This is a genomic window from Halopseudomonas salegens (genome assembly GCF_900105655.1).
Classification (GTDB): Bacteria; Pseudomonadota; Gammaproteobacteria; order Pseudomonadales; family Pseudomonadaceae; genus Halopseudomonas; species Halopseudomonas salegens.
On the sequence record NZ_LT629787.1, the window covers coordinates 3,560,595 to 3,618,265 of the forward strand.

52 protein-coding genes (2 of these 52 cut by a window edge) are annotated in these 57,671 nt (G+C 58.1%); 41 read left to right on the forward strand and 11 right to left on the reverse strand.

All coding sequences use genetic code 11. The features are described from left to right. The 3 genes from BLU07_RS16480 to BLU07_RS16490 form a co-directional block, all read left to right on the forward strand. Nucleotides 1–2,138, forward strand: partial view of a putative bifunctional diguanylate cyclase/phosphodiesterase gene (locus BLU07_RS16480; RefSeq protein ID WP_092389089.1) — the 3' portion only. It extends 148 nt beyond the left edge of the window; 2,138 of the gene's 2,286 nt are visible here — the last part of the coding sequence; its start codon lies off the left edge, out of view; the stop codon is at nt 2,136–2,138. 94 nt (nt 2,139–2,232) lie between these two features. Then, nucleotides 2,233–2,757, forward strand: coding sequence for a fasciclin domain-containing protein (locus BLU07_RS16485; RefSeq protein ID WP_092389091.1), 525 nt, complete (start codon nt 2,233–2,235; stop codon nt 2,755–2,757). 168 nt (nt 2,758–2,925) lie between these two features. Then, the gene (locus BLU07_RS16490; RefSeq protein WP_092389093.1) at nt 2,926–3,282 is read left to right on the forward strand and encodes a DUF805 domain-containing protein; all 357 of its coding nucleotides are present in this window, start codon (nt 2,926–2,928) and stop codon (nt 3,280–3,282) included. 292 nt (nt 3,283–3,574) lie between these two features. Here the strand turns inward: BLU07_RS16490 and BLU07_RS16495 are convergent, their stop codons facing one another. Further along, nucleotides 3,575–3,793, reverse strand: coding sequence for a VF530 family protein (locus BLU07_RS16495; protein WP_092389095.1), 219 nt, complete (start codon nt 3,791–3,793; stop codon nt 3,575–3,577). Next, complete coding sequence (locus tag BLU07_RS16500) at nt 3,786–4,055, reverse strand: RNA recognition motif domain-containing protein (protein WP_092389097.1); 270 nt, start codon at nt 4,053–4,055, stop codon at nt 3,786–3,788. The genes BLU07_RS16495 and BLU07_RS16500 overlap by 8 nt, the downstream gene beginning before the upstream one ends. Nucleotides 4,056–4,751: 696 nt before the next feature. Here BLU07_RS16500 and BLU07_RS16505 point away from each other — a divergent pair. The 6 genes from BLU07_RS16505 (at nt 4,752) to modC (ending at nt 13,371) form a co-directional block, all read left to right on the forward strand. Then, complete coding sequence (locus BLU07_RS16505) at nt 4,752–6,689, forward strand: carboxylesterase/lipase family protein (protein WP_172830125.1); 1,938 nt, start codon at nt 4,752–4,754, stop codon at nt 6,687–6,689. A gap of 33 nt (nt 6,690–6,722) precedes the next feature. Continuing rightward, a complete protein-coding gene (locus BLU07_RS16510) occupies nt 6,723–8,735 on the forward strand; it encodes a carboxylesterase/lipase family protein (RefSeq protein ID WP_092389101.1) in 2,013 nt (670 codons plus the stop codon). Between the two features lie 171 nt (nt 8,736–8,906). Continuing rightward, on the forward strand, nt 8,907–10,748 hold the full coding sequence (locus BLU07_RS16515; protein ID WP_092389103.1) for a putative bifunctional diguanylate cyclase/phosphodiesterase: 1,842 nt from the start codon (nt 8,907–8,909) through the stop codon (nt 10,746–10,748). 54 nt (nt 10,749–10,802) lie between these two features. Beyond that, entirely contained in the window at nt 10,803–11,603 is an 801-nt protein-coding gene (modA, locus tag BLU07_RS16520; protein WP_197675031.1) for a molybdate ABC transporter substrate-binding protein, read from the forward strand. Nucleotides 11,604–11,611: 8 nt separating this feature from the next. Beyond that, nucleotides 11,612–12,304, forward strand: a complete 693-nt coding sequence (modB, locus tag BLU07_RS16525) for a molybdate ABC transporter permease subunit (RefSeq protein WP_092389107.1) — start codon at nt 11,612–11,614, stop codon at nt 12,302–12,304. After that, complete coding sequence (modC, locus tag BLU07_RS16530) at nt 12,301–13,371, forward strand: molybdenum ABC transporter ATP-binding protein (protein ID WP_092389109.1); 1,071 nt, start codon at nt 12,301–12,303, stop codon at nt 13,369–13,371. Before modB ends, modC begins: the two co-directional genes overlap by 4 nt. Before the next feature lie 7 nt (nt 13,372–13,378). On the opposite strand, the gene BLU07_RS16535 is transcribed toward modC, so the two are convergent. Next, nucleotides 13,379–14,539 (reverse strand): GGDEF domain-containing protein, encoded by a 1,161-nt coding sequence (locus tag BLU07_RS16535; protein ID WP_092389111.1) that lies wholly within the window; start codon nt 14,537–14,539, stop codon nt 13,379–13,381. Between the two features lie 170 nt (nt 14,540–14,709). On the opposite strand from BLU07_RS16535, the gene BLU07_RS16540 reads away from it, so the two are divergent. Together BLU07_RS16540 and BLU07_RS16545 are read left to right on the forward strand one after the other, a co-directional pair. After that, nucleotides 14,710–15,102 (forward strand): DUF2946 family protein, encoded by a 393-nt coding sequence (locus tag BLU07_RS16540; RefSeq protein ID WP_092389113.1) that lies wholly within the window; start codon nt 14,710–14,712, stop codon nt 15,100–15,102. A gap of 62 nt (nt 15,103–15,164) precedes the next feature. Further along, the gene (locus BLU07_RS16545) at nt 15,165–17,228 is read left to right on the forward strand and encodes a TonB-dependent copper receptor (protein ID WP_092389115.1); all 2,064 of its coding nucleotides are present in this window, start codon (nt 15,165–15,167) and stop codon (nt 17,226–17,228) included. A 287-nt stretch (nt 17,229–17,515) separates the two neighbouring features. Here the strand turns inward: BLU07_RS16545 and BLU07_RS16550 are convergent, their stop codons facing one another. From BLU07_RS16550 to BLU07_RS16565, 4 genes are all read right to left on the reverse strand, one after another. Further along, nucleotides 17,516–18,565: an FAD:protein FMN transferase gene (locus BLU07_RS16550; RefSeq protein WP_197675032.1), complete on the reverse strand. Its 1,050-nt coding sequence runs from the start codon at nt 18,563–18,565 to the stop codon at nt 17,516–17,518. 11 nt (nt 18,566–18,576) lie between these two features. Further along, on the reverse strand, nt 18,577–19,374 hold the full coding sequence (locus BLU07_RS16555; protein WP_092389117.1) for an undecaprenyl-diphosphate phosphatase: 798 nt from the start codon (nt 19,372–19,374) through the stop codon (nt 18,577–18,579). Between the two features lie 359 nt (nt 19,375–19,733). Beyond that, a complete protein-coding gene (gene trhP / locus BLU07_RS16560) occupies nt 19,734–21,038 on the reverse strand; it encodes a prephenate-dependent tRNA uridine(34) hydroxylase TrhP (protein ID WP_092389119.1) in 1,305 nt (434 codons plus the stop codon). A gap of 87 nt (nt 21,039–21,125) precedes the next feature. Continuing rightward, nucleotides 21,126–22,811: a hypothetical protein gene (locus BLU07_RS16565; RefSeq protein WP_092389121.1), complete on the reverse strand. Its 1,686-nt coding sequence runs from the start codon at nt 22,809–22,811 to the stop codon at nt 21,126–21,128. Nucleotides 22,812–22,966: 155 nt separating this feature from the next. On the opposite strand from BLU07_RS16565, the gene BLU07_RS18000 reads away from it, so the two are divergent. The 23 genes from BLU07_RS18000 (at nt 22,967) to BLU07_RS16680 (ending at nt 47,777) form a co-directional block, all read left to right on the forward strand. Beyond that, a complete protein-coding gene (locus tag BLU07_RS18000) occupies nt 22,967–24,802 on the forward strand; it encodes a glycosyltransferase family 2 protein (protein WP_092389123.1) in 1,836 nt (611 codons plus the stop codon). After that, nucleotides 24,803–25,708, forward strand: a complete 906-nt coding sequence (locus BLU07_RS16575) for a glycosyltransferase (RefSeq protein WP_092389125.1) — start codon at nt 24,803–24,805, stop codon at nt 25,706–25,708. 362 nt (nt 25,709–26,070) lie between these two features. Next, nucleotides 26,071–27,579 (forward strand): hypothetical protein, encoded by a 1,509-nt coding sequence (locus tag BLU07_RS16580; RefSeq protein ID WP_092389127.1) that lies wholly within the window; start codon nt 26,071–26,073, stop codon nt 27,577–27,579. A 137-nt stretch (nt 27,580–27,716) separates the two neighbouring features. Then, nucleotides 27,717–28,508 (forward strand): hypothetical protein, encoded by a 792-nt coding sequence (locus BLU07_RS16585; protein ID WP_092389129.1) that lies wholly within the window; start codon nt 27,717–27,719, stop codon nt 28,506–28,508. A gap of 45 nt (nt 28,509–28,553) precedes the next feature. Further along, entirely contained in the window at nt 28,554–29,444 is an 891-nt protein-coding gene (locus BLU07_RS16590) for a peptidylprolyl isomerase (RefSeq protein WP_157719231.1), read from the forward strand. A 77-nt stretch (nt 29,445–29,521) separates the two neighbouring features. Beyond that, entirely contained in the window at nt 29,522–30,943 is a 1,422-nt protein-coding gene (locus tag BLU07_RS16595) for an MBOAT family O-acyltransferase (protein ID WP_092389133.1), read from the forward strand. Further along, the gene (locus BLU07_RS16600) at nt 30,918–31,931 is read left to right on the forward strand and encodes a hypothetical protein (RefSeq protein WP_157719232.1); all 1,014 of its coding nucleotides are present in this window, start codon (nt 30,918–30,920) and stop codon (nt 31,929–31,931) included. Before BLU07_RS16595 ends, BLU07_RS16600 begins: the two co-directional genes overlap by 26 nt. Nucleotides 31,932–32,047: 116 nt before the next feature. Beyond that, a complete protein-coding gene (locus BLU07_RS16605) occupies nt 32,048–32,824 on the forward strand; it encodes an ABC transporter permease (protein ID WP_197675033.1) in 777 nt (258 codons plus the stop codon). Continuing rightward, entirely contained in the window at nt 32,814–34,076 is a 1,263-nt protein-coding gene (locus BLU07_RS16610; protein WP_092389137.1) for an ABC transporter ATP-binding protein, read from the forward strand. Before BLU07_RS16605 ends, BLU07_RS16610 begins: the two co-directional genes overlap by 11 nt. Before the next feature lie 69 nt (nt 34,077–34,145). Then, a complete protein-coding gene (locus BLU07_RS16615) occupies nt 34,146–35,264 on the forward strand; it encodes a class I SAM-dependent methyltransferase (protein WP_092389139.1) in 1,119 nt (372 codons plus the stop codon). Between the two features lie 8 nt (nt 35,265–35,272). Beyond that, on the forward strand, nt 35,273–37,321 hold the full coding sequence (locus BLU07_RS16620) for a glycosyltransferase (RefSeq protein WP_157719233.1): 2,049 nt from the start codon (nt 35,273–35,275) through the stop codon (nt 37,319–37,321). After that, nucleotides 37,322–39,007, forward strand: coding sequence for a type II secretion system ATPase GspE (gspE, locus tag BLU07_RS16625; protein ID WP_092389142.1), 1,686 nt, complete (start codon nt 37,322–37,324; stop codon nt 39,005–39,007). Nucleotides 39,008–39,009: 2 nt separating this feature from the next. Continuing rightward, complete coding sequence (locus tag BLU07_RS16630) at nt 39,010–40,239, forward strand: type II secretion system F family protein (protein WP_092389144.1); 1,230 nt, start codon at nt 39,010–39,012, stop codon at nt 40,237–40,239. Nucleotides 40,240–40,251: 12 nt separating this feature from the next. Further along, nucleotides 40,252–40,674 carry a type II secretion system major pseudopilin GspG gene (gene gspG / locus BLU07_RS16635; RefSeq protein WP_092389146.1) on the forward strand — a complete coding sequence of 141 codons (423 nt, stop codon included), beginning with the start codon at nt 40,252–40,254 and terminating at the stop codon, nt 40,672–40,674. Further along, nucleotides 40,652–41,128, forward strand: coding sequence for a GspH/FimT family pseudopilin (locus BLU07_RS16640; RefSeq protein ID WP_172830126.1), 477 nt, complete (start codon nt 40,652–40,654; stop codon nt 41,126–41,128). Before gspG ends, BLU07_RS16640 begins: the two co-directional genes overlap by 23 nt. Continuing rightward, nucleotides 41,125–41,562: a prepilin-type N-terminal cleavage/methylation domain-containing protein gene (locus tag BLU07_RS16645; protein WP_157719234.1), complete on the forward strand. Its 438-nt coding sequence runs from the start codon at nt 41,125–41,127 to the stop codon at nt 41,560–41,562. Before BLU07_RS16640 ends, BLU07_RS16645 begins: the two co-directional genes overlap by 4 nt. Beyond that, nucleotides 41,562–42,143 carry a PulJ/GspJ family protein gene (locus tag BLU07_RS16650; protein WP_092389152.1) on the forward strand — a complete coding sequence of 194 codons (582 nt, stop codon included), beginning with the start codon at nt 41,562–41,564 and terminating at the stop codon, nt 42,141–42,143. The genes BLU07_RS16645 and BLU07_RS16650 overlap by 1 nt, the downstream gene beginning before the upstream one ends. Then, a complete protein-coding gene (locus BLU07_RS16655; protein ID WP_157719236.1) occupies nt 42,140–42,916 on the forward strand; it encodes a hypothetical protein in 777 nt (258 codons plus the stop codon). Before BLU07_RS16650 ends, BLU07_RS16655 begins: the two co-directional genes overlap by 4 nt. A 5-nt stretch (nt 42,917–42,921) precedes the next feature. Continuing rightward, nucleotides 42,922–44,013, forward strand: a complete 1,092-nt coding sequence (locus BLU07_RS16660) for a PilN domain-containing protein (RefSeq protein ID WP_092389156.1) — start codon at nt 42,922–42,924, stop codon at nt 44,011–44,013. After that, a complete protein-coding gene (gspM, locus tag BLU07_RS16665) occupies nt 44,010–44,606 on the forward strand; it encodes a type II secretion system protein GspM (protein WP_092389158.1) in 597 nt (198 codons plus the stop codon). The genes BLU07_RS16660 and gspM overlap by 4 nt, the downstream gene beginning before the upstream one ends. Beyond that, the gene (locus BLU07_RS16670) at nt 44,603–45,103 is read left to right on the forward strand and encodes a hypothetical protein (RefSeq protein WP_092389160.1); all 501 of its coding nucleotides are present in this window, start codon (nt 44,603–44,605) and stop codon (nt 45,101–45,103) included. The genes gspM and BLU07_RS16670 overlap by 4 nt, the downstream gene beginning before the upstream one ends. A gap of 48 nt (nt 45,104–45,151) precedes the next feature. Then, complete coding sequence (gene gspD / locus BLU07_RS16675; protein WP_157719237.1) at nt 45,152–47,302, forward strand: type II secretion system secretin GspD; 2,151 nt, start codon at nt 45,152–45,154, stop codon at nt 47,300–47,302. A gap of 22 nt (nt 47,303–47,324) precedes the next feature. Beyond that, nucleotides 47,325–47,777, forward strand: a complete 453-nt coding sequence (locus BLU07_RS16680) for a hypothetical protein (protein ID WP_157719238.1) — start codon at nt 47,325–47,327, stop codon at nt 47,775–47,777. Here BLU07_RS16680 and yihA read toward each other — a convergent pair. Beyond that, nucleotides 47,763–48,386, reverse strand: a complete 624-nt coding sequence (gene yihA, locus BLU07_RS16685) for a ribosome biogenesis GTP-binding protein YihA/YsxC (protein ID WP_092389166.1) — start codon at nt 48,384–48,386, stop codon at nt 47,763–47,765. The genes BLU07_RS16680 and yihA overlap by 15 nt on opposite strands. Nucleotides 48,387–48,566: 180 nt before the next feature. Here yihA and BLU07_RS16690 point away from each other — a divergent pair, with 180 nt between their 5' ends. The 4 genes from BLU07_RS16690 to BLU07_RS16705 all read left to right on the forward strand — a co-directional run bounded on the left by BLU07_RS16690 (nt 48,567) and on the right by BLU07_RS16705 (nt 52,553). Further along, nucleotides 48,567–49,178: a c-type cytochrome gene (locus BLU07_RS16690; RefSeq protein WP_092389169.1), complete on the forward strand. Its 612-nt coding sequence runs from the start codon at nt 48,567–48,569 to the stop codon at nt 49,176–49,178. 165 nt (nt 49,179–49,343) lie between these two features. Continuing rightward, entirely contained in the window at nt 49,344–49,970 is a 627-nt protein-coding gene (locus tag BLU07_RS16695) for a thiol:disulfide interchange protein DsbA/DsbL (protein WP_092389171.1), read from the forward strand. Between the two features lie 57 nt (nt 49,971–50,027). Beyond that, entirely contained in the window at nt 50,028–50,852 is an 825-nt protein-coding gene (locus tag BLU07_RS16700; RefSeq protein ID WP_092389962.1) for an endonuclease/exonuclease/phosphatase family protein, read from the forward strand. Nucleotides 50,853–50,930: 78 nt separating this feature from the next. Beyond that, nucleotides 50,931–52,553 (forward strand): GGDEF domain-containing protein, encoded by a 1,623-nt coding sequence (locus tag BLU07_RS16705; protein ID WP_092389173.1) that lies wholly within the window; start codon nt 50,931–50,933, stop codon nt 52,551–52,553. 36 nt (nt 52,554–52,589) lie between these two features. Here the strand turns inward: BLU07_RS16705 and BLU07_RS16710 are convergent, their stop codons facing one another. Together BLU07_RS16710 and BLU07_RS17665 are read right to left on the reverse strand one after the other, a co-directional pair. Then, entirely contained in the window at nt 52,590–53,885 is a 1,296-nt protein-coding gene (locus BLU07_RS16710) for a DASH family cryptochrome (protein WP_092389175.1), read from the reverse strand. Nucleotides 53,886–54,154: 269 nt separating this feature from the next. Next, complete coding sequence (locus BLU07_RS17665) at nt 54,155–54,304, reverse strand: hypothetical protein (RefSeq protein WP_157719239.1); 150 nt, start codon at nt 54,302–54,304, stop codon at nt 54,155–54,157. Between BLU07_RS17665 and BLU07_RS16715 the strand changes: the two genes are divergently transcribed. Together BLU07_RS16715 and BLU07_RS16720 are read left to right on the forward strand one after the other, a co-directional pair. Further along, a complete protein-coding gene (locus tag BLU07_RS16715; RefSeq protein WP_092389964.1) occupies nt 54,303–55,121 on the forward strand; it encodes an N-acetylmuramoyl-L-alanine amidase in 819 nt (272 codons plus the stop codon). The two genes, BLU07_RS17665 and BLU07_RS16715, sit on opposite strands and share 2 nt — an antisense overlap. Beyond that, on the forward strand, nt 55,115–56,344 hold the full coding sequence (locus BLU07_RS16720; RefSeq protein ID WP_092389177.1) for a nucleoside recognition domain-containing protein: 1,230 nt from the start codon (nt 55,115–55,117) through the stop codon (nt 56,342–56,344). The genes BLU07_RS16715 and BLU07_RS16720 overlap by 7 nt, the downstream gene beginning before the upstream one ends. Nucleotides 56,345–56,612: 268 nt before the next feature. Here BLU07_RS16720 and BLU07_RS16725 read toward each other — a convergent pair whose 3' ends face one another. After that, a complete protein-coding gene (locus BLU07_RS16725; RefSeq protein ID WP_092389179.1) occupies nt 56,613–57,203 on the reverse strand; it encodes a hypothetical protein in 591 nt (196 codons plus the stop codon). 181 nt (nt 57,204–57,384) lie between these two features. Between BLU07_RS16725 and BLU07_RS16730 the strand changes: the two genes are divergently transcribed. After that, nucleotides 57,385–57,671, forward strand: the 5' portion of a protein-coding gene (locus BLU07_RS16730; protein WP_092389181.1) for a TrkH family potassium uptake protein. It continues 1,162 nt past the right edge of the window; 287 of the gene's 1,449 nt are visible here — the first part of the coding sequence; the start codon lies at nt 57,385–57,387; the stop codon falls past the right edge of the window.

Here is a 57,671-nt window from a genome sequence, read left to right on the forward strand (position 1 = left end):
TTATCAGCATTACCTCCGGTCTGATTTTCTTTCTTACCCGCAACTACTTGCGTCGGCGTCGACAGCAGGAGCGTGAACTGCGGATCAGCGAACAGCGTTTCGAGCTGGCTCTGGCCGGCTCGCAAGACGGCGTGTGGGACTGGCACCTGAACAGCGACCAGGTACATTTTTCCCGCCAATGCCGGGTCATGCTCGGATTTCCCGCGGATAGTCAGGCCGATCTCGGCGGCAAATGGGCTTCACTGCTGCATCCCGAGGATAGCGCTGCCGCCAAACAGGCCTTGCGTGATCATCTCGCCGGGCGCACATCGCGCTTTCAACACGTTCATCGTTTGCGGCATCAGCACGAGGGCTATCGCTGGTTTGAAGCCAGTGGCCGTGCCCTGCGTGACCCAACCGGCAAGCCCTGGCGCATCCTCGGTACCCTGCGTGACGTCACGGCGCAGAAGGAAAGTGAAGAGCGCCTGCGTCAGGCCGCTGTGGTTTTCGACAGCACCACCGAAGGTGTGGTGATCACCAATGCCCACAACCAGATCCTCAACGTCAACCAGGCCTTTTGCCAGATAACCGGCTATTCGGCCGATGAAGCGATTGGCGCCAAACCCAATCTGCTCAAGTCCGGCTGGCATGACGCCAGCTTCTACCAGGCAATGTGGCAGTCGCTGGAGCATGAAGGCAACTGGCAGGGAGAAGTGTGGAATCGGCGCAAGAATGGTGAAATCTACCCGCAATGGCAAACCATCAACAGCGTGCGCGATGCTGACGGCAAACTGACGCACTACGTAGCCGTGTTTGCCGACATCAGCAAGATCAAGCGCAGTGAGCAGGAGATTGATTTTCTCGCGCACAATGACCCGCTGACCCGTCTGCCCAACCGCCTGTTGCTCAACGAACGGCTGGAAAACGCCATACAGCGTGCCAAGCGCCAGAATGAAAAAGTCGGGTTGATCTTCATTGACCTCGACCGCTTCAAGGCAGTCAACGACAGCCTGGGCCACAGTGCAGGTGATGAATTGCTGCGCGCCGCGGCCATGCGCATGCTCGCCCGCAGCCGCGAGCAAGATACCCTTGCCCGCCTGGGCGGTGATGAATTCGTCTTGCTGGTGGATGATATACAGGCAACCGACGCCTTGATTCCGGTCGCCAAGCGTCTGCTGGCCTGTTTCGACAAACCTTTTGATATCGACCAACAGGCATTGCATCTGACCGTCAGTCTGGGCATCAGCCTGTTTCCCGACGATGCCAGCGATGCCCGCTCCTTGCTGACCAATGCCGACACCGCCCTCACCCTGGCCAAGGACAATGGGCGCAACACCTATGCCTTCTACACCCAGGCACTGACCCAGCATGCCCGTGAGCGCATCGCGCTGGAATCCAGCCTGCATCAGGCTATCAGCGGCCGGCAGCTGCGCGTCTATTACCAGCCACAGGTTGACCTGGGTACGGGCCACATCATCGGCCTGGAAGCCTTGGTGCGTTGGCAGCATCCGGAGCACGGGCTGCTGACCCCGGACCGGTTCCTGCCGGTCGCGGTCAACGCCGGGTTGATGATCAGTATCGATGAATATGTGCTCAACCAGGCCTGCCAGCAGATGCAGCGCTGGTTGGCTGCCGGCTTCGACCTGCAGCACATGGCGGTGAACATGTCGGGCAGCTGGCTGGAGCGTGGACAGGTGGTCGACAGCGTCAAGCAGGCATTGGCGCGCAACGGGCTGCATGCCCAATATCTCGAATTGGAGCTGACCGAAACCGAAGCCATGCGCCACAGCGAACTCAATATGGAGCGGCTCGACAGCCTGCGCCACCTGGGCATTTCACTGGCCATCGATGATTTCGGCACGGGCTATTCATCCCTGATGCGCTTGAAGCGGCTGCCGGTCAATCGATTGAAAATTGACCGTGATTTTGTCCGTGACCTGCCCCATGACCAGAATGATGCAGCCATTGCCCGCGCCATCATTGCACTTGGCCAGAGTCTGCAAATGGAGTTGATCGCAGAAGGCGTGGAAACCGTGGAGCAAGCCGAGCTGCTGACCGCGATGGGGTGTACCAACGCTCAGGGTTACCTGTACAGCAGGCCGGTACCGGCTGCCGAGATTGAACCCCTGTTGCAGCACGTCGGCAGTACCGAGGAATAGTCAAACGTTACATAAGTTGTACAAAAGAGAACTTATTGCAAAATAGCTGTACAAATGTAGTGCGTTACAAATAACCAATCCTGGAGGATTACGCATGTACGCACTGACTACACAGATTCGTTACACCCTGATTGCCCTTTTCAGCCTTGGCCTGCTCGCACTGGCTCCGGTTCACGCGCACAACCACAGCGGTGAAAACAAGGAGAAGAAAGAGTACGCCGACATCGTCGATACCGCAGTCGCCGCCGGCAGCTTCAATACCCTGGTCACCGCCGTTGAAGCCGCAGGGCTGGTGGACACCTTGAAAGGCGACGGTCCTTTCACCGTATTTGCCCCTACCGACGAAGCCTTTGCGGCCATTCCGGCTGATGATCTGGAAGCCTTGCTCAACGATCAGGAAGCCCTGACCGCCGTACTGACCTACCACGTCGTAGCCGGCAAGGTGATGGCTGAAGATGTGGTCGGGCTGTCCAGCGCCGAGACCGTTCAGGGGCAAAGCCTGACCATCGACAGCAGTGATGGCGTGAAGGTCGATGGTGCCAATGTGGTAAAAACCGATATCAAAGCCAGCAATGGCGTGATTCACGTGATCGACACAGTACTGATGCCGGAAATGTAAGCGCACAGCAGCTTGTGTATGAGCAAAAGGCAGCCTGCGGGCTGCCTTTTTTTATTCTTGCCAGTGATGCAATTACACTTTGCAACATTTCTCGTTCAGGCTACATTCAGACCTGCGTTGTTTGAAGGCGGCGCATACCTCAAGTAAAAAGAGACCAAGGAGAAAGGCATGGAGCATTTTACCAATGCGCTGAAAAATCATTACGCAGACTTTAACGGGCGCGCCACCCGCACCCAGTACTGGATGTTCGTCCTGTTCTATATTCTTATCTACATTGTCGCAGGGGTTATTGATCAATTTGTTACCGGCGGCCTGCTTACTCTGGTTGTTGCCCTCGGCCTGCTTATCCCCAGTATTGCCATCGCCGCCCGGCGCCTGCATGACACTGGCCGCAGCGGCTGGTGGCAACTGATTGCTTTTATCCCGATTCTCGGCACCATCGTGCTGATTATTTTCCTGGTGCTGGATAGCGAACCAGACAACCAGTACGGCCCGAATCCAAAAGGCGCTCCAGCGTCGGCTTGAATGGGTTCCCTGACTGTTATGTGTGGCTTGCCAAACTCATCGAATTCGATGAGTTTGGTGTCTTATTAAAGGCACAGCCATTAATGACTTTGCGCCCTCGGGTTTGAAAACGATCCTCTACTCGAAGCGCCAATTTTTACTACCTGCGATACTGTCGGGTACTGGTCAAAGCGGCCTCGTCGAATACGTTACCAACATAAGGCAGGCAGCTCACAAAAGCTTGCCCTAAAGATCTTAAGCTCATGTGCAACCACGTACATGGCTTGCTCACCCCTGCGTGTATGCAGTCCGGTTAACCCCGCAAGTCCCGATACAACCTCTCAACCTTTTCCCGTGCCCAGGGTGTTTTGCGCAGAAAAGTCAGGCTGGACTTGATGCTGGGGTCGGTGGTGAAGCACTTGATATTGACCATCTGGCCGAGCTGCTCCCAGCCGTAATACTCCACCAGGTCGGTGACTACCGTCTTCAGTGTGACCCCATGCAAGGGGTCGCTGTGTTGCTGATCAACCACGTGGCGTGCCCTGGATAGCGTCGGTGGACTCGTCTTTTTTCACGCGGATGCGACTGCCGGCCACGTCCTGATTATTCAGTGCCTTGATCGCGGCCTTGGCTTCGTCATGCTTGGGCATTTCGACAAAGCCGAACCCTTTGGAGCCTCCAGTGACCTTGTCCAGCACCAGGGTGCACTCGGTGACCAGGCCATAGCCTTCAAACAGGGTGCTCAGTTCGGTTTCGGTGGTGGTGCGGGCAAGGTTGCGAATCAGCAGTTTCATCGGTATTCCGTCGTGGTAGGCAATGCGCCCACTATACGCTTATGCCGCTTCACGAGTAAGCGCTGCTGGCGTGAGGCGTGACTGCAATCACTTTGAGGTCATGCTGGAAGGGCGTTGCTCTTTCTCACCAAAGGCTGGCTAGTATTCGCAGCGTGAATGCCATGATATATAAAGCGCAAGCCAAATCGAGACATAACCATTTATTGTTTCTCGTTGCGCCAACCTGAAATAGGCATTCACCCAAATGGGTTAGGCGGGGCGTTTGATGAGCCCGAGAAGTGATGGGCGGTCTGGTTGTTAATCTCGATAAACATGACATCTGAAGCAGTCTGGCGGCAAAGTGCTTCTGGGCATGACTGGTGGGTCAACAAGCGCCAGCGAACAATATTGCGTTATGTTCGAATCTGTTACATATAAGAAATATGCCCCAAAAATAACACCGGCGTTGTGTTGACGGGTGGGCGGCCTGCACCTACGTTTTTCATCAGCAATATCCCTCAGTCCTTTCGCTAACCCTGTCCTCCGCCCTGAAAAACGAGGAATTGAAAGCAAAAATAAAAGAATGAATGTTCATTAAGTGGTTGGGCTGCGCCACTCTGCTAACAACAACAATCGGAGAGCTATATGTTCCACAGTACTCGCAGAACCCCGGGGGTTCGTTCGGTTTTAATGGTCTGTTCACTGGCGCCTGTCGTCATGGCGTTGTCCGGATGCCTGGGAGGCTCGGGTGGTTCGTCCTCCAGTGGGTCGGGCGGCAGCAATACCGGTGTATTTATCGATAGCCCGGTCTCCGGGCTTGATTATCAGGGCACCACTACGGCTGCGGGTCAGACGGACCAGCAGGGCCAGTTCTCCTATGTCGAGGGCGAAAATATCAGTTTCGCCATCGGTGATCTGGAGCTGGGGTCCGCAGTGGGCGCGTCAGTGCTGACTCCCCTGAGCATTATCGATGGTGCCGATTCAGCGGAAGATCAGCGAGTGACCAATATGCTGATTTTGCTGCAATCGCTGGATGCGGATGGTGATCTGAATAACGGCATTCAGATTACCGAGATGATTCGCGATGAAGTATCGATGAGCGCTGCCAGCCTGTTCCTCGACCAGTCAACGGCCGATTTTCGTACTGGGCTGGAGCCGCTGGTTGACTCACTTCAGGACGCGGGTGCGTTTTCGGATGCGGCCATTCGTTCACGCAGTGTGGTAGCGGTGAATACTGCCCGCGAGCACTTTGCCCGCTCAATCAGCCCGCGCAATGTGGTGACCACCAGTGGGGGCGAGCTTCGCGGGTTTGAAGCAGACGAGAGCCATTGGCAGTTTTTGGGCATCCCTTATGCAAAACCGCCGGTTGGAGATTTGCGCTGGCGTGCGCCGGTCAACCCGGAGCCCTGGGAGGGTGTGCGTGACGCCGTAGCCTGGAGCGATCAGTCGGCTCAGAACCCTGCTTTGCAGCGCTTCGGTGAAGGTGGCATGAGTGAGGATTCACTCTACTTGAATGTTACCGCTCCCAAGGAAGCCGAGAATCTGCCGGTGATGGTCTGGTTTCACGGCGGTGGCTTTACTGCGCTGACGGCGAATACCCATCCGTTCAACAATCCCGAGGCACTGGTCACCAAAGGCGTCGTTCAGGTGTCGGTCAACCATCGCCTGGGGCCGTTCGGTTATATCGCACACCCCGAGATGAGTGCTGAGAGTGGTTACAATGGTTCGGGCAACTACGGCCAGATGGACTTGATCATGGCGCTGGAATGGGTCCGCGACAATATCGCGGCCTTTGGCGGCAACCCGGATAACGTGACCATCTTTGGTGAGTCGGGTGGTGGTCGCAAGGTATTGTCTCTGATGGCCTCGCCCGAGGCCGAGGGGCTGTTCCACAAGGCTATAAGCCAGAGTGGAACCTTGTACCCGGACACACGTAGCCTGTCCGCAGCTGAAGCGATCGGTAGTCAATTGCAGACCCAGTTGGGCGCTGATTCGCTGGTTGAGATGCGAGATAAAAGCTGGCTGCAGATCGTGCAGGGTGCGGCCAACCTGACCCCGTACACCAATGTAGACAACTTCTATCTGCCCACTACCGAGCGCGTCAGCTTCGAAAGCGGTCAGCAGAATGATGTGCCTTTCATGTTCCTGATCAACACCAACGATACGCCCGATCCGACGGCTACGGTACTCGATGTATTTCCGTGGATGGAGCCGCTGAGCGAAGCGAATCACTATGCCGTGCATTTCAGTCATCAGCCTGCCGGCTGGAAAGCCCGCGGTGTCGAGGCCTATCACGCGGCAGAGTTGGCCTACCTGTTCAACATGCCGTCCAGCGTGGTTACGCACTACCTGCTGGGATTGGTCATTGACCCGGCCACTGACGAGTCCCTGGTTATTGGTGATCTGAACGGTAACGGTGTAACCGGTTCTCAGGGTGATCCGGGCGATATCTTCGCCTCTGCAGGATTTGATTCAACGGATGAAGAAGTGATCGATCGCATCATGACCATCTGGACCAACTTCGCCAAAACCGGCGACCCGAGCATTCCCGGGGAGCTGGATTTCCCGGTATATGACGCAGCTATTCAGCGCTACGTGGAACTGAGTGATGGTGCCGAGATCAAGGACAACCTGTCCAGTGTGTTTGCCGAGTGACTCCAACAATAACTACAACTACAGGTACGCAAAATGACATATCGATTATCGCGTTTACGGCCAGCCTTGCTGGGCGCCACACTCGCTCCTCTGTTTCTGGCTCTGGCGGGGTGTCTCAGCGGTTCAGGAGGCTCGTCTTCGGATTCGGCCAGCAACACGGGCACCTTTATCGACAGCCCGGTTGCGGGGCTGGATTATAAGGGCAGCAGCACGCCCGCGAGCCTGACTGATGAGCAGGGTCAATTCAGCTATGCCGATGGCGAGACCATCCACTTTGCCATCGGTGATCTGGAGTTGGGAGCCGCGGTTGGCGCTGAAGTACTGACGCCGTTGAGTATCATTGATGGTGCGGAATCGGCAGAAGACCAGCGGGTGACCAACATGCTGGTGCTGCTGCAATCGCTGGATGCCGATGGCGACCTGAACAATGGCATTCAGATTACCGATACCATCCGCAACCAGGTATCAATGAACGCCAACGACATCTTTCTGGATCAGTCGCCGAGCGAATTTCGCGCCAGTATTGTGTCGCTCATAGACACGCTGGAAACGGCGGGTGCGTTCTCCGATACTGACCCGCGACCGCGCCAGGTAACCACCTTTGCCAATGCACACGAGCATTTCGCCCGCTCGATGAGCCCGCGTGCGCTGGTGTCGACAACCGGGGGCGAGCTGCGTGGTTTCGAGGCGGACGAGAGCACCTGGCAATTTCTCGGGGTACCCTATGCCAAACCGCCGCTGGGTGATCTGCGTTGGCGTCCACCCGTCGAGCCAGAGCCCTGGAATGGGGTTCGCGAGGCAGTGGCCTGGGCTGACCAGTCGGCTCAGGACCCGGCTCTGCAGGCAATCAACAAGGGCGGCATGAGCGAAGACTCGTTGTATCTCAACGTCACAGCACCCAAAGATGCAGATGGCTTGCCGGTCATGGTCTGGTTTCATGGCGGCGCCTTTACCATCCTGTCGGGCAATTCACAGCAGTACAACAACCCGGACGGTCTGACCAAAGAGGGTGTGGTGCTCGTCACTGTCAACCACCGTCTTGGGCCATTCGGCTATATTGCCCATCCCTTGCTGACCGAGGAGAGTGGTTACAACGGTTCCGGTAACTATGGCCAAATGGACCTGGTCATGGCGCTGGAGTGGGTGCGGGATAATATCGCCGCCTTTGGTGGCGATCCGGGCAATGTCACGCTGTTTGGTCAATCCGGCGGTGGCGGAAAGACCTATGCATTGATGAACTCGCCGATGGCCGAAGGGCTGTTCCACAAGGCAATCGTGCAGAGTGCTTTTGCTCCGCTTGACCCTGCAAGCACGCCTGAAACCTCCCTGGCCGGGTCGGAGCAAATCGGCGCAGCGCTGTTCGAACGGGCAGGGGTGACCACCCTGGAAGAGGCCCGTGCCCTCGACTGGAATGAGCTGGTCCAGGCGGATGTTGACAACAATATCCCGCGTCAGATCTACCGACCAAATTCGGATAACTATTACCTGCCCGATACCTACTTCAACACTGCCATGGCCGGGATGCCGAGCGACGTACCGCTGATGGCGGGTGTTACCAACGGAGATGGGTTGAATCACCGCCTTTCGATGCCGGTCTGGTTGAACCAGCGCAGCGATACCTATGAGTCCGAGCAGTTTGTCTACAGGTTCAGCCGGGTACCGGATGGTTGGGGCGACATGGGCCTGCTCAGCTGTCACGGCTGCGAGTTGCCTTACCTGTTCAACTACCCGGCAGGCATGGTGCAGAACTTCCAGCTGGGGCTGGTGACCACGCCAGAGGGCACCCGCCCGACCATTGGCGATCTGAACGGTAATGGTGTGGTCGGTGAGCCGCAAGACGTGTTCCTGTCCATGGAGTACGGGGCGGTTGATCACGCTATCTCTGACCTGATCATCACGATGTGGACCAACTTCGCTAAAACCGGCAACCCGAGTACCGCGTCCTTTGACTGGCCAGCCTTTACCCTCGACAACGACACCTATGTCGAAATCGGGCCGCACGCACAGGCCACTGTCGAAACCGGCCTGGAGGCGGCCATGCAGTAATAACCCCGAGCATACCGCCCGTCGTTGCGTCCCGTGCGCAGCGGCGGGACAGGTAGTGCCGCAAGACCCATTGACGTTTGTATTGCTGACCCGCCTTCGCTTGACCCTGATCAATAACACTACTGGCGTCTTGCCATACACTGGCAACCTTTTGTCTGGCTGGAGCCATGCATGGCGCTTATCCGCTATATCCCTTTGCGCTACAAGTTCTGGGCGGTCAATGGTCTGGCCTTCATCAGTACCCTGGTGTTGGTACTGGTGGCCATGGGACTGGAATTGCGCAGTATCAACGACACCCGCCAGGAGCAGGGGCGCGAGCTGTTGCGTTTGTGGTCCGGAGCGCAGCCGCTGACCCTTAGTGGACCCTTGCGGCCGATCTTGCTGGATGACGATGATCCGGCGCCCTGGGTGCAGCAACTGCTGGCGGCGGCGCAAGCGGATTCGACCTGGCTGGATGCATCGGTAGCCGCGCCTGGCGGCGACACGCCGGCGTTGGGAACCTGGGTCAGCCGTGACGAGCCGGGCGAGGGCCGGGCGGTGATTGTGCAGGCCATGGGCTATGCCGAGGTGTTTGCCAAGCGCGCGCCGGTGTATGCGGCTGCGGTATTTTTTCTGATGCTGGCAATATTGTTCGGTTCGCAGGCGTTGATCCGTTTTGTTGATCGCCATCAGCGCAAGCTGCAAACCATGGCGCATTATGATGTGCTCACCGGGCTGCCGAACCGGTTGTTGGCGCATGATCGTCTGCAGCATGCCTTGGAAAAGATCCGTCGCCGAGGGGGGTATCTGGCGGTTCTTTTCATTGATCTGGACCGTTTCAAAACGCTGAATGACAGCCATGGCCACAGCTTTGGTGACGAGGTGCTCAAAGCGGTAACCCGGCGTTTGCAGGTGCGTTGCCGCAGTGAAGACACCCTGGCGCGGCTGGGTGGTGACGAGTTTCTGTTGATTCTCGAGCAATTGGGCTCGGCCGAGCGCGCCGAGCAGGTGGCCAACGAGTTGCTGGAATTGTTCCGGGAGGCGCTGATTCTGCCCGACGGCCGTGAAGTCTTTGTCGGCGCCAGTATCGGGATTGCCGTGCATCCGGGTGACGGCCTGACCGGTGATGAGCTGGTGCGCAACGCTGATGCGGCCATGTACCTGGCGAAGACGCGGGGACGCAATGGCTGGTGCCGCTACGAGCCCTGGTTGACCGAGCAGGCGATGGAGCGTTTCGAGTTGGAGCGCAACCTGCGCCGTGCCGTTGAGCGCCAGGAGTTCCGGCTGCATTACCAGCCATTGACGACCCTGGATGGCCGGCCCTTCGGGGTTGAAGCCCTGCTGCGCTGGCGCAGCAGCGAGCACGGCGATGTGCCGCCGGACCGGTTTATCGGCATGGCGGAAGAGACCGGCATGATCGTGCAGATCGGCAATTGGGTCATGCAGGAAGCCTGTCGTCAGGCACAGACGTGGCGGAAAGCGGGAATCGATCTGCAGGTCATGGCAGTGAATCTGTCACCGATTCAGTTCCTGCATGCGGATGTGGTTCAGCAGGTGGCCCAGACCCTGCGCCAGACCGGGTTGCCGGCGCGCTGCCTGGAGCTGGAAATTACCGAAGGGGCGTTGATGCAGGACACGGATCATGCCGAACAGGCATTGTTGGCCCTGCGTGAATTGGGCGTGCATGTGGTGATCGATGATTTTGGCACCGGCTACTCTTCGCTGGCCTATTTGCGTCGCTTTGCGCTGGACAAGCTCAAGGTGGACAGAACCTTCCTGCAAGGCCTGCCGGACTCGGCCAGTGATGCTCAACTGGTCAGAACCATCATGCAGTTGGGGCAGGGGCTGGGTTTGCAGGTGCTGGTTGAAGGGGTGGAAACCGAAGCTCAGCGGGCCTGGCTGGCAGCGGAAGGGTGCCGTTGGTGTCAGGGTTTTCTGTTTGCCCGGCCGATGTCGGCCACCGCGCTGGCAGCCTGGTGGCCAACGGACCCGCCCACCCAGGCCATACCTGACTGGCAGCCACAACCGGCTTGAGGTGCCGGCATGGTATCGACCGGGGCTTGTCGGTACACTCGGTGGCCTCTGCTGATGATAAAGCCGCCTATGTTTCTGATCGCCTTGCTGCCTGCTGTCCGGCGTGTTCTTGCTGCCATGTTGCTGGTTTTGCCGGCTACGCTGGTCAATGCCGGTGAGCCGCTGCGCATCGCGGCGGCTGCCAGTCTGCGCCCGGCAATGGATGCGATCCTGAAGGAATACCGTACAGCCTATCCGGAGCACGCTGTCGAGGTGGTGTACGGGTCGTCCGGGCGTTTTCGGGCGCAGATTGCCAACGGTGCGCCTTTTGATCTGTTTTTTTCGGCGGATATGGCCTTGCCAGAGGCCCTGCGCGCTGCCGGCGAGACCAGTGGAGAGGTTACGCCCTATGCACTGGGCAGGCTGGTGCTCTGGAGCAATGTTGAAGATGCCAGTCAGCTGACCTTGTCAGACCTGAGCGATCCCCGTTTTCGGCGCATTGCCATTGCCAGTCCGCGACATGCACCCTATGGCGCAAGAGCGCAGGAAGCCCTGCAGGCCAATGCACTCTGGGATGTACTGGAGCCGCGTCTGGTCTATGGTGAAAACATCATGCACACCCTGCAACTGGTGCAAAGCGGGGCGGCCGAGGTTGGGCTCGTTGCTCTGGCTCTGGTAAAAAGCCCGGGGCTTTCCGGCCAGCAGGGCTACTACCTGATTGATGACAGCCTGCATGAACCGCTTTACCAGGGCTTTGTGCTGACCCGACGGGCGGCAGACAATGCCACCGCGCACACCTTTGCCGGCTTTATCGGTCAGCCGGAAAGCCGCACTATTCTGCAGCACTACGGTTTTGTGCTGCCCGACGAGGAATAGCCCCGCTGATGTGGACCCTGAGCCCGGCTGACTGGATAGCTCTGCAACTGACCCTGAAACTGGCACTGATCAGTACTGGCCTCTTGTTGTTGCTGTGCTTGCCGCTGGCATGGTGGTTGGCGCACAGCCAGCGGCGGATCAAGGTGGTGGTGGAAGCCATGGTGGCCCTGCCGTTGGTGTTGCCGCCGACGGTGATCGGCTTTTACCTGCTGATCTTGCTCGGCCCGCGCGGTGCGGTGGGCGGCTTTCTCGAGCAGATCGGCATTGGCCATCTGGCTTTTACCTTTACCGGCCTGGTGGTTGGCTCGATGATCTACTCCCTGCCCTTTGTTGTGCAGCCCTTGCAGAACGCTTTCCAGAGCATGGGCCGTCGCCCGCTGGAGGTGGCAGCGACCTTGCGTGCCGGACCGCTGGATCGTTTTTTTACTGTGGTATTGCCCTTGTGCCGGCGCGGCTTTCTGACCGCAGCGGTCTTGTCGTTCGCGCATACGTTGGGTGAATTCGGCGTGCTGCTGATGATCGGCGGCAGTATTCCCGGGCAGACCCAGGTCGCCTCGATTGCCATCTACAGCCATGTGGAAGCCATGGACTATGCCGCTGCCCACGGTTTGTCGCTGTTCCTGCTGGTGCTGGCCTTTGTCATGCTGCTGAGCGTGTACGCGCTCAATCGACGCTTCCGCCTGGTCGGGGTGGCACAATGAGCCTGCACATTCGGCTGCGTTTGCGGCGCGCTGGCTTTACTCTGGATTTCAACGAACACCTGCCGGGGCAGGGGGTTACCGCGCTGTTTGGTCGTTCCGGTTCGGGCAAGACTACGTTGTTGCGCTGTCTGGCCGGCTTTGAGCCGGAAGCCGCTGGCGAGATCTGCATCAACGGTGAATACTGGCAACAGGAGCGCCAATCACGGCCAACCCATCAGCGTGAACTGGGTTATGTGTTTCAGGAAGCCAGCCTGTTTGCCCATCTGACCGTGGCGGGGAATCTGCGCTATGCCTGGCGGCGAGTGCCGGCGGCAAACCGGCGGATCACCCAGGCCGAGGCCATCGATTGGCTGGGGCTGGGTGAGTTGTTGCGGCGCTACCCGGATCAATTGTCGGGTGGTCAGCGTCAGCGGGTTGCGATTGCCCGTGCCATGCTTGGTAGCCCGCAGCTACTGCTGATGGATGAACCCCTGGCAGCGCTGGATAGCGCCAGCAAAGCCGAGATCATGCCCTATCTGCAACGCCTGCCGCAGCAGTTGCAGATGCCGATCCTGTATGTCAGTCATACCCTGGAGGAAGTGGCGCAGCTGGCCGATCACCTGGTGCTGCTGGAGCATGGGCGTTGTCTGGGCCAGGGCGCATTGAACGAGATGCTGACCCGGCTGGACCTGCCGTTGGCCTCGGCAGCCAGCGCCTCGGCAGTCGTGCAGGCTCAGGTAGCCAGCTTTGATGCGGACTATCACCTGCTCAGCGTCGTGACCGCGGCAGGCTCGCTGCAGGTACCCGCCCCAGCCAGACCGGCGGGTGATCAGGTTCGGGTACGTATCGCTGCGCGTGATCTGCTGCTGGCGCAGGCCCCTCTGGTGGGCATCAGTGCCCTGAACAGCTTGCCGGTGACGGTGCTGGCCTTGACCGCCGACACGGATCCCGCTTTCACTCTGGTGCGCCTTGAACATGCCGGCCAGCCACTGCTGGCACGCATCACGCGCAAATCGGCGGAACAGATGCAGTTGGCCGCAGGCACCGAGCTGCAGGCCATTGTCAAAACCGCCAGCCTGGCGGGGTGAGTCCCGTTCAGGCAGCCGCCAGACTCATCGCACAGACCTGATTGCGTCCGTTCTGTTTGGCCTGGTACATGCGTTGGTCGGCCAGTTGCAGCAGTTCTTCGCGACTGTTGGCCCGATCAAAACGCAGCTCGGCCAGACCGATGCTGGCGGTCAGTGGCTGGCCTTCCGGGCGCAAGCCAAGGCCTTGCTGGGTAACGCGATCGAGCGCCCGGCGTGCCTGGGTCATGTCGGTATCCGGCATGATCAGCAAAAACTCTTCGCCACCCCAACGCACCAGGCTGTCAGCGCTGCGCAGGCTTCGCAGCATGTGTTCCGCGCTGTCGCGCAGGGCGATATCACCGGCCTCGTGCCCCCAGGTATCATTCAGCGCCTTGAAGTTATCCAGGTCGATAAAGGCCAATGCCAGCGCGCTGTTATTGCGCTGGGCAGCATCCCATTTGAGTTTGAGGATTTCCTCACCACTGCCGCGCGAGAAAATGCCTGTCAGGGGATCACGAATGGCGGTTCTCACCAGCGCCAGCATGAAGGCCAGCTGGCTCATGCCGGCCAGTGCGCCGACCCCGCCAATCAGCATCAATAACCAGAAAGCACCGGCAAAGGAAGGCCAGTCAAGCACACTCCAGCTCAGGTAGCCGGCCAGTGCCTGGGCGCCCAGCACCAGCAGGATGACCACCAGGTTCTCGCTCAGGGTCAGCGGAAAGATGGCCATGCCCGCCATCAGCACGAAAGGCAGAAAGGCATAACCGGCCCCCACTGCTTCAGACATGCTGTGCAGTTCAAAACTACCCAGCAGAGTGTGCGAGCTGATATAGAAGACCGTGGGAATGGCGAACAGGATTGCCAGTGCCTTGTACGCCTGACGCAGTTCACCGGTAGGCTGGTAGCAGGTCAGCAGGAAGAAAAAAGTGGCGCTGACGAGCAAGCGCAGGACCAGGAGTTTCAGCCACAACTCCGGCGGGAACACCATGATATCGATCAGTGACCACAGTGGCGTCAGTACGGCAAACAACAGGGCAAACAGACGCACCCGGTTGACAATCAGGATGGCGCGGCGGCGGCTGAGCAACAGCATGTGCCGGCGTGGGCCGAGCAGGCTGGGCAGGTCGCCCCCTTGCAGGTCATCATCCAGCAAGTGACTGAAGCGTTTCCACAGAGTATTGGAGAGCATGTTGGTCTTCCCAGCTTGGCGCCTGGCCGGCTAGTGGCAATTTGGTATCTATCTATTGAACCACGCTTGCCATGCGTAAATATTGACTGACATCATGCTTCGGGTCAGCTTGCAGCAAAGTGTCGCAGCAGGCTAGGCAGCCGGGTTGCCTCTGCTTATACTCTGACGCCATGTCAGCCTCGCGTAATCGCCGCTCCTGGATCGCGCTGTTTCTGAGCTGGTGCCTGTTCCTCAATGTGTATGCCTGTTGCTTGAATCAGGCCGAGATGGTGGCACCCGGGCCGGATTCGGTAGCCGTCGCCTACTGTTCGCTCTCCGAGCGAGCCGCCCAAACGGTGGCTCTCGACGGGGGTGAGTCTGGCGCTGGCTCCATGGTTATGCTGGCCCCGGATTGCCCACTGTGTTCCAGCGGTACCTCGGTTGCTCTGCTGGCGACCGACTGGCATCTGCCACCCGTCCCAGGCCTGCACCCACCGGTTCAACCCTCCAGCGCTCTGCCGCTGATCAGCCAACCCCCGCACTGGCCGCCGGCCAGCCCGCGCGCTTCGCCTCTCACAGCCTGACGCTTCCCTTCAACTGGCCAACCCGGCGTTGGCCTGGATAGATTTTGCTCAGGAATTGATTGATGACGACTATTAATGTTCGCCAGCCGCTGCCGCGCCTGGCTGGTCTCTCTGCGTTTGCTCTAGTGTTGCTGGCCCCGGCCGTTATGGCCGATCACCCATTGAAACTGGCACCAGTGGTGGTCACCGGGGTGCATCAGGAGACCCCGCTTACCCTGGTCACCGACCCGAAAAACCCGCGTCAACCGATGCCGGCCAGTGATGCCGGTGATTATCTGAAAACCCTGCCGGGCTTCAGTGCCATTCGCGGCGGCGGCACCAACAATGATCCGGTTTTGCGTGGCATGTTCGGCTCGCGCCTGAATCTGCTCAACAATGGCGGCGAAATGCTGGGTGCCTGCCCGTCGCGCATGGATTCGCCATCCTCGTATATCGCACCGGAAACCTTTGACCGCCTGACCGTGATCAAGGGGCCGCAAAGCGTCACCTGGGGGCCGGGCAATTCCGCGGGCACCATTCTGTTCGAGCGTGACCCGGAGATTTTCAGCGAGCCGGGTCAACGCCTGGATGTATCCGCAGTACTGGGATCAGCCAGCCGTCGTGACCTGTTGCTGGATGGCGCCATTGGCGGGCCAAGCGGCTACCTGCGGCTGACCGGCAACCGTTCGCGGGCGGACGACTATCGTGATGGCAACGGTGACCGGGTACCGGCGCGCTGGGACAAGTGGAATACCGATCTGGCCATGGGTTTCACGCCGGATAGCGACACGCTGGTGGAATTGACCCTGGGTCGCGGTGATGCCGAAGCCCGCTATGCCGGCCGAGGGATGGATGGCAGCCAGTTCGAGCGTGACAGTGCCGGGCTGCGTTTTACCCGTGAACTGGGTGACAGTGGACTGACCGGCATTAGCGCCCAGCTGTATTACAACTATGCCGATCACGTCATGGACAACTACAGCCTGCGCACGCCACCGACCAGCGGCATGATGGCCGGGCCGCGCGCCACCAATGTGGACCGCCGGACCCTGGGTGCGCGCGTGAGCAGCGACTGGCTGTGGGATGACTGGGCGCTGCAACTGGGTGCGGATGCCCAGCGCAACCGGCATCGAACCCGTAGCGGCATCGGCGAAGGTGCCTACCGGCAATTACCCTGGCTGGAAGATGCCACTTTCAGTCAATACGGCGTATTTGCCGAGGCGACCTATAGCGCAACCAGCGCGCGTCAGTGGATTGCCGGGGCACGCCTTGATCGGCACCGCGTGCAGGATAGCCGTGAACAGACGGGCAGCGGCATGATGGTGATGGCCAACCCGACAGCCGGGCAGAGTCGCAGCGACACCTTGCCATCCGGCTTTGTGCGACTGGAGCAACGGTTGAGCGACAGCATCCTGGGTTATGCCGGCATTGGCCATGTGCAGCGCTTCCCGGATTACTGGGAACTGTTTTCACCCCGAGTAGCGCCGCTGGGTGAAACCAATGCCTTCGCCGGCATTCAGCCGGAGCGCACCACGCAACTGGATGTTGGGCTGCAATACCAGCAAGACGGCCGCCAGGCCTGGGTATCAGCCTATGCCGGCAGGATTGATGATTACATCCTGTTCAGCTATCCACTTGCTGGCGGCATGCCGCACCAGAACAGCCGGGCAGATAATGTCGATGCCCGCATCATGGGGATTGAACTGGGGGCCGTGTATCCGCTGAGCCAGCAGTGGACGCTGGATGGCAACCTGGCCTATGCCTGGGGCAAGAACCGTGACACCGGTCGGCCATTGCCGCAGATGCCACCGGTGGACGCCAAACTGGGACTGACCTGGGCAGCGGATAACTGGAGTGCCGGTGGACTCTTGCGTGGCGTTGCCGGACAAGGCCGCACGGCAGTGAATCAGGGCAATGTGGTCGGCCGTGACCTGGGTGACAGCAGCGGCTTTGTGGTGGCGTCCGTGCATGCCGCCTGGAAAGCCAGTGACCAGCTGCGCCTGAGTACCGGTATCGACAACCTGTTTGACCGTGCCTACAGCGAACACCTGAACATGGCCGGCAACGCCGGTTTCGGCTTCCCCGCCGAACCAACCCGGATCAACGAACCGGGCCGGACATGGTGGGTGAAGTTGGATGTGAGTTTGTAGGGCGTTCAGGAGCCCGGATGTCTTGGACTCTTCCCCCTCTCCCCAACCCCTCTCCCGCAAGGGGAGGGGGGCTATGTGTATGCTTGAGAGATTATGCAGTCCCCCCCCCCGACCTCGCCTGCGGCCACCTGTCCTGCGCAGAACTTAGGGCGTTCGGGCGGGCGAAGCAGTGCTTCGCTGTTAGCCGCCCTCACCCCGCAAGGGGAGAGGGGTGACTCGGTGCTGGGTGATGTTCACGTATAGCCCCTCTCCCCTTGCGGGAGAGGGGTTGGGGAGAGGGGGAGACTTTACTGCAGCGGCTCCAATACCTCGTCCCCATACAACTCATGCATGGCCGATGAGGCCCAGCTGTCCCAGCCACCGGATTCACTGCGGCTGAGCAGCAGCACGGTCAGCCCTTGCTGCTCGGCCATGGCCTGGGCCGCTTCGGTACCCAGTACCATCAGTGCAGTGGCCCAGCCATCAGCCAGCATGGCTGACGGGTGCATAACGGTCACCGACGCCAGTTTATGCTGTACCGGCATGCCATTGCGCGGATCAATCGTGTGCGAATAACGCTGGCCATCAGCTTCGAAATAATTGCGATAATCCCCCGAGGTGGCGACCGACAGGTCACGTACCGGCAATATATGTTGCGCCACTTCCATCTGTTGGCTGTCCGGCAGTTCGACGCCGATGCGCCAGGGCGCGCCGTCGCTGCGGACGCCCAGGGCGATCAGGTCGCCACCGAGGTTGACCAGGTGATTGGCCACGCCCTGGTCCAGCAGCCACTGCGATACCCGGTCGACGGCATAGCCCTTGGCGATGGCGGACAGGTCGACATAGACATCGCGCTGGCGGCGTAACCGTTGGCCGTCAGTGTCCAGTTCCAGGTAGTGGTAACCCACCTCGGACAGGCGGCGCTCGCGTTCGCTGTCGCTGGGGGTTTCCAGGGGGCGGGCTTCGGGACCAAAGCTCCACAGGTTGACCAGGCCGCCAACGGTGACATCGAAAGCGCCGTCACTGGTGCGGGCGATCTGGTCACTGGCTTCCAGCACGGTAAACAGAGAGCGGGAAACTGTGACCCATTCGCCGGGCTCACCCTGGTTCAACTGACTGAGTTCGGAGTCATCCCGGTAGGTGGACATGCTGGCATCCACCGCCTGCATTTCCTCCACGGCGCCCTGATGCAGCGCTTCCAGTTCGGCTTCGCTGAAAGCTCCGGCCAGAGTGATCTGGTAGAAGGTGCCGAAGATATTGCCCTGCAGGTGGTGTTGTTCAGGCTGGGGTTCACGGCTACAGGCGTTGATCAACAAGACACTCAGCAGCAATGCCAGCAGGCGATGCGGGTTCAGCATGGGCAACCTCCTCAGAGAAAAATCCACAACAGCATGGCACCCAGAACCAGACGGTAGATGACAAAGGGCTGCATGCCGATACGTTGGATAAAGGCCAGGAAATAATGAATGCACAGGAAGGCGCTGATACCGGAGAGCAGGACGCCACCGGCCATCACGGCCCAATCGATGGGTACGTCACTGCCGACCAGGTCTTTGGTTTCCAGCGCACAGGCGAGAAAGATCACCGGAATCGACAGCAGAAAAGAAAAACGCGCCGCCGCCTCCCGGCTCAGACCCAGCAGCAATGCCGCGGTGATGGTGATGCCGGAGCGCGAGGTGCCGGGGAACAGGGCGATGGCCTGGGCAATACCGATGACGGCGACATCCTTCCAGGTCATCTGGCTGACCTCACGTGTGCCGCGGTGACGCCAGTCGGCCCAGCCCAGCAGCAAGCCGAAAACGATCAGACCGGCGGCCAGATACAAGGGTGAACGCAACACGGTTTCGATCACGTCCTTGAATGCCAGCCCGGCCAGGCCGACCGGGATGGTACCCAGAATCACCGCCCAGGCCAGTCGGGCATCCGCATCCAGTTGCCGGGTTGCCAGTGAACGGGTCCAGCTCAGGGTCATGTTGATCAGATCCTGGCGGAAATAGATCATCACGGCAGACAGGCTGCCCAGATGCAGGGCAACATCAAAGACCAGTCCCTGATCGTCCCAGTTGGTCAGTACCGGTACCAGAATCAGGTGAGCCGAGCTGGAAACCGGCAAAAATTCGGTGATCCCCTGCACGATGGCAAGGACGATGACGTGTATCCAGTCCATGGGCGTTCCAAAGAGCTTCACGATAAAAAGGCGCCCAAGTTAAGCATGCCTTGGCCGCCAATGCGAGTCAGTTGTCAGCCAGCCGGTACACTCAAGATGGCCGTCGCAATGCTGAACATAGACGATTACCCCGGTGATATCGGCAATGGTAGTGACCAGTGGCGCCGACGCCCCCCGGGAACGTCGAGTTGCACCCGGCCAGCAGGCTGCCAGGGCTGCCAGTGGCGATTGGGCGCTGTTGCCTGGGAACGCCGAGTTGTACTCGGCAAACACCCCGGCAGGGGTGTCATGGCCGCTAATGCCGAGTGCAACTCGGCGCTCCCAACGTCAATCAACTCAGGCTCGGAGTATCCGTACCGCTATGACGCTGTTGCCGCGGGTTCCGGCAGCCGACGCAGCAGCAGGGCCATGTCCGGCCGGACCCCGGCCGGTGCCGGTATCCACACCCGGTGGCCGGTACCCGGCGCAGCCGTGACTGCTTCACGCTTGGCGTTTTCCAGCGCTTCCAGACGAAACACATGGTTGCCCGCCGGGGTCATCAGCTCCACTTCATCACCCAGCTCGAAGCGATTCTTCACCTCGATCAGCAGCCAGTCGCCCTCGTGCTGCAGGACTTCACCGACAAACTGGTGGCGACTCATCCGCGAGCTGCCCTGTTCGTAGTTCTGGTACACCCCGTGTGGATGCCGACGGTAGAAGCCTTCGGTGTAGCCGCGGTTGGCCAGGCTTTCCAGGTCATCCATCAGGCTGAGATCAAAGGGCTTGCCGGCCACCGCATCGTCGATTGCCCGGCGGTAGGTCTGCACGGTGCGCGCTACATAGAAATGCGTTTTGGTCCGACCTTCGATTTTCAGCGAATCAATACCCATCTGCATGAATTGCTCGACATGCTGCACGGCGCGCAGGTCCTTCGAATTCATGATGTAGGTGCCGTGTTCGTCCTCTTCGATTGCCATGGGTTCGTCCGGTTTGTCGTGCTGCTGCACCACCTGAATCGGCTGCGCGAGCACTTCAATATTGCCCTCGGCAGTCTCCATGGCCGGTTTGACGTCGTACTGCCAACGGCAGGCATTGGTGCAGGCGCCCTGATTGGCATCACGGTGATTGAAGTAGCCGGACAGCAGGCAGCGCCCGGAATAGGCAATACACAGCGCACCATGGACAAAGACTTCCAGACCGATATCCGGGCAGCGGCGACGAATCTCGGCAACCTCGTCGAGCGACAGTTCACGTGACAGAATGACCCGCTCGATGCCCATCTGCTGCCAGAATTTGACCGTGGCCCAGTTCACCGCGTTGGCCTGCACCGACAAATGCACCGGCAGGTCGGGCCATTTCTCGCGTACCAGCATGATCAGGCCCGGGTCGGACATGATCAGGGCATCCGGGCCCATGGCGATTACCGGCTCCAGATCCCGCAGGTAGGTATCCACCTTGTTGTTGTGCGCGGCGATATTGCTCGCCAGATAGAACCGCTTGCCCAGCGCATGCGCCTCGGCAATGGCGGCGGCCATCACCTCGGGGTGGTTGAAGTCGTTTTCCCGCACGCGCAGGCTGTAGCGCGGCTGACCGGCATAGGCGGCATCGGCGCCATAGGCAAAGGCAAAACGCATGGCTTTCAGGGTGCCGGCGGGGGCCAGCAATTCCGGGGCTGTGCGGCTCATGGGTGCTCCTGTGAACAAGACAAGATGATGGCGGGGCAATATAAGCACTTTTCGCCAGGCCATCTTGATCCTGATCAGGTTTTCACTTCATGGCGCAGTTGGCGTCGTCCCTAGCTCGATGATCGCAATATGCTCGCCGGCCGTTACCTGAAAGCGCGCCAGTTCCCGCGCAGTGAAATGGGCTTCGAGAGGGTGCGGCCTGAATTCATGCGGCCGTTTGACCAGCAAGATGATGTCCTGATAGAGGCCCCAGTCAAGATTGTTTTGCAGCGATTCAAACCGGTTCCGGGCGGTGCCAGAGTTGATGGCCGAATATCCCAGAGCCGCGTACATGCCACTGCGGTCGCTGATAACCAGGGTGGTTTCTGGCGGGAAATGATCCTGCAAGTAGTGCCGGGCGTACTTGAACTCCTTGAACAATGTCAGTGATTTGCCACTGGCGTTGTTCAGTGCCTGGGTGTTGCCGGTAATGAACAAGGCGCCACAAACGAAAAAGACCGCAACCCTGGCCTGTGCCGGGCGTGCCAGGCGACTGGCCAAAACCAGCGCATAGGCCGCAAACGGTGCCAGCCACAACAGCTGCAATTGACTCAGGCGGTTGATCCAGGCGAGGTGATAATCACCGTAATAATAGGCCAGGTGGCCAGTCGTCAGGAGTAGCTGGGCCAGCAGGCAGAAGTAGAAAGCCTGCCTCGCCGGACTGAACCAGCTCCGGTTTTTTACCGTCTGCCACAAAAAGGCCGCTATGCCAGCCAGTGCCAGATAGAAGATGATATTGAGTACCGGTTGTCCGTTGGACTGGCCGAGGGCAAAGAAATGCACCATTTGCCAGGCATTCACGAGCAAATGCTCAAGCGCAAAAACCACGTCAACGGATTCGCCCGGGTTGGCAAAGCTGTCGGACAGGAGTTTCTGCCAGGCAATCGGTAAAGCCAGCAAAGGCAGCAGCGGGAACAGATTGCTATAGCTCAGTCCCTGCAATACCCGCCATTTGAAGATGACAATCAGGAGCAGGGGAAACGCCAGCAAGGCGCTTTCATAGCGCGCCTGGGCTGCCAGTAGGGTCAGCAGGCAAAGCAGCTCGAACCCCTGGCCGCTGGGTTTGTACAAAAACCGGTAAATTTGCCCATACACCAGGCCGATCATCAGCATGTTCAATGCATCAAATCCGGAGGAGGTGATGTTCAGCTGGAAAATCGGGAAAGCGGCGATAACCCCGGCGCAAGCAATCGCCATCAGCGAGCCTGAATATCGCAGCATGAACTGGTAGGCAAACATCAGCGTGGTCAGGCCAACCAGCGTATTGAGCACAAAGCCGTTGTACCAGCGAAATCCAGTGAGGTGGTGCAGCAGGGCGGTCAGAAAGGCAAAGAGCCCGGGGCGGTGGGCGTGGTCCGAGGTTTGTGTGTGGTAGCTGTCATAGTAGAAAAACTGCTCGGTGACATTGCGCAGCAGCTTCTCCAGATACAGGCTGCGGCTGGTGGAGAGCAGATTGGTTTCATCCGCCAGCACGCGAAAATCATGGCCCAAAGTCAGACTGATCACAGTGACTGCGCCGACCAGGGCAACCATGGCCCCGACCTGCGTCGTCAACAGGCGATAAATCAGTGCCCGCGCATTCCATGCAGCCAGACCGCTGCTGGCAAGCAAGAAATAGAAGGCTGAACGGACAAACAGATCGGCATGCGTATCTATCCAGAACAGATACCCGCAGGCCAGAATCAGCGCCAGCGCGCTGACCATGAAGGCGGGGAAACGAAAATTGTCGGGCATGGACAAGCCTGATTATTGGCGGTTTCGATCATTCTACCTGTAGCCTTGCCCGGTTAAATACCCCCTGAGTTGATCGCTTGCAGGGCCAGTGGGAGGTTTTTTTTTGCTGCGCATCTCTGTATAAGGATGCTCTTTGATTAAGGCGGAGTAGGTCAGTGGCAAGTATCCCTACCGATATCGATGTTTTCTATGTCGTTTACCGGCCAGACCTACAGCCGCTGAAAGACAGCCTGCAAGCGCTGGCAGAACAGCAGGGTGAAGGGTTTCAGCGACTGCACCTCTGCATGTGGGACAACTCACAGGATGTGACGGTGCACGCTGAGCTGAAAGAGCTGCTCGCACCCTTTCGCGATATCTTTGCCAGTACCCGGCTGATTCAGAGTGAAGACAACCTCGGCTTTGGCCGTGGCAACAACCGCTTGCTGGATGCCAGTGAGCAACCCTGGGTGCTGCTGATGAATCAGGATGCAGTGCCGGAGCCGGGGGCGCTGCATGAGTTGGCGACAAGCCTGGCCAGCCAGGGTGAGCAGGTTGCAGCGCTGGAGTTGCGCCAGATTCCCTTCGAACATCCCAAGGAATACAACCCGTCGACCGGCATCACGCCCTGGGTGTCCGGTGCTGCCTGCCTGATCAGGCGCGAGGCACTCACAGCGGTGGGTGGTTTTGATGAAGGTTTTTTCATGTATGCCGAGGATGTTGATCTGAGCTGGCGCTTGCGTGCAGCCGGTTGGCAACTGGTCTATGTGCCGCGCGCTGCCGTCTGGCATGACACCTACCGAAACCCGGGTGAAGAAAAACCCATGCAGGCGGTAGAAGGGACGCTGAACAATCTGCTGATGCGCGTGCGCTATGGCCGCCTTATAGATGTATTCATCGGCTTGCTGGGGGTGTTCCGTGAAGTGCTGGCGCCGTCTTCTTTCAAAGGCAGGCGCTGGCAGTTTTTGCGCCTGTACGCCCGCTTTGCCCGTCTGGCCCCCCAATACCATCGCTCACGGATAAGGCCTGCTCCAGGTGTTGATTTCGCCGCGGATTTTCGTGGCTGGAATTTTTCTCGTCACCGCGAAGGCGCTTTTGTTTCCTTCCGCCGGGCTGAAGAGTGGGCTGAGCATCCGCAGCCACTGGTCAGTATTATCGTACGCACGCACAAGCGGCCGGCCATGCTTCGGGAGGCATTGCAGTCGCTGGTCCGGCAGACCTGGAATAATCTGCAGGTAGTGGTGGTGGAAGATGGTGAGCCGCTCAGTCAGCCCATGCTGGAAAGCGAGTTCGCCAGTCTGAACCTGCGCTACCTGGCCACCGGGCAGAATGTGGGCCGATCAGCAGCAGGCAATCGGGCCCTGGCGCTGGCCGAAGGCGAATGGATTGGCTTTCTGGATGATGATGACCAGCTGTTTGCCGACCATATCGAGGTGCTGCTGAGCCAGGCACAGAATGCCGGGGTCAAAGGTGTTTACGGACTGGCCGATGAGGTGCTGACCGAACTGAATAGCGTCGCCCCGCTGGATTATCGCGAAACGGGTACGTTGTTGCGTTACCGGCAGCCTTTCTCGCGCTTTTTGCTCTGGCACCACAATTATTTGCCGATTCAGAGCGTGCTTTTTCATCGCAGCCTGTATGAGCAGCACGGTGGTTTTGCTGAAGATATGGATCAGCTGGAAGACTGGGACCTGTGGGTGCGTTACAGCCTGGAGCATGATTTTTTGATGCTGGAAAAAACCACCTCCCGTTATCGGGTGCCCGCCAGTCAGCAGCACAGCAAGGAACGTCTGGCCCAGCTGGATGCGGCCTATGTCGATGCCCGCCGGCGTCAGGATGCGTTGCAGTTTACTATCAGCCCGCGACAGTTTGTCGATATGGCGGAAGCCTATCACAGCGGCCTGGCGGTTCAGGTGCAGCGCCATGCCCGCTTGCGCGTCTGGTTGCAGCGTATGGGCTTGTTGGGTCTGGCGCGTCAAGTGCGGGGCCGCTGGCTGCGCCTGCGTGGTCACTGAATGATGTCTTCTGGTCACCCTGAACGTTTGCATGTCGCCATCCTGGTTCACTGCTGGCAACCACAGCAACTGTTTGCCGTCGTGGATAGTTTGGCCGTGGCTTTGTTGCCGCTGCATGCAGACGGCATGCAGTTGCGTATCAGCGTGCTGGATAACGGTGATTCGGGGCAGCCGGAACGTTTGCTCCCGGTAGTGCAGCGCGGAAAAATGCGGCTGCCGGCGGCTGACTGGCAACTGCAAGGCGGCCTGCCCAACAAGGGCTATGGTGCGGGGCATAACATTGCCCTGCGCGCTTCTAGTGCCTGGCAGGCGGACTGGCATCTGGTGCTGAATCCGGACGTCTTGCTGGAGCCCGATGCGCTGCAACAGGGTTTGTCATGGTTGCGTCAGGAGTCGGCCTGTGGTCTGGTGTCGCCCCGCTGTCAGGGATGGGCCAGGGGTGAAACGCAATACCTGGCGCGAACCGCCCCCAGCCCCTTGACCTTGTTGCTGCGCAATCTGCCGTCGGGCCTGCAGGCCCGGAGCGGGATCTCGCGCGCACTACAGCGCCACTGCTATGCAGATCAGCCGCTGGATCAGCCTGTATATGATGTGGAAACCCAGAGTGGGTGCTTCATGTTGGGCCCGCTGGCGGCTTTTGACTCGGTTCAGGGTTTTGCTGAAGCTTTTTTCATGTACTTCGAAGACCTGGATTTGTCGCTGCGCCTGCGCCGGGCGGGTTGGCGGATTGATCGTGTGCCTGGTGTTCGCATAACCCATGGCGGCGGTGCGGCCGGACACAAGGGTGTCACTCACGCGCGTTACTTTATTATATCGGCGTTGCGCTTCTTCGCGCGGCATCCGCTGGTCGCTCTGGGGCGCCGTCCGACGCGCAGCGCAGGAAGAAAGCGTGGCAACCGCTTGTAAGCTGGCAAATAATGTATCTATAATGGATGTGCTCTAAGGCAGTAGCTGCAATAATGGCTTGTGTCGTGTTGGTTGGGGGCTTGGCTGGTACTGCCAGTCAAGTCTTCAATTTTTAACGAGCACTGCCTACCTGTTCAGTCTGTCAAAGAGCGCGTTAACCGTTAAGCGGAAGCGCTGGGTGGAATTGCCATCGGCAAGGAAGCTCGTGCGGTTTGGTCGGAGATTGACGTAACCGCGTAATTTTGCATAAATTATGGCTGGGTGACGCTTGCATTGCGCGATACTGCTTGCTAGCATCATTTTCGCGTAAATAAGCATAACCTGTACAACACGTAACTTAGAGCACAAAAGGAATATCTCTGATGATGAAGAAATCCCTGTCCCAGGCGGTAGCTCTTGCAGCCAGCCTTGGTATGGCGGCTTCCGCCCATGCAGTAAACGTCAACCCGGATGGTCTGGGTCAAGTTCTGCTGTATCCCGTATATACCGTTGATAACGAGAACTACACTTCTATCTCCGTTACCAACACTACTGACGAGTTCAAGGCTGTTAAGGTCCGTTTCCTCGAGGGCGAAATGTCCCGTGAGGTTCTTGACTTCAACCTGTACCTGTCACCTGAAGATGTCTGGAACGGCGCTGTAGTTCGTACCGCTGAAGGCGCTCGCCTGATCACCAACGACACTTCCTGTACTGCTCCGTCCATTCCGCGCGGCCCGGCTCCGGGTGGCGTTGAGTTCCGTGGTAACGAGTGGATCCCAAGCGCACAGCCTGTGCCGACTGGCGATCGTGGCCGTATCGGCTATGTTGAAGTCATCGAGATGGGTGAGCTGGATCCGACCCACGTACTCGAGCCGGGCGTTACCGTTGAAGACGCTATCGAGCACGCACTGACTGCTGAAGGCACTTTCGAGCCGGGCAACTGTGAAGCTGTAGTGAACGCATGGCGTCCGGGCGGTTCCTGGATTGCTGACAACAATGACGGCGTGAGCCCGCCTGAAGGTGGTCTGTACGGTATCGGTACTATCGTCAACGTTCTCAACGCGACCATGATCGGTTATGACTCAATCGCTCTGGACAACTTCTGGCTGTCTCGCGTAGAAATTGAAGCGGGTGACGTAGGTTCTCCGCAGCACACTGCACCGGGTGACCTGTTCCCGAACATCGGTCAAGGTACTGAAATTGCTACCTTCCCGGATGGCAGCACTCTGGGTATGGACAGCACCTTCACTATCGGTGACGAGCTGACTCCTCAGCCTGGCATCAACGCAGTGAGTGCGGTTCTGGCCAAGACTGCCATCATGAACGACTACTCTATCGAAGCCGGTGTTCGCGCCAAGACTGAGTTTGTTGTCAACTTCCCGACCAAGCGTCAGTACGACGATGGCAACATTGCTCCGTTCGTCAACTCGCTCGAGAACGTTCCGGAAAACTGTGTGACCTTCGGTGCTAACTGGTGGGATCGTGAAGAGCAGTCGCCTTCAACTCCGGTTGGTGATATCGACTTCTCGCCGCGTCCTGACCCGACTTCACCTGACGTTCCACAACTGTGTGACGAGCTGAATATCATTCAGCTGACCAACAGCGATCAGGTTGGTGGCAGCGCGATTCTGGCTCGTAGCGATCGCACCGGTGTTCGTTCCACTCTGAACCTGGGCGAAAACTGGGATGCCGGTTGGTTGCGCATGAACTTCGACGACGTCGGTCGTACTCTGCTGGGTACTGACGAAGGCGGTACTGAGTTCCTGGTACGTGGCTTGCCGATCATCGGTTTCGCAGCAACTTCAATCGCGAACGATGATGCCGATGGTATGCTTGCTCGTTATGCAGCTTCTTGGGTCCACAAGGCCGAAACTGCAATCGAGGCTAACTGATAGCAGGCTAACGCCTACAATCAGCTAGTAGTTCAAAAAGCAGGGCTATATGCCCTGCTTTTTGACGTTAAAAATATGGCGAATCCAGTTTCCATTGGCTATACTCGGAAAACTGGACCCCTAACCCGAGGTATGTTATGAAAAAGTATAACCAGTTGGCTGTTGCAATCAGTGCTGCAATGGTTACATCGATGGCATCTGCAGGGTCGCTGGTGTTGAATTGGAATGATTCCGAAGAAGTAGAACAGGAACTTACCTGTACTTATGAGAACATGGTTCTGAGCGCCGGCGGCGCGATGAGCCTGTCTGTGGCGGGTGCTTGCGCCACGGCATTGAATGGTGTTTCCTTTGACTGCCCACCGGGTATGGTATGTACCCCGGAAGACACCGGTACTGACACCGGTACTGACACCGGCACGGATACTGGAACAGACACCGGAACTGGCACCGGCACGGATACTGGAACAGACACCGGAACGGGAACAGGTACTGGCGTCGAGGGCTGCCCGACACGCCCGATTGAGCAGATTGTTACCGCCACTGGCTCGCGCCTGTTTGATTCCAATGGTATTGCACGTATTGCCAATGATATGAATGCTTACGTATTGCGTATTCCTGCCTCGCTTAATGCGGCTGGTAGTGCGGGTAGCGATTTCTCGGCTGCTCCGGTTTCCGAAAGTGCAACGCCGCGTTACACCATGTCTATTTCACAGTGCCCGGGCGACTTTGATGTCCCCAATAACTGCGTGGCCGTAGGCGACTCGATGAGCAGTATCCGCTACCGTGTCGGCAGCGCTTTCTTTGGTCGCTGTGTAGTTGACGCCGACGAAGATTTCTACGTCAACGTGCGTTTCACCAATGGCCCGAATGCCACCGAAAGCACTTGCACACGGAGTCAGGGTTGCGCGGTGTACTTGCAGGGTCGTTGATCCCGGGCACAGCTAAAACCATGATGAACTGTAAAGGGAGAGTTTGTGCATAAGAGTTTACGTACGTGGCCAAAGGCCCTGGTCGCTGGTGTTGCTTTGTCAGCGGTCAGCCTGGTTTCGGCCAGTGAAAAACTCATCGAGCTGGGTGATGTGGTCGTCACCCAGCAAGAGTTTGAACAAGTGATCAATGTGATTGCCCCTGAAGGCAGAGCAGAAGCATTGCTTGCCAATGATCGACGTGCCCGTGAAATGCTCGTTGAGTATTTCACGGCCAGGGTCCTGGCTGAGAAAGCCCGGGATGCAGGCATGCACGAAGATGAGCGGTTCAAGCTACGCCAGGCATTCGAAGAAAATCGGGCTTTGGCCAAGATGTACGTCGCAAGAACGGTCGATGATATGCCGCGTCCGGATCTTGAGATGATAGCCAAAGAGCTGTATCAGTCCAATCCTGAGCGTTTCGAAACGGCTGAACAAGTCAGTGCGCAACATATCCTGATTGCGATCAACAATGAGCGCTCCGAGGCAGAAGCCCTGGAACTGGCACAGAAGGTACACAAGGATCTGCTCGACGGTACGCCCTTTGCCGAGTTGGTGGAAGAGTACTCTGATGATCCTTCTGCGCAGCAGAATGGTGGCAATCTGGGCTTTTTCAGCCGTGATCGGATGGTAAAGCCTTTTGCTGATACTGCTTTCGCCATGGACAAGGGTGACATCAGTGAGCCGGTCAAAACCCGTTTTGGCTATCACATCATTGAGTTGATTGATCGCAAGCCTTCCGCAACGCGTCCGTTTGAGCAAGTCAAGGATGAGTTGATGAAGGAAGCGGAAAGTACGTTCGTGGAGAATGCACGCACTGAGATGTTGTCCAATCTGCGATCAGATCCGGACATCAAGACCTACCACGACAATGTTGAAGCCATGATCGAGCGGCAGTAGACATACCATTAATCAGTGAGTAAAGGCCGGGCCATTTGGCCCGGCTTTTTACTTGTGCCGCATTGCCAGGCATCAATATGCAGTTTGATTCATTGACCTTTATCGGGTTTATGTTGGCCGTGCTTTTGCTGTACAACTGCATCGGGCAATGGGCAGGCAAGAAAAATCTGCTTTTACTGGCCAGCTATACCTTCTATGCCAGTTGGAATCCGCTTTTTTTGCCGCTACTGATGGTCACCACCACCCTCGACTGGTGGATGGCGAAAAGAATGCATATGGCCACTGGCCGGGCGAGAAAAGCCTGGTTGTGGGCGATTGTTCTGATCAGCCTTGGTGTGCTTGGCTACTTCAAATACAGCTATTTTGTGTTGCAAAACACGCACAGATTGCTCGACATACTCGGTGTCGGCTATACGCCACAGTATTTTGATGTGATTCTGCCGATCGGCATCTCTTTCTACACCTTTCATTCGCTCTCGTACTGTATCGATGTGTATCGGCGAAAATTTCCGCCGGTAGCAAACTGGCGCGACTACGCGCTCTATGTCTCTTTCTTCCCGCAGTTGGTTGCTGGGCCTATCGTGCGCTGGAGCGAAATGCGCGAGCAAATTGAGCAGCCACGCAGTGTCGACATCACTATGCTGGGTATCGGTGTGCTACTGATAGTGCTCGGCCTGTTTCAGAAGGTGGTCCTGGCAGATGGCATTTTTGCGCCGGTGGCCAATCTGTATTTTGCGCCCGATGCGGCCCTGAGTATGCAGACTGCCTGGATCGCCGCACTGGCGTTTACCGGGCAAATATTCTGTGATTTTTCCGGTTACACGACCTGTGCCCTCGGTGCAGCGCTAATGCTGGGTTTCAGGCTGCCCGTCAATTTCATCAATCCCTATGCCGCTGTCGGGTTTTCCGATTTCTGGCGTCGTTGGCATATTTCATTGTCCAGCTGGTTGCGCGATTACCTCTATATAGGTCTGGGCGGCAATCGTTTGGGACGCTGGATGACTTATCGAAACTTGATGCTGACCATGCTGCTGGGCGGTTTATGGCATGGCGCAGCCTGGACCTTCGTTATCTGGGGTGGGTTACACGGTGCGCTGCTGATCGCGGAGCGTTGGCTGCAAGCCGGGATTGCGCCTCTGCAGGAGAGTTTTACCTGGCTGCTAAAGCCACTAGGCTGGTTGCTGACGTTTCTGCTGCTGGTCGTCACCTGGGTATGGTTTCGTGCAGAAGGCGTTACCTCAGCCTGGACGATCCTGCAAACCATGTTCACTATCAGCGGGGCTAGCAGCTTGACGGCGGGCTTGCGCAGTGCCGACAGTCTGGCATTGGCAGGCATTGCAGGCCTTGTTATAGGTCAGTGCTGGCTGGGCCGGCGTAGCCTGCATGCTCAGCTTATGCGCCTGCCGGCCCCTTTGCTGGGGGGAATAGTCGCCTTGCTGGCGGCTGCGATCATGCTGTCAGCGGGGGAAAGCCATGCTTTTATCTATTTCCAGTTCTAGAGGCAAGCGCTACTGGTTGCTGGCCGCTGTCAGTATGCTGGGCACGATAGTACTGATACTGGCATTGGCAGAATGGTATTGGGCAAGGCAGGGCTACCTTGCAGATGTGGTTGACTCGCGGCAATTGTGGGCATTGCAGCGGGACAAAGCCCATGGTGACGATGTTGTCGCCTTTCTTGGCGCATCCAGAACCCAGTATGGCGTTGATCTTGCTGCAGCAAAAACAGAGTTGCCGGGCTGGCGCATGGCAATGCTGGCAATCAATGGGCATTATCCGTTGGCTACTTTGCGCGATTTGGCCGAAGACACCGCCTTCAAAGGCCGGGTAGTGGTGGATGTTGATGCGCGCGGTCTGGCAATCGCCAGCCGTTGGGATCAGCAGCCCTGGGTGGATTACTATCATGCCCAGTGGACGCCGGCATGGGCCTTGCACCGACGATTGCTGTCGCTATGGCAGGAAATGATGGCAATCGGCAGTCCGGAACTCGGGGCCTTGCCATGGCTTCGCAGAACCCTGGATGCTGCACCTGCACCATGGAAATCACACGCTGATATGCGTTCAGACCGGACCGGCGCGCTGGATTTTACGCAGGTGGACCAGACCCAGGCCGCCGCCGCTTTCGCCGCTGGAATGCGCGAAGGCCTGCGCCTGTTTCCGCCACCACCGGCAGAACAGTGGTTGGCCGATCTCGCTGAGGTCGCTGAATGGATCAGGGCGATTGAGCAACGGGGGGGGCGTGTCGTGCTCTATGAGCCGCCTGTGAGTGGCCAACAAAAGGAATTGGCCGATGCCGCCTTCCCGCGGTCAGAATACTGGGACCAGATAACGCCCCGGTACGGTATCGAAACATTGACCTTTCGTGACGTGGAAACGCTTCAGGCCATCGACTTGCCGGATGAATCCCATGTTGCGGGTGCAGATCGGGCTGGCTATACCAAAGCGCTGATTGAAGTGCTGCGCACACAGGGCTTCTTTGCCGAGGACTGATGGGTCAATGCGACAGGCAGATGGCAAATCCGCTACACTCTGCCGCCTGTTGCACCGCAACTGGCAGTGTTGAAACCGACAATGCAGTTTTTGAAAGGCAAGCCGACGAGCGACCCATGTTGAACTATCTGAACCTGCTGCGACAAATTACCCTGCGCGATATTCTGTCTCGCTACAAGGGCGCGGCAATGGGCCTGGTCTGGTCCTTTGTTACGCCATTGGCGATGCTGGTGGTGTATACCTTTGTATTCAGCGAGGTATTTGGTGCCCGCTGGCATGTGGGAAGTGATGATCGGGTAGGTTTTGCCATCAACCTGTTTGCCGGGCTTATTGTGCATGGTGCTTTTGCTGAATGCGCATCACGGGCAACCGGGCTGATTGCCCAGAACCAGAACTATGTGAAGCGTGTGGTGTTTCCATTGTGGTTACTGTCGCCAATGGTAATGCTGTCGGCATTGTTTCATGCCATGATCAGCTTTCTGGTTCTACTGCTGGCATTTGCCTGGTTCTATGGTTTTGTGCACTGGCAGGTGATTTTCTTGCCAATCGTTTTATTGCCTTACGTCATTTTTTTGCTCGGCGTGATCTGGCTGTTGTCGGCGCTGGGTGTTTTTCTGCGCGATATCGGACAGGTGATGCCGGTACTCATAACCGCCATGCTGTTCATGGCGCCGGTGTTTTATCCGGTCAATGCCTTGCCGGAAGCCTTCCAGGGCTGGTTGTATTTCAACCCGTTGACGCCGGCTATCGAGATGATCCGAGCTCTGCTGGTTGTGGGTGAGTTGCCCTCTCTGGCGCTGTATTGCAAGTACAGTCTGGCTTCAGCCCTGGCTGCTGCCTGTGGTCTGGCATTTTTCCTGCGCGTCAGAAAGGGGTTTGCCGATGTCCTCTGATACCGTCATTGAGATCAATGGGGTCGCCAAACACTATGCCAAGGTGGCGTCGCCGCTGCGCTTGTTATGGCGCCTGCTGATCGGCAAGAGTCGCGAGCAGCAGGATGACTTTGTAGCCCTGGACCAGGTCAGTTTCTCCGTGGAGCGCGGCCAAACGGTGGGCATCATCGGGCGTAACGGCGCCGGAAAATCAACCCTGCTGCAGATTGTCTGCGGCATTCTGGCGCCAACCCATGGCCAGGTTGCAGTCAAAGGGAAGGTGGCAGCCTTGCTTGAGTTGGGAGCAGGCTTCAATCCGGAATTCACCGGCCGTGAAAATGTCTACATGAATGCGGCAGTGCATGGCTTGAGCCGTGAGCAAGTAGATCAACGGATGCCATCCATTCTGGCCTTTGCCGAGATCGGTGACTTTATTGATCAGCCGGTCAAAACCTATTCCAGCGGCATGTTTGTGCGTTTGGCCTTTGCTGTTATTGCCCATCTGGATGCCGACATACTGGTCATCGATGAAGCCCTGGCTGTCGGTGATGTGTATTTCACCCAGAAATGCATGCGTTTTCTGCGTGATTTTGCCTCGCGGGGGACTCTGCTTTTCGTCAGTCACGATACCAGCTCAGTCATCAATCTGTGTCAGCGTGCGCTCTGGCTGGAAGACGGCAAAGTGCGCATGCAGGGAACGGCGAAAGAAGTCAGCAACAGCTATCTCGGCTCCTTTTATGAAAACCGCCTGAATGAGCTGGATGGTGGCGAAGTTGACGCTAGCAAGTCTGCTGCAGCGGAGGCCTCACCGGTAGTGGCGGCTGGCGAGTTTGGTCTGGGTGGGGCGCGCATCGAGCGTTGCAGTCTGCTGGACGCTGATGGGCAGTTACTATACAAGCAGACCGGTGCCGGTCAGGTTACCCTGCAGGTTGCCTGTCGAGCCGAACAGGCACTTGAGCAGCCTATTGTCGGTTTTTATATCAAGGACCGCCTGGGCCAACCGATTTGTGGCACCAACACCTTGCAGCAGGGCATCTCCTGGCCGTCACAGGCGGCAAATACTCAGTGGCAGGTTGAGTTTGTTTTCGATTTGCCTTTGCTGGCAACGGGTGACTATTCCCTCACCGTCGCCCTGGCTGCGGGGGATCAGGAAAACCACGTTCAGCACCACTGGATACACGATGCGCTGACCTTCAAGGCCAAGGCTGATCCGCACCTCAGTGGCATGTTTACCCTGAGTAAAGTGGATTGCCTGTTGAAAGGCCGATCCTGATCAGCTTTACTCGCCTGCACTCTGCGCCTAAAGTGTTCGCCTATCATTACAGCAAGGTTATTCGCTTACATGCCCTCACCGACCTTTGATCTGTTAACGCTGGCCCGTTGGGTCCAGATGCCTGAACGTCTGACTAGTATCGAATCCTGGCATCGCCACATGCCTTTTGCATTTGCCCTGTTGCAGATGAGCAAGCCATCTGTGCTGGTTGAGCTGGGTACCCATCGGGGCGATTCTTACTGCACCTTCTGTCAGGGTGTAACGCATCAACAACTGCCGACCCGTTGTTATGCCGTGGATACCTGGCAGGGCGACAGCCAGGCCGGCTTCTACGATGATGCGATCTATCAGGATTTGTCACAGTGGCATGATCCACGTTTCAGCCGTTTTTCCAGCCTGTTGCGCATGACGTTTGATGAGGCGCTCGAGCACTTTGCCGACGGCTCGGTCGATCTGCTGCACATTGATGGCCTGCACACCTATGATGCGGTCAAGCATGACTTTGAAAGCTGGTTGCCGAAAATGTCTCCCCGCGGGGTCATCCTGTTTCATGACACCAATGTGCGCTGGGGTGACTTTGGTGTCTGGCAGTTATGGGCCGAACTGGCCGGTGAATATCCTTCCTTTGAGTTTCCGTTTGGCTTCGGGCTGGGCGTCCTTGCGGTAGGTTCCGAAGTGCCACAGGCAGTGCTGGACTTTCTGGCCTATGCAAACAGCAATACCGAAAAGACGGTAGATTTCTTTTACCGCCTGGGTGATGCGGCGCAGGCGCTCAAGGTCAGTGCCGAATTGCAGAAGGTAATAAGCCAGCGCGAGGCAGTAGGTAGTCAGTTGCAGGAGCTGCGTGATCATTTGCAAGCGGTGGAGCAGGCGCACGCAGAAGAAGTAACTGGACTGCACACGGTGCTTGAGAGTCGTCATGCTTCGCAGCAACTGGTTAATGATCTGCATCAGCAGTTGGCTGATCAAAAACTGGCGAATCAAGAATTGCAACGGGCGCGGCAAACCTTGCATGCCGAGGCCAGCAGTCTCAGTGAGCAGGCTCTGTATTGGAAAGGGCTCTCGCATGATGTGACGGCCAGTCGCTGGTGGCGTTTGCGCAGCCGTTTGCTGCGTTTGTTTGGCCGGCAGGACCCTTACCGGAAAGCCCGATTGGAGACTGAAGGGGATTTTCCAACCCCGCGATAGACGTGATTGTGCCGGTCTATCGCGGGCTGGAAGAAACCAGGCGCTGTATCGAAAGTGTGTTGGCCAGCGAGCTGGGGCCGGATGTGGAGCTGGTTGTGATCAACGATGCCAGTCCCGAACCTGCCCTGGTCGACTGGCTGAATAGCCAGGCAGCGCGTTTTACCCTGTTGCACAATGAGAGCAATCTGGGTTTTGTCGCTACCGTCAACCGGGGTATGCGCCTGCATCCTGAGCGTGATGTCGTCTTGCTCAATAGTGATACCGAAGTGGCAGGTGATTGGTTGCCACGTTTGCGTCATGCCGCCCACTTGTCAGCCGATACAGCAACACTGACGCCCTGGTCGAACAATGCGACCATCTGCAGTTACCCGGACTTTTGCCGTGACAACGCCCTGCCGGAAGGTTTTGCTCTGTCGTCGCTGGATCGGTTGTGCGCCACGGCGCTGGAAGGGCAGCGCGTTGAAATCCCGACAGCCATCGGTTTTTGCATGTATATCCGCCGTGCCTGTCTGGATGCGGTCGGGCTGTTCGACGAGGCCAGCTTTGGCAAGGGCTACGGCGAGGAAAATGAATTCTGCATGCGCTCGGCCCGGTCAGGCTGGAAGCACTACCTCGCTGCGGATGTGTTTGTTTATCACGCTGGTGGGGTGAGTTTTGCCGCCAGCCAAAGTGAGCATCAAGGTCACGGGCATAAGGCGCTGTTGCGTCTGTTTCCGGATTACGACCGGATGGTGCAGGCCTTTGTTGCCAGCGACCCGGCATGCAGCTTGCGTTTTGCGCTGGATATGTTGCGTATCGGGGCCGTCGATCAGCCACGCATTCTGCTGGTCAGTCATACCCGGGGTGGCGGCACCAGCCGTCATATCAGCGAGTTGGTCACCCAGCTGCAGGGCCAGGCGCAGTTCCTGTTGTTGCAGCCAGATACTGAAATGGGTGCCATCCGCCTGGGGTTGTTCGATGCCCAGGGGTGGCATAACCCTCAGCTCTTCAGTGGCGCTCAGGCTGAATGCCTGGAGGGGTTGTTGCGCGCCCTGCAGCTGACCCGCATTCACTATCATCACCGGGTGGGACTGCATCCACTGTTTCTGGATATTCTCGATCGCCTGGCATTGCCAGCCGATCTGACCCTGCACGATTACTATCTACTGTGCCCGCAGATAACCATGACGGATGCAGTCGGACGTTATTGTGGGGAGCCTGACGAGTCGGGGTGCAATCGTTGCCTGCAGGAACGTCCGGTGATCGGCGCCGACCATATCGCCCATTGGCGCCGACACAGCCGGGACTGGTTGCAGGGCATGACGCGCATCTTTGCCCCCTCGGCAGATACTGCAACCCGCGTGCAAGCCTATTTTCCGGATGTCCAGGTGCAGGCTGTCTATCATGAGCCCGAGCTGTCGATTGCGCCGCCGCGGGTGCCGGCACTGGCAGCGGATGAGCCCCTGCGGATTCTGGTCCTGGGTGCCCTGAGCCCGTTCAAAGGCCCCGATACCCTGGAGGCCTGTGCTCAGGCGGCTGCCCGGGATGGGGTGCCGCTGCAGTTTCACTTGTTGGGCTTTGCCTATCGGGAGCTCAATTGTAACGCGTCGGGTTATTTGCAGGTGCATGGACGCTATGCGGAGGCTGATCTGCCTGCTTTGCTGGCGCAATTGCAACCACACCTGGTCTGGTTCCCGGGCAGTTGTCCGGAAACCTGGAGCTATACGCTCTCTGCGGCTCTGGAAGCCGGTTTGCCTGTGGTGGCGCCCGCTCTGGGAGCATTTCCCGAGCGCCTGGCCGGCCGAGAATGGACCTGGCTGGTCGTACCCGACCGGCCTGTCGATGCGATCAATCAACACTTTATGCAGTTGCGTGAAGTAATCCGTGAAGGTCGGCCACCCTTGACGACTGAAGGCAGCATAGCCACTGACAGCTTTCGCTATGCCACTGATTATTTCTCGCCAGATGAGCGGGCTGTGCAGCCGGCAGCCAGCAACGATATACTGGCGCATTTACGCGGTCTGTTACCACCTCCGGCGCTGGGGAATGGTGTCCGATTGACAGCAGGGAGAGAGTAAATGCAGGACCTGGGGCAATGGTTGATCGACGCGGGCAAGATCTCTGCAACGGATTTGCAGCGTGCCGAGCAGGTGCAGAAGCTCTCGGGTGGCAAGCTGAACAGTATCCTGACCCGTCTCGGTCTGCTGGCCGAGCGTGACCTGGCTGATATTCTTGCTGAACAGCATGCCCTGCCGCGGATCAACGCTGACGATTACCCTGAATTGCCGCCCGAAGGGCTTGAGGCCATTTCTCCGCTGTTCCTGCGTGAGCAACAGGTGCTGCCGTTGCGCAGCGAGGATGGCGTGCTGAGTGTGGCCATGGTCGACCCGGCGGACGATTTTTTGCGTCAGTCTCTGGGGTTGGCCAGCGGGCAATCGATCAGCCCGCAAGTGGCGCTGGGTTCTGAGCTGGATGCCGTCTGGGAGCGCTGGTACGGAGAAGGCGCGCGTGAGGCCGAGGATGATGAAACCGCGGTGCTGGAAGCCGGGGTGGCGGATGAAGATGACGTCGAGCGGCTGCGCGATCTGGCCAGCGAGGCGCCGGTTATCCGCCTGGTCAACAGTACCTTTACCCGTGCGCTGGACAGCCGGGCCTCGGATATTCACGTCGAGCCCTTCGACAAGCAGCTGGTGATCCGTTTTCGGATTGATGGCGTCATGCAGGAAGTGGAACGCCCGCCGTCACACCTGGCGCCAGCGGTCATCTCGCGCCTGAAAATTCTTGCCAAGCTGAATATTGCCGAGCGACGTCTGCCACAGGATGGGCGTATTCAGCTGCGCCTGCAGGGCCGGCTGATTGACCTGCGGGTATCCACGGTGCCGACCATGCATGGTGAAAGCGTGGTCATGCGGATCCTCGACAAACAGAGCATGAATCTGAATCTGGATGCCATTGGCCTGTCGGATCAGGTATTGAACAATCTCAAAGCGGTGCTCGATCGCCCCAACGGCATTTTCCTGGTAACCGGCCCGACCGGTAGCGGTAAAACCACGACGCTGTATGCGGCACTGAGCCGATTGAATACCGTGGATCGCAAGATTCTGACGGTGGAAGACCCGGTGGAATACCAGATTCCCGGGGTCAACCAGATCCAGACGGCCAGCAAGGTCGGGCTGGACTTTGCCAATGCGCTGCGTTCGATCCTGCGTCAGGATCCGGATGTGGTGATGATTGGTGAGATGCGTGACCGTGAAACTGCCGGCATTGCCATTCAGGCAGCGCTGACCGGGCATATTGTATTGTCTACCCTGCACACCAATGATGCACCGAGTGCCATAACCCGCTTGCTGGATATGGGGCTGGAGGATTATCTGCTGACCTCTACGGTGAATGCCATCATGGCGCAGCGTCTGGTGCGCGTGCTCTGCCCGGAATGTCGTACCCCACAGCAACTGGATGCGGATGAAATCGAACACATGCAGGTCGCTCATCTACTGCCTGCCGGCGAGCCTACGCTGTGGCAGGCCACCGGTTGCAGCGCCTGCGCCCATACCGGTTACCGCGGCCGCATGGGGATTCACGAAATGCTGATGATGGACGATGCAGTACGCCATCTGGTGTTGCGCCGGGCCGGTAGTGAAGAGATCTATCAGGTGGCGCGGGCGGCAGGCATGCGCACCATGTTCGAGGATGGTTTCACTAAAGCGTTGGCCGGGCAGACGTCACTGGCTGAGGTGCTGCGCGTTGCGCAGCTGGCTCGCTGAGTATGGCTTTTTTCAAGTACCAGGCGCTGGATCAGGCGGGCAAGCAGCGACAGGGCGTAACCGAGATGGCCAACAGCGACCGGGTCGCCGACTGGTTGCTCCGCGAAGGCTTGGTCCCGGTACGTATCGAAGCAGTTGATGGCCCCGGCAAAACCACTGCTGGCAGCTCCCGTCGTGGCCTGCTGAGCCGGAGACGCAAACGGCAGAATCCGCGTGAACGCATGCTCGCCTTTACCCGTGACCTGTCAGTGATGCTCGGCTCGGGTTTGCCGCTGGACAAAAGCCTGCAGTTGCTGGAAAAGATGGCCGAGGGTGACGGCAATGACATGATCCGTGCCCTGCGCGAAGATGTGCGCAAGGGGGTCGGTCTGGCCGAGGCCTTCGCCAATCGTGAGACGTTTTCTCCCTTTTATGTCAGCATGATTCGCGCCGGTGAGGCCAGTGGCACGCTGGATCAATCCCTGCGACGCATGGCGGAGTATCTGGAGCGCGCCAAGGCGTTGCGACAGATGGTCATGGCCGCATTGACCTATCCGGCGATCCTGTTTGGCGTGGCGGTGTTTTCGCTGGTGTTTCTGCTGGCCTGGGTGGTCCCGGGATTTGCTGACCTGTTCAGTGATATGGGGGGGGAGTTGCCGACTCCAACCTACGTCGTCATGCAGGCCGGGAATTTCATGGCGGCCTGGTGGTGGCTGGTGCTCGGCGGCATGGCCGGGTTGATCTGGCTCGCCCGTTACCTGTGGCGGCAACCCGGCTTCAAGTCGGCGCTGGATGCGAGAGTGCTGGGCTGGCCGCTGGTTGGCGAGCTGGTGCGCAATATTGAAACCTCACGCTTCAGTCGTACTCTGGGGGTTTTGCTGCAAGGTGGCGTGACCATGATCACGGCCTTGGCGATTGCTCGGGAAACCGTGACCAATACCACCCTGAAAACTGAACTTTTGCGCGCCGAAGCAGCCCTAAGGGAGGGCCGCTCACTGAGCACCACGCTGATCGAGAGCGAGCGTTTTCCGGTCATGGCCATGCACATGATTCAGGTCGGTGAAGAAACCGGCCGCCTGGAAGATATGCTGCTCAAGGTGTCGGATATATACGAAGATGAAGTCGGCAGCGTGATCAAGCGCCTGTTGGCACTGCTGGAACCGGCGCTGATCCTGACTCTCGGGATGTTGATTGCCGGCATTATCATATCCATTTTGCTGGGTATTCTCGGGGTCAATGAACTGATTGGTTGATGGAGTTGAATAATGTTTGCACGTAAAAGACGCCAGCGCGGGTTTACCCTGATCGAGCTACTGGTGGTGTTGGTGATTCTGGGTCTGCTGATGTCTATTGTCGGCCCGCGGGTAATGAAATACGTGTCCAGCTCGCGAGGCGATACGGCGCGTATCCAGGTTGAAGAATTGGCTTCGGCACTGGATATGTACTACCTGGAAGTTGGCCGTTACCCGAGCCAGGAACAGGGCCTGGAGGCCTTGATCGAGGCGCCGCCCGGCGTGGAAAGCTGGGCGGGCCCTTATCTGCGCAAGTCGACGATTCCAGATGATCCCTGGGGCAATGCCTACAATTACCGTTTCCCCGGTCAGCATGGTCCCTTTGATCTCTATTCACTGGGCGCGGACGGCCAACCCGGTGGTGAAGGCGAGAATGCTGACATCGAGAGCTGGTAAGCCGGGCAATTCGACCGGCCGTGGGTTTTCGCTGATGGAAATGCTGGTGGTTCTGGTTATTTTCGGCCTCGCCTCAGCGTTGGTGATTCCGGCATTGGGTGGCCTGTTCAAGGCGTCGGTCACAGATGTTGCCCGCGACCTGCATGCCGGGTTGCGCCAGGCTCGCGGTCAGGCAGTGTTGCAGCAGCAGCCAGTCAGTTTCTGGCTGGACCTCAATGATCATGAGTATGGCATCGGTAGCGAGATTCAAGGTGATTTCCCGCAGGACTGGTCGCTGCAGGTCAGTGTCGCCAGTATGGCTACCCGTGATTCACGGGCCGGCTTCGTGTTCTATCCGGATGGTACCTCGACGGGTGGCAATGTGCTGCTGGATGCCGAAGGGCGTGCCTTTCGTCTCGAGGTTGACTGGCTTACCGGGCGGGTAACCAGTCAGGAACAGGGTGGCCTGCCTTGAATCGCTGGTGGCCACGCAGGCAACGATCGTCCCGCCGGGAGCGTGGATTCACTCTGCTTGAAGTGCTGGTTGCTTTTGTTGTCGCCACCTTGTTGCTGACCGTGCTGCTGCGCGCCTTTTCCTCTGGCCTGACCGGATTGGCACGGGTTGATCGCCTGAGCATGGCAGCATTGGTGGCTCAGTCACGGCTGGCTGAGGTGGGTGTGACCGAGCCTTTGCAGCCAGGTACTTATCAGGGGTCCGAAGACACTGATTACGAATTTAGCTGGGAGGTCGATATCCGCCCGCTGGACTGGGAGTATGCCGGGTTGTTGAGTGATCAGAGCCGGGTACTCTATCGGGTCGAGGTACGAGTGACCTGGCCGTCGGTGCGCGGCGAGCAGACCTTTGTCCTGATGACCCTGCGCAATGCACCTCTGGAGCTGGACCTGTGATGCGTTCGCGTGGTTTTACCCTGATGGAAGTGCTGGTAGCGCTGACCCTGACCGGTTTGTTGGTGCTGGTGCTGTTTGCCGGCTTTCGTGCCGGGATCAAGAGCTGGCAGCTCGCGGATCAGCATACCGAGCGCATGGAAGAAAGCCGGCAGTTTGTCGCCATGCTCAATCGGCATATGCAGCAATTGCAGGCGGGTATGGTCATGTCGGATGATTTTGTTCGCTTGCCGGCCTTGGCCGGTACGGCAGATAGCCTGCGTTATGTTGCGCCTTTGTCCCTGTCGACCGGCAATCAGCTCTATCTGATTGAAATTGTCTCCGAATACCAGGGCGAGTCGGGGGTCTGGTTGCGCTATGGGCCATTCACCAATGGTGAGCACTTGTCGGCAATTTTTGCTGATGCCGAGTTTGTGCAGGTCGGTGAAAATCTGCGATTGGCGTTCGCTTTTCTCGGCGAGGAAGAGTGGCAAACAGAATTTGCCAGCAGTGAAATGCTGCCTCGACTGATCCGGGTACAGCTGTTTCAGGGCCAGCGTACCTGGCCGGCACTGGTGTTCGGTGTGCCGCAGGGGGATGCATGACAGGATCACGGCGTCATCAACGGGGTGCGGTGCTGATTCTGGTGCTCTGGATCACCAGTCTGTTGACGATTATGCTGGCGGCTTTCAGCATGACAGTGCGCATTGATCGGCAGGTGGCCGGTGATATGCTGCAGCAGGTGCGGGCCCAGGCAGCAGCAGATAGTGTGCTCAACTATCTGGCGGCGGTGCGGCAGGTAGACCCCGACAGGTGGGAGTCAATGCCGGGTGAAGTTTTTCGTTTGCCCTGGGAAGGGCTGGATGTTCATTTTCGGTTGATACCTGAAACTGCATTCGTCAGCCTGAATACCGCACCGGAAGACATGCTGGAAGCGGTTTTTGCCGGGCTGGAGTCGGCAGATGCCCGGAGTCTGGCAGCTGCCGTCGTCAGACGTCGTGAAGGTGATCTTGAAGCCGCAGAAGACATTGACCGTCAGCCACGGCCGTGGATATCCGTGGATGAATTGTTGTTGCTGGGCGATGGCCTGGAGCGAGTAGCAGGCTTGCACCGGTTTTTTACCGTGCATGGGAGTCATGTTGAGGTAGACGCACGTTTTGCCGCAGAGCCACTGCTGGATTTGCTGGGCGGCACCGATTACTTGCAGGAATCGCAGGAAGATGCAGCCCTGACCACGGATGCTTTCAGGATTCAGATTGAGCTGGGTCAGGGAGTGCGTCGCCGGCGGTTGGAGGTCTCGGCGCGCTTCGTTGCGGATGGGGTGGGGTATCAGGTTTTGCATACAAACCTGTACAATGTTTCATTTACTCTGGACTGATCTACATGCGACTTGATGTCGGCAATCTGAAATTGTTCGGGCTGGACCTCAATGCGGCTTTCGCCTGGTGGCGGGATGGTTTGCGTGCGGCAATGCCGAGCTGGTTGTTGCCGTCTTTTGTTCGCCCCGCCCCGCGGTTGGTCGCTCTTTGGGATGGGCAGCAGGTGTCCTTGTACCAGCCGGGTGGTGTCGAGTTGGCACGCCTGGAGACGGCGGCGCTCGAGGTGGCTGCGGACGGGGTTCTGCAAGCAGATATCAAGGCCCTGGATGTTGATACCGGGCTGCTGCAGTTGGAGCTGGAGCTCAGTACCGAGCAGGTATTGTTGCGTCGTCTGGATCTGCCGGTTATTGATCCGGCAAAGTTGCGGGAGGTGGTGCGCTGGCAGTTGCCGCGGTTAACGCCTTTTTCTGCCGACCAGTTGTACTATGCGGCCGGCGTTGCGGATGACAGCGCTCCCTATCTGTTGGCCATTCCGCGGGCCAGTGTGGATCCGGTGATTGGTCACATCGAGCGGCTGACCGGTTTGACCGTGGCCCGCCTTTATCGCGAGCCTGCCACTGAAGAGACATTGCCGCGTCTGAATCTGTTTGGACAATCCCGAGTTCCCGGTCGTTGGTGGCGACGGCTGAATCGCAACACACTGATACTGGCTGTCCTTCTGCTGGCGCTGGGCATGGCGGCAATTGCCCCGGTCTGGGTCGCCCGTGAACAGGTTATCGCCCGCAAGCAGGAGTTGTTCCGCGTGCATGCAGGCGTGGTTGGTACCATGGAAACCCGCGACCAGTTGACCCAGCGCCTGGAGATCATCAACGCCTTGCAGACAGAACGCAGCTTGCCTCCGGTTTCATCGCTGATAGCCGAACTGGCCGAGCGAGTGCCGGACAGTATTTTTCTCACCGAGGTACGCGTTCAGGGTGAGACGCTCAAGATATCGGGCAGTGGGCTTGAGGTGGTCAATCTGATTGATCGGCTGAATGCTTCGCCGCTGTTTGTCGATGCCCGCTTTAACTCGTCGGTCAATCGCAATTCACGTACTGGACGCGATCAGTTTACTGCCAGCCTGCAAGTGGTGCCCCGGCAGGAGGGTGAGCAATGAAAGCTGTCAACCTCTCACGGCAATCGCTGATCAGCCTGTCTATTTTGCTCGGCTTGTTGCTGCTACTGCTGCTGGTGGCTCTGGCCCCCTTGCGCAACCAGATGGAACGTTACGAGTTCGAGTTGTTGCGCGATGGACGCATGTTGCAACAGTTCAAGGGGGTTGCTGCCATTCAGCCCGGAATCGATGCTGCGGGCCAGGAGTTTTCCGAGCGTGGTCTGGAGCAATGGGTGTATACCGAGCGTTCGCCGTCGGATGTCGAGCTGGACATACAGCGCCGGATAACCGAGGTGCTGAATGAGCAGCAGGCCGAAATGGGCAGTATTGCACCGCAGCCCGCACGTACCCGGGGTGAGCACTTGAATGTGGGTGTTCGCGTCCGTTTTTCCGGTAGCATGCCAGCCGTTCTGGCGACTTTTACTGCCCTTGAGCAGAGCCAGCCATTGTTGATGCTGGAAAATGTCAGTTTGACGCCACAGCGGGTGCGCGCGCGGCGGGGGGAAGTACCTGCACAACGGGTGGATGTCGATTTGACGGTATCAACCTTGATGGCGGCACCGCCTGCTGCCGAGCCGGCGGAGGGAGGTGCATGAGCCATTCGAGTATCGCCCGGCGAATCACTCTGCTGCTGACACTGGCCCTGATTCTGGTCGTGTGCTGGATCCTTGCTGTATTGCTGTTGTCATCCCCTGATCCCGTCCGTACACCCCAAATGCAGGTACCACAACTGCCGGATGCGTCTTTTGATGACGCGATGTCGGCAGACCTGGAGCCTGCCTTGTTGCGTCCGTTGTTCTGGGAATCACGTCGGCCGATTGAAGAAGTGGACGTTACCGAACCGGCACCGGCGGAACCCCAACAAGCAGAACCGCTGAAGGATGTGACCTTGCTGGGGGTGTTGCTGGTCGGCGATCAGAGAAGCGCGATTGTGCGGCACGCTGGCGAGGTGGTGCGTTTGCAGGAAAACGATGAACTGGCGGGTTGGACCCTGTTGCGGGTTTACCCGGATAAAATTGAGTTGAGATCTGGCCGGCGAACGCACAGTCTGCCGTTGCGTGAACCATTATCGCCACAGATTCAATTGCAGTAAGTCAGGAGTATCTAATCCATGGACGACATCAACCGAGATCATGATGCTATGAAGTCACTATTTTTACCGTCGCCTCCACTGCTGCTGAAAGCCTTGCTGTTGGCCTCTTTCTCCATCCTGTCTGCATGTGCGGCTTTTCCGGACAATAAGGATGTCGACACCCGGCCAATCAACATGATGCGCACGCTGGCGGAAGACCCGGACTCTTTTGCCGAAGAGGACGTTGATGAGGAGCCGCGCGAGGCGCGGACCTTGCTGGAGCAGCCCGGTACCGGACGTTTTCTGCAGGATCCCGGATCGGCGAGTGCCGTGACCGATCAGGGTGATGGGGTCAATATCAATTTTGAGAGCGCTCCGCTGGCTGACGTGTTGCGGGTGATACTGGGTGATCTGTTGGAGGTGCCGTACTCCCTGGAGTCGGGCATTGACGGTACCATTACGCTGGTATCGACCGACCCGGTACCGCGCGATGTGCTGATAGAAATGCTTGAGTCTGCTCTGGAAGTGCAGGGCATTGCCATGGTCAAAGGCGAGAATGGCATTTACCGGGTTGGCAATTCCGAGGCCTTGCGTCGTGAGGTGCCGCTGCAGACCTTGAGTCAGGAACGCCTGCAGGGCTACAGCGTACGCATTGTTCCGTTGCAGCATCTGGGCGTTGCCGAAGCGCAGAAGATTCTTGAGCCTCTGGGTATGGGGCCGGCCATACTGCGTGCCGATCCTTTGCGCAATATTCTGATGTTGGGTGCTGCCGGCCCGCAAATGGAAAACGCATTGCGCACCTTGCGCATGCTGGATGTGGATGTGCTTGAAGGCATGTCGATCGGCATCTATGAAGTAGCCAATCTGGATGCTGCAGCTCTGGTTGAGCGGGTCAATGCCATGTTGTCGACCCCGGAAATGGAAGGACTGGCTGGTGCGGCGCGTATGGTGCCCCTGGAAGAGCTGAACAGTGTCATGGTGATTGCACCCAGGGCCGACACCCTGAATACGGTGCGTGACTGGCTGAATCGTCTTGATTCTATCGGCCTTGATGATGAGCAGGCGGGTACCCAGCTTTACGTCTATAACGTCGAAAATGGTGAGGCCGTCCAGATAGCCAATCTGCTGGGACAAATCTTTGGTGGCACAACCGGAGGCAGTCAATCACGGACTTCCGGAACGACGGCACCCGGTCTTGAGCGCAGTGAGCTGTCCTCCGGGGAAGGATCATCAGGTGGTTCGGGTAGTTCAGGTGCTTCCATCAGCACAGCGTCCAATCGCTCAAGTGGAAGCACTAGTACAACCACCGACAGTGGAACTCGTATTGTAGCGGATGAAGTCAACAACAGCTTGTTGATCATGGCCTCGGCGAAAGAGTGGCGCAGCATTCGTTCGGCCCTGGACAAATTGGATAAAGCCCCGGCACAGGTGCTGGTGGAAGTCTCGATCTGGGAAGTTACCCTGAGCGACGAGCTGAGCTTTGGCATCGACTGGTTCTTCAATACCAACACCAGTGCCGATGGCACCATCGGTGGCGGGCGGCTGTCACTACAGGATGGTGGTTCGGTCAGCCGCGCTGCACCCGGTTTCTCCTATTTGTTTACCGGCTCTGACTGGCGGGCGGTGATCAATACCCTGGCGGCAAAGTCGGATGTGCGCTCTCTGTCGTCACCCTCGATTCTGGTGCTGGATAATCGTGAAGCCAAGATTCAGGTGGGCGCCCAGCAGCCATTCCGCTCCAGCCAGACGGTGAATACCGGCAGCGATGTACTGACCCAGAATGTAGAGCTCAAGGACACGGGTGTGATGCTTAGCGTCAAGCCGCGCGTCAACGCTGGCGGACTTGTGGTGATGGATATTCAGCAGGAAGTGACTGATGTCGGCGAACTGGACCAGGCGACCGGGCAACGAACATTTCTCAAGCGCAATATCGAAAGCTCGGTCGCTATCCAGAGTGGCGATACCATCATCCTGGGCGGCCTGATCCAGGACCGCAATACTGACTCGGATGCCGGTATACCCTGGCTGAGTCAGGTTCCGGGATTGGGCTACCTGTTCGGAACTACTTCGCAAGAATCCAATCGAACAGAATTGCTGGTCACCATTTCGCCGCGGGCAATCAACCAGTATCAGGATTTTGATCGTATTGGTGATGAGTTCCGCGACAAGATGCAGGGGCTGGCAGAGTCCTTTCGAGAAGAGTTCTCAACGGAATACTAAAAGCTTTAGCTGGAGTTAACAGATGGCCTCGTTACGACATGTATGTATTGTTTCTGTGTTAGCTGGAAGCTTGTTGTCAGGTTGTGCGGCTTTGCAGGAATTGAATATTGTTGAAAAGCCCGAAGATGAAGTGGCGCGTTTGGCGCAGCAGCAATTTGACTTTATGCGCGCTGGTGAGTTTGACAAGGCCTATGTGCTGATGTCTCCGGGATACCGGGCATTGAAATCAGAGTCTGCCTACAAAATGGACAACCGGGGGGCCAGGCGCTGGCAAACAGCCGATGTAACCCAGGTAACCTGTCAGGAAGAACGCTGCAATGTGTTTGCTGAAATTACCTTGACTGAACCTGCTTCAGGCCCGCAAATGAGGCCATCGCAGATGCGTCCTGCCGGCGAAAGGGCAAGCATAACCATGAACATGGAGCAATTGTGGCTGAAAACCGGTGAGGGCTGGAGGAAGTCAAGAAATCTCTGACATCAGCCACTGTTCAAGCTTTGCGTACGCTTCATCCAGCCCCTGACGTTTGGGCGCCGAGAACAGCTGAACGCTGACATGGCCGCCAAACTCCTTGCGCACCCTGCTCTGAACCTGGAGCAGGGTGTTCTTTCCCGCACCATAATTAAGCTTGTCGGCTTTGCTCAGCAGGATGTGCAGTGGCATGTCGGCTCGCTGGGCCCAGTCGAGCATCATGGTATCGAAGGGGCTTAACGGGTGGCGCACGTCCATCACCAATACCAGGCCCACCAGCGCCTGACGCTCACTCAGGTAGCTGTCCAGGTGGCGCTGCCAATGATCCTTGAGTGCCAGTGGCACCTTGGCGTAGCCATAGCCGGGCAGGTCTACCAGGCGGCGTAGCTCGTCCAGCTGGAAGAAATTGATCAACTGGGTGCGTCCGGGGGTTTTCGAGGTGCGCGCCAGGCGAGCATGGGTCAGGGTATTCAGTGCGCTGGATTTGCCGGCATTGGAACGCCCGGCGAAGGCAACTTCACGGCCAATATCGGGCGGGCATTGCTCGAGCTTGTCGGCGCTTTTGATGAAGCTGGCTTGCTGGCAGAGTGTAACCAGAGGTGTCGAATCGGTCATTGGATGTCCATAGAGTGGCAAAGCGGCTGGTCAGGTCATTCACCTGGGCTGCAAGCTTAGTATATAATGCTGCGGTTTTATATCTGGACTGAATGCCTGTTTGCAGCCAAGCTGTTGCATGGTTAGCATGAAGGCAGGCAGGACCATACTATTTTAATACAGCCGTTATTGGATTAGCCGATGAATAAATTACTTGTCAGTCTGGTATTGTCTCTCGGGATCGCCGGCACAGCCCATGCAGCTGAATTGGGTGATGCTGAAGCCGGTGCAGAAAAAGTGGCAACCTGTTCTGCCTGCCACGGCGCCGATGGCAATAGCGTTACCCCGACCTTTCCCAAGCTGGCCGGCATGGGTCAGCATTACCTGTTCAAGCAAATGCTGGACCAGAAGGAAGGGCGCCGCGTGATCGTCGAGATGACCGGCATGCTGGACAATTTTGATGAGCAGGATTTGCGGGATATTGCCGCTCACTTTGCATCCCAGACCATGGCTCTTGGTGTAGCTGATCCCGAGCTGTATGAGCGCGGTCAGGCCATTTATCGTGGCGGCGATATCGAGACAGGCCTGCCGGCTTGTACCGGATGCCATTCGCCGACTGGCAAGGGTAACGACCCTGCCGGTTACCCGCGACTGGCTGGTCAGCATGCTGAATACATCACTACCCAATTGACCAACTTTCGTGAGCACGAGCGCACCAACGATGGTGACAGCGAAGTCATGCGCACTATTGCCGGCCGTCTGAGCACTCGGGATATCGAAGCAGTATCGAACTACATTCAGGGCCTGCGCTAATCACGAAAGCCTTGCTGGATGTTGTAGCAAGCTGTGCAAAGAGGGTGGCATCTGCCACCCTTTTTATTATCCACCTGCTGAATATGGCGGAAGACTGTCGGGAATCTTTTCCCCGGCGACAGGTCATACAGACAGCATGAGAATAACTGCCTACAGGAGACATACATGCGTGCGTTGATTTCGGTAATGACAATTGCCTTGCTGGCTATGGTAGCCAATGTACAAGCCGATGAATATGAAGCGGGTGTGCATTATGTGGAGTTGCCGGCTCAGGCACCGACTCAGCATGAAGACAAGGTCGAGGTGACCGAGTTGTTCTGGTATGGCTGTGGTGGTTGTAATGCTCTGGAACCCTTGATCAATGCGTGGTATCCGGATTTGCCTGAGGATGCCTACTTTCGTCGGGTACCCGCCCTGTTTGGCGGAACCTGGAATACGCATGGCCAGCTGTACTACACCCTTGAAAGCCTGGGCAAGCTGGATGAGGCCCATGACGCGGTATTTCATGCCCTGCATCAAGACGGTCGCCGCATGACGGAGCAAAGCGAGATTCTTGATGTGCTGGAGCCTTACGATATTGATGCAGACGCCTTCGAGAAAGCCTGGAACTCCTTTGGGGTCAACAGCAAGATGAGCCAGGCGCAACAATTGGCGCGGACTTACCGGGCCACCGGGGTGCCAACCCTGATCATCAATGGCAAGTATGTGATTCAGAACAATGCCACCAGCGGTTTCGAAGAGGTGCTCAAGATCGCTGATTATCTGGTCGACATGGAGCGTGAAGCGCTCTGAGGATTACCCGGGATGGCCGCTGATCGTCCCCTGTGGCGGCGCTCGCGTAATGGCTTGATGCTGCCAGCCACTGCACAGGTAAACCACCTGTGCAGTGACAGTGCCGATTGCCTCCCTGATGTGCTGAGGCTGCTCAGTTTCAATATTCAGGTGGGAATCAATACTCAGCGCTATCACCACTATCTGACCAAAAGTTGGCAGCACCTGTTTCCCCATGCCGGGCGCCACCTGACGCTGTCGCAGATAGGTCGCCTGCTGAATAATTTTGACCTGGTTGCCCTGCAGGAAGTCGATGGTGGCAGCCTGCGTTCCGGTTACGTCAATCAGGTGGAACATCTGGCGCGAGAAGGCCAGTTCCGTTACTGGTACCAGCAACTCAACCGCAATCTCGGGCGCTTCGCCCAACACTCCAATGGCTTGCTCAGTCGCTTCGCCCCACTGGTGCTGGAAGATCACAAGTTACCCGGCTTCATGCCTGGACGCGGGGCAATTTTCACCCGCTTTGGGGAGGGCGATGATGCCATGCTGGTGGTTATGATGCACCTGGCGCTGAGCACCCGGGCGCGAGCCAGTCAATTGGCCTACATCCGCGAGCGTATCGCTGACTACCGGCATGTTGTACTGATGGGTGACATGAACACCCATGCTGAAGATTTGCTCGAGCATTCGCCTCTGCGCGGGAGTGCCCTGCATACCGCCGAGCTGCCGGGCACCTTCCCCAGCTGGAAGCCGGCGCGTGCGCTTGATCATATTCTTCTGACGCCGAGCCTGACTATCGAGCAGGTTGACGTATTGCCGCAGGCAATTTCCGATCACTTGCCGGTTTCCATGCATATTCGTTTACCTGACGGCTTGCGCGGGCAACGCCGGACTGGCAACTGAAGCCAGAGCCCCTATACTCTCTGGTGTTGGCGGCGAGTTTCAGCTATAACACTGCTGCTTATTGAATAGGGATTCAGCATGACGGAAAGCCGCCACTCAGCACAGCGAGGAGCCGATATCAACTTCGCCCCGGCAGATGTGGAAGAATTGCTAAAACGCGGACTGGTGCGCCTCAGCATTGCGGCTGCCGGCGTCGATCCGGTGCTCGACAAGCGCCTGAAGCAACTTCGTGCAGCCATGCGCAGCGAATGCCCGGCCAGCGGCCTGGCCGAATTGCTGCCGGATCTGGAGCGTGCCGTTCTGGCGGTTGATAATGACCGCGAGCATCGCATGGCGTCGATTACTGCCCATTTGCGCAATCTGGTCGAGCAACTGCTGGCCCATGAGCCGCCTGTTGAAACGCGTAAAACGCTGCGCAACATCCGTGATCAATTGGCTGAACCCCTGCACTATGCTGCGGCCTACCATGCGGTTCTGGAGCAACTGGTGCCAGCGCAGGACGAAACGCTGCAAGCGGAGTCTGCCAGTGCAGCCGGTGGTGGGCTCTTCTCCCGGCTGTTCAAGCGCAGTGGCGACCAGCCGGCCAGTGACAGCGAGCACGCCGATACAGCGCAGGATGTCAATCACCCTGGCGTCATCACTGATGAAGGCACCAGTTATAGCCAGGTTGCCGCCCATGTCGAAGGCATACTACTTGATCTGTTGACGCAGCTGGAAGTCGCAGAAGCCCAGCAACCCCAGCGCGATCGGCTCAAGGTGCAGATAGCCGAGGGTTTGAACTGGTATGAACTGGCAGCGGTGCTTGATCAGGCCAGTCAATTGATTCTGCTGGCCCAGCAAAGCCGGCAGGGTGACTTTGAGCGCTACCTGCAACAGTTGAATGAGCGCCTGGCCCTGTTCCAGGGCAATCTTGAAGATGCCCACGAGGCCTATACCGGCTCGGTAGATGCCGGGGTTGAACTGGAAGGCGCAATTCGCACCCAGGTCGAGGGGTTACACGATGATGTGCGTGATGCAGCAGACCTGGACAGCCTGAAGGCCACAGTTGAAAACAAGCTGAATCACCTCTTGCAGGATGTTGAACAGGCGCGCTCGGTCCGCCAGCAGCGCGAGCAGGAGGTCAGCGAGCGGTTGCAGGTCATGGTTGAGCGTATCCAGGTTATGGAAGTCGAAGCGCAGTCTTTTCGCACGCATCTGGAAGAACAGCGCCAGCGTTCGCTACTCGACAGCTTGACCGGCATGGCAAACCGGGGCGGTTTGCAAAAACGCATGGCCGAGGAATTCGAGCGCTGGCAGCGCTATGGCGGTCAGCTGCTGCTGGCAGTACTTGATGTGGATCATTTCAAGACCATCAATGACAATTTTGGCCATCTGGCCGGGGACAAGGTACTGCGGCTGATTGCCCAGCAGTTGTCCCGGCGGCTGCGCAAAACCGATTTTATCGGTCGTTTTGGCGGTGAAGAATTTGTCATGTTGTTGCCCGGGACCAATCCGGAGCAGGGCGAAATCGTGCTGGAAGCCCTGCGTAGCGGTATCGAGGAATGCCCTTTCCACTTCAAGACCGAGCGGGTAACCATTACGGTATCCATAGGTTTTACCGACTTTCAGCAGGGCGATGATCTGGATACGGTATTCGAACGTGCCGACAAGGCCATGTATGCGGCCAAAGCCGCCGGCCGTAACCGCCTGTTGCGGGCCTGACCGCTGCCCGGCACTGACAGGGTCAGTGCACCCTGATCAGGGTGCAGCCAGCCAGGTGTGCACATAGGCGCCCTCGGGGTCATGCCTTGTCGCCTGCTCCTGCACATTGAAGCGGCGGCCACCGCGCGGGTCGTGTCCGACGCCGGCAATATAAGCCCAATTGCCCCAGTTGCTGCCCACCTCGTAATCGATCAGCTGTTGTTCAAACCAGGCGGCACCCAGGCGCCAGTCCTGTTGCAGCTCATGCACCAGATAGCTGGCTGCAATCTGCCGGCCGCGGTTGGACAGAAAGCCCGAGCCGTTCAATTCATGCAGGCAGGCGTCGACGAAGTCATTCCCGGTTCTGCCGTTGCGCCACTGCTCGAAGCGCTCGTCGCGGTGGGCGCATGGTTTGTGCTCGGACAACCCGCGCAAGCGGAACCAGGCAGCACCGTGTTGTTGCAGGCTGAGGCGGAAAAATTCGCGCCAGAGCAGTTCAAAGCCGAGCCAGTAGGTCGAGTCATTGGCCCCGTGTTCGGCCTCGTGGCGGCGTAATTCACGCCACACATGCCGCACCGACAAACTGCCATGGGCCAGCCAGGGCGACAACTTGCTGGAAAAGTCACGCCCGAGCAGGCCATTGCGGGTTTCCTTGTAGTGTCGTACGGACCGGTCACGCCACAGGTACTGGTTCAACCAGTCCAGTGCTGCAGCTTCACCCGCTCCGGGTGGCAGCGCACTGCGCGGTTCGGCGACCGGTTGCTCCAGCCCCAGCTGAGAGAGGGTCGGCCAGGCCTGGCGCAGATTGATTGCGACACGGGGCCAGGGCCCCATGCGCTGACGTGCCCGGCTTTCGCTCGGCTCGGGTAGCTGGCGTTCGATCTGATTGCGGAAGCGGGTAAAAACCTGCGGCATGCGCTCCAGGCTGAAGGGTAAAGATTCTAAAGCGAACAGACGGTTATCCTGAACCTGTTGCAGTCGACAATGATCCGGCAGTTGACCGGCTATTTGCTGCAAGCGCTTCAGCTCCTCAGGGGCATACTCGCTATGGGTGCGCAGCAAACCCACATTCAGCTCACGACACAGTTGCGGCAGGGCCTGTTCAGGCGCTTGCTGCAACAGCAGCAAGCCGGGGCTGCCCAGGGTACGCAAGCCGGCATCGAGAGCATCCAGAGAAGCCAGCAGGTGTTGTGCGCGGCGTGCGCCGCAGCGGCGCATGCCGTGCTCATCGGCAATGAATTGCGCCGGATCCAGACAATAGACCGGCAAGCAGGGCTGAGTCAGATCAAGATCGGCCAGCAGTGTATTGTCATGCAGACGCAGGTCCTGTTTGAACCAGAGCAGGGTAGTCATCGGCGGATTCCATCAATGAAATTTGCATTCAAGCTATACATGTAAGTAATTTATGTACAGTATGAGTACATGGCAAATGATTGCCTGATTTCTCCTGACTCCGATGAGACCCCCCCTATGCCTTTCGCAACCTCCAGCAAAACCGCCAGCCACAGTGACAGATTGCCCTGTCGCGGTTGTACGCCCGACTGCCCCAATCGCACCACTTGCAACGGCACGCCATGGCGATCCGATTACCAGAGCCCGTTGTCACGGGGAAAGTCACGGCTTCAGTAATCCAGCCAGACCCGGACCGAACGCATTGACCGGCAATGCCCAAGGGCAATACTCTCGGCAAATCGGTGCTTTCCCTGCTTGAACAACGCTGCAGCAAGGTCGAAGATAACGACCATCTGCCTTTCTGCTGCGAGAATGTTCATGGATCGATGCTTGCCCGTTGCCTTGCTCTTGATGCTGCTCGTTGGCTGCGGCTCCGGGCCGGTCATCGATACGCGCTACAGCGCGGCCAGCCAGGACAGCCGGGTGCAATATGTGATCCTGCATTACACCTCTTCCGGGCTGGACCGTTCCCTTGGCCACCTGGCCGAGGGTGGCGTCAGCAGCCATTACCTGATTGACCGTCAACCGCCGACCATCTATCGCCTGGTCGATGAAAGCCGTCGCGCCTGGCATGCCGGCGAGAGTAGCTGGCAGGGGCGTTCCTGGTTGAATGCCAGTTCGATCGGTATCGAACTGGTGCATTATGGCTACCATGAAACGGCGCATGGCCGTCTCTGGCCGGACTATGATCCGGCCCAGATAGAGGCCCTTGTTGTGCTGTTGCGCGACATTCTGCAGCGTCACAACCTGGGGCCGGAGCGGGTCATCGGACACAGCGATGTTGCACCACAGCGCAAAGTGGATCCCGGCCCGACGTTTCCATGGCAGCAGTTGGCAGCAGCAGGCGTCGCCATTTGGCCGGATACGGCAGTCGTTCAGCAGTGGTCGGCACACCTGAAAGCTTGCCTGCCACCGATCGGCTGGTACCAGCGGGCACTTGCCGAGGTGGGTTATCCGCAGCCGGTCACGGGTGAGCTGGACCCCGCCACGCGCAATGTTCTGACGGCCTTCCAGATGCGTTTTCGTCCTCAGCGGCATGACGGGATGCCGGATGCCGAAACTGCAGCACTGCTGGCAGCACTGAGTCCGCAGGCGGCTCGGCAACTGGTCGCACAACAGGTGGTGCTGACATGCTGAATGGCATCTGGTTGAGTTTTTTTCTGGCTGCTTTCGCTGCGGCGTTGTGGCAATGGCTGGGCCTGGGAGATGCCGAGGTGTTCAGCCGGCTGGTGGCGGCGCTGTTCGATATGGCGCGACTGAGCGTCGAGATCATGCTGGTTCTGGTCGGTACCATGACGTTGTGGCTGGGGTTTCTGGCGATTGCAGAGAAGGCCGGTATGGTGCGGGTGTTGGCCAGGTTGCTCGATCCCTTGTTCCGTCGGCTGATGCCGGAAGTGCCCAGTGGCCATCCGGCGCAGGGGCACATCACCATGAATTTTGCTGCCAACGTGCTGGGACTGGACAATGCCGCGACACCGATTGGCATCAAGGCGATGCAGTCGTTGCAACAGCTGAATCCGCACAAGGATACGGCGAGCAATGCGCAGATTCTGTTTCTGGTGCTCAATACCTCGTCACTGACGTTGCTGCCGGTGACTATTTTCATGTACCGCGCGCAGCAGGGTGCGGCTGATCCGACGGCGGTATTTCTGCCGATTCTGTTGGCGACTACGGCATCCAGTCTGGTTGGCTTGTTGACGGTGGCGCTGGTCCAGCGGCTCAAGCTGTGGGACCCGGTGGTGTTGCTGTATCTGGTATCGGTGGCGGTGGGGCTGGGCGTGTTGTTGACGACGCTGGCCGGAATGTCGGCGCAGGCGCTGGCGGCTACCTCGACGCTGGTGGGCAACCTGACGCTGTTCGGCATCATCATTGCCTTTCTGGGGGTGGCGGCGCTACGCAAGGTGAATGTGTACGACACTTTTATCGAGGGGGCCAAGGAGGGTTTCAGTTTTACGGTATCGCTGTTGCCCTATCTGATTGCGATGCTGGTGGCGGTCGGTGTGTTGCGCGCCAGTGGGGTGCTGGATGCGGGGCTGGAGGGCTTTCGCTGGTTGGCTAATTGGGCCGGGTGGGATACGCGCTTTGTCGAGGCTTTGCCGACGGCTTTCATCAAGCCGTTGTCCGGTAGCGGGGCGCGGGCGATGATGATCGAGACCATGGATACTTTTGGTGTCGACAGCTTTCCGGCGCTGTTGGCGGCGACCCTGCAGGGCAGTACGGAAACGACCTTCTATGTGCTGGCGGTGTACTTCGGTGCGGTGGGTATTCGCAAGGTGCGTCACGGACTGGGCTGTGCGCTGGCGGCGGATTTTGCCGGGATAGTGACGGCGATTCTGGTTTGTTACTGGTTTTTTGGTTGAGCATTTGACTCCGTGCCATGCGGCATTGCCAAACGCACCAGGGAAACACCGATTAAATCACTTCAGTGTACCGCCCGGTTGCCGCTGACCTGTTCTGGACACGCCGTAAACCCTTCCCTGGGGGCTCGTAGATGCCATCCATGGCATCTAACGGTCCAGAACAGGTCAGCGGCAACCGGGCTATAAGCGTTTTATGCAATTAATCGGTATTCCCCTGAGCGCCAGGCAACACCGCTTCAGCGACTTGTGTCGTTGTCAGCGCTCAACGTCAGGGGCTGTGAATTTGTCGACCTTCCAGGTCAAACAACTGCTTTTGGCCTGTTTTTTGTGGCCGTTGTTTACTCGCCTGAATGGTTAACTGCCCGCCGCAGCCGGGGTGATTGACGTTGAGTACGTCGGGTTGGTCGGGCCTGGTTGGCAGGGGTAGCGGTTGGTGATTGCTGCCGCCGCAGGTCAGGCAGCGGCCTGGGCTGGCGCGTTCAGCGAGGGCGGCGCGCAGGACGCGATAGGCCTCGAGCTGTTGCTCCAGCTGGCTGATGTCGGCTTCCAGAGTGTCAATGCCGTTCATGGGTTTGGCATAAAACTGCCACCAGGGGAGCTTTTGCGGCACGTCTTTGAGCAGGTTGGCGAAGTCCAGTCTCAGGCAGAGCAGGGTTTTCAATAACGCGGCTTCGCCTTCGGCGCTGGGCAGCCGCTCCACTCGGCACAGGTTGCGGCAGTCGGAGCACCAGCCCGGGCTGGCAGGCATGGGCAGTTGCTGGCCGTCGAGGGTCTGGTAGGCACAGTCAGGCGCCGAGCTGGAATAGCTACGCTGCAGATCGCAGGCGGTACAACCGACAATATAATGCGCTGGCGCCATGAGTCATCCGTTTCACAAGTCAGCGCACAGGGTCGCCAATCCCGTTGGCAAGTGCAACCGTACGGACCATTTTGTTGTGGCCCTGCACGTTTACGCAGAATTTACGCTATCTGTCTGTTTTGCCCATCGATTATTTATGGCTGTCTTGGCTAGGCTCAAGTTTTGCTGTCGAGGGCGTGCAATGTTCAGTCTTTTCCGTCCGGTTCTCTATCTGTGCAGTGTGTTGTCGATGGTCATCAGTGTGCTGATGGCAATAGTCGCCCTCTTTGGCTGGTGGCGAAACGATGCCGAGTTCATGGTTTTTTTGCTGTGCGCAGCCGGTATTTTTCTGTGTGGCCTGATCGTGCACTTTCTGGTTCGCTCTCCGGGCAATCAACTGGTTGCCCGGCAGTTGTATCTGATGACCAGTCTTGGCTGGATGCTGATGGCTTTGTGTGGTGCGCTGCCCTTGTTCTTCAGCCACTATGA

Coding starts and splice junctions, on each gene's coding strand:
- BLU07_RS16485 (WP_092389091.1), top strand. CDS start 2,233: ATGTACGCACTGACTACACAGATTCGTTACACCCTGATTGCCCTTTTC.
- BLU07_RS16490 (WP_092389093.1), top strand. CDS start 2,926: ATGGAGCATTTTACCAATGCGCTGAAAAATCATTACGCAGACTTTAAC.
- BLU07_RS16500 (WP_092389097.1), bottom strand. CDS start 4,055: ATGAAACTGCTGATTCGCAACCTTGCCCGCACCACCACCGAAACCGAA.
- BLU07_RS16505 (WP_172830125.1), top strand. CDS start 4,752: ATGGCGTTGTCCGGATGCCTGGGAGGCTCGGGTGGTTCGTCCTCCAGT.
- BLU07_RS16510 (WP_092389101.1), top strand. CDS start 6,723: ATGACATATCGATTATCGCGTTTACGGCCAGCCTTGCTGGGCGCCACA.
- BLU07_RS16515 (WP_092389103.1), top strand. CDS start 8,907: ATGGCGCTTATCCGCTATATCCCTTTGCGCTACAAGTTCTGGGCGGTC.
- modA (WP_197675031.1), top strand. CDS start 10,803: ATGATAAAGCCGCCTATGTTTCTGATCGCCTTGCTGCCTGCTGTCCGG.
- modB (WP_092389107.1), top strand. CDS start 11,612: ATGTGGACCCTGAGCCCGGCTGACTGGATAGCTCTGCAACTGACCCTG.
- modC (WP_092389109.1), top strand. CDS start 12,301: ATGAGCCTGCACATTCGGCTGCGTTTGCGGCGCGCTGGCTTTACTCTG.
- BLU07_RS16535 (WP_092389111.1), bottom strand. CDS start 14,539: ATGCTCTCCAATACTCTGTGGAAACGCTTCAGTCACTTGCTGGATGAT.
- BLU07_RS16540 (WP_092389113.1), top strand. CDS start 14,710: ATGTCAGCCTCGCGTAATCGCCGCTCCTGGATCGCGCTGTTTCTGAGC.
- BLU07_RS16545 (WP_092389115.1), top strand. CDS start 15,165: ATGACGACTATTAATGTTCGCCAGCCGCTGCCGCGCCTGGCTGGTCTC.
- BLU07_RS16550 (WP_197675032.1), bottom strand. CDS start 18,565: ATGCTGAACCCGCATCGCCTGCTGGCATTGCTGCTGAGTGTCTTGTTG.
- BLU07_RS16555 (WP_092389117.1), bottom strand. CDS start 19,374: ATGGACTGGATACACGTCATCGTCCTTGCCATCGTGCAGGGGATCACC.
- trhP (WP_092389119.1), bottom strand. CDS start 21,038: ATGAGCCGCACAGCCCCGGAATTGCTGGCCCCCGCCGGCACCCTGAAA.
- BLU07_RS16565 (WP_092389121.1), bottom strand. CDS start 22,811: ATGCCCGACAATTTTCGTTTCCCCGCCTTCATGGTCAGCGCGCTGGCG.
- BLU07_RS16575 (WP_092389125.1), top strand. CDS start 24,803: ATGATGTCTTCTGGTCACCCTGAACGTTTGCATGTCGCCATCCTGGTT.
- BLU07_RS16580 (WP_092389127.1), top strand. CDS start 26,071: ATGATGAAGAAATCCCTGTCCCAGGCGGTAGCTCTTGCAGCCAGCCTT.
- BLU07_RS16585 (WP_092389129.1), top strand. CDS start 27,717: ATGAAAAAGTATAACCAGTTGGCTGTTGCAATCAGTGCTGCAATGGTT.
- BLU07_RS16595 (WP_092389133.1), top strand. CDS start 29,522: ATGCAGTTTGATTCATTGACCTTTATCGGGTTTATGTTGGCCGTGCTT.
- BLU07_RS16600 (WP_157719232.1), top strand. CDS start 30,918: ATGCTTTTATCTATTTCCAGTTCTAGAGGCAAGCGCTACTGGTTGCTG.
- BLU07_RS16605 (WP_197675033.1), top strand. CDS start 32,048: ATGTTGAACTATCTGAACCTGCTGCGACAAATTACCCTGCGCGATATT.
- BLU07_RS16610 (WP_092389137.1), top strand. CDS start 32,814: ATGTCCTCTGATACCGTCATTGAGATCAATGGGGTCGCCAAACACTAT.
- BLU07_RS16615 (WP_092389139.1), top strand. CDS start 34,146: ATGCCCTCACCGACCTTTGATCTGTTAACGCTGGCCCGTTGGGTCCAG.
- gspE (WP_092389142.1), top strand. CDS start 37,322: ATGCAGGACCTGGGGCAATGGTTGATCGACGCGGGCAAGATCTCTGCA.
- BLU07_RS16630 (WP_092389144.1), top strand. CDS start 39,010: ATGGCTTTTTTCAAGTACCAGGCGCTGGATCAGGCGGGCAAGCAGCGA.
- gspG (WP_092389146.1), top strand. CDS start 40,252: ATGTTTGCACGTAAAAGACGCCAGCGCGGGTTTACCCTGATCGAGCTA.
- BLU07_RS16640 (WP_172830126.1), top strand. CDS start 40,652: ATGCTGACATCGAGAGCTGGTAAGCCGGGCAATTCGACCGGCCGTGGG.
- BLU07_RS16650 (WP_092389152.1), top strand. CDS start 41,562: ATGCGTTCGCGTGGTTTTACCCTGATGGAAGTGCTGGTAGCGCTGACC.
- BLU07_RS16655 (WP_157719236.1), top strand. CDS start 42,140: ATGACAGGATCACGGCGTCATCAACGGGGTGCGGTGCTGATTCTGGTG.
- BLU07_RS16660 (WP_092389156.1), top strand. CDS start 42,922: ATGCGACTTGATGTCGGCAATCTGAAATTGTTCGGGCTGGACCTCAAT.
- gspM (WP_092389158.1), top strand. CDS start 44,010: ATGAAAGCTGTCAACCTCTCACGGCAATCGCTGATCAGCCTGTCTATT.
- BLU07_RS16670 (WP_092389160.1), top strand. CDS start 44,603: ATGAGCCATTCGAGTATCGCCCGGCGAATCACTCTGCTGCTGACACTG.
- gspD (WP_157719237.1), top strand. CDS start 45,152: ATGAAGTCACTATTTTTACCGTCGCCTCCACTGCTGCTGAAAGCCTTG.
- BLU07_RS16680 (WP_157719238.1), top strand. CDS start 47,325: ATGGCCTCGTTACGACATGTATGTATTGTTTCTGTGTTAGCTGGAAGC.
- yihA (WP_092389166.1), bottom strand. CDS start 48,386: ATGACCGATTCGACACCTCTGGTTACACTCTGCCAGCAAGCCAGCTTC.
- BLU07_RS16690 (WP_092389169.1), top strand. CDS start 48,567: ATGAATAAATTACTTGTCAGTCTGGTATTGTCTCTCGGGATCGCCGGC.
- BLU07_RS16695 (WP_092389171.1), top strand. CDS start 49,344: ATGCGTGCGTTGATTTCGGTAATGACAATTGCCTTGCTGGCTATGGTA.
- BLU07_RS16700 (WP_092389962.1), top strand. CDS start 50,028: ATGCTGCCAGCCACTGCACAGGTAAACCACCTGTGCAGTGACAGTGCC.
- BLU07_RS16705 (WP_092389173.1), top strand. CDS start 50,931: ATGACGGAAAGCCGCCACTCAGCACAGCGAGGAGCCGATATCAACTTC.
- BLU07_RS16710 (WP_092389175.1), bottom strand. CDS start 53,885: ATGACTACCCTGCTCTGGTTCAAACAGGACCTGCGTCTGCATGACAAT.
- BLU07_RS16715 (WP_092389964.1), top strand. CDS start 54,303: ATGGATCGATGCTTGCCCGTTGCCTTGCTCTTGATGCTGCTCGTTGGC.
- BLU07_RS17665 (WP_157719239.1), bottom strand. CDS start 54,304: ATGAACATTCTCGCAGCAGAAAGGCAGATGGTCGTTATCTTCGACCTT.
- BLU07_RS16720 (WP_092389177.1), top strand. CDS start 55,115: ATGCTGAATGGCATCTGGTTGAGTTTTTTTCTGGCTGCTTTCGCTGCG.
- BLU07_RS16725 (WP_092389179.1), bottom strand. CDS start 57,203: ATGGCGCCAGCGCATTATATTGTCGGTTGTACCGCCTGCGATCTGCAG.